The sequence below is a fragment of the Kitasatospora sp. NPDC093679 genome (assembly GCF_040683455.1).
In the GTDB taxonomy this organism is placed as follows: Bacteria; Actinomycetota; Actinomycetes; order Streptomycetales; family Streptomycetaceae; genus Kitasatospora; species Kitasatospora arboriphila.
This window is the reverse complement of the sequence record NZ_JBFBDW010000064.1, coordinates 1-45465: the sequence shown is the minus strand read 5'-3', so window position 1 is coordinate 45465 and position 45465 is coordinate 1. Positions and strand designations below refer to the sequence as shown.

Annotated in this window: 47 protein-coding genes; 21 read left to right on the top strand and 26 right to left on the bottom strand. The window is 73.6% G+C overall.

What is annotated here, in order from left to right:
* Positions 1-38 precede the first annotated feature (38 nt).
* The gene (locus AB0O09_RS33975) at positions 39-365 is read right to left on the bottom strand and encodes a hypothetical protein (protein ID WP_363548614.1); all 327 of its coding nucleotides are present in this window, start codon (positions 363-365) and stop codon (positions 39-41) included.
* A gap of 421 nt (positions 366-786) precedes the next feature.
* Between AB0O09_RS33975 and dacB the strand changes: the two genes are divergently transcribed.
* Positions 787-2367 carry a D-alanyl-D-alanine carboxypeptidase/D-alanyl-D-alanine-endopeptidase gene (dacB, locus tag AB0O09_RS33970; RefSeq protein WP_363548612.1) on the top strand — a complete coding sequence of 527 codons (1581 nt, stop codon included), beginning with the start codon at positions 787-789 and terminating at the stop codon, positions 2365-2367.
* Between the two features lie 159 nt (positions 2368-2526).
* Here the strand turns inward: dacB and AB0O09_RS33965 are convergent, their stop codons facing one another.
* Positions 2527-3273 (bottom strand): hypothetical protein, encoded by a 747-nt coding sequence (locus AB0O09_RS33965; protein WP_363548610.1) that lies wholly within the window; start codon positions 3271-3273, stop codon positions 2527-2529.
* Positions 3274-3532: 259 nt separating this feature from the next.
* Positions 3533-3901 (bottom strand): metalloregulator ArsR/SmtB family transcription factor, encoded by a 369-nt coding sequence (locus tag AB0O09_RS33960; protein ID WP_363548608.1) that lies wholly within the window; start codon positions 3899-3901, stop codon positions 3533-3535.
* A gap of 256 nt (positions 3902-4157) precedes the next feature.
* On the opposite strand from AB0O09_RS33960, the gene AB0O09_RS33955 reads away from it, so the two are divergent.
* From AB0O09_RS33955 to AB0O09_RS33940, 4 genes are all read left to right on the top strand, one after another.
* Complete coding sequence (locus AB0O09_RS33955; RefSeq protein WP_363548606.1) at positions 4158-4508, top strand: zinc ribbon domain-containing protein YjdM; 351 nt, start codon at positions 4158-4160, stop codon at positions 4506-4508.
* A gap of 374 nt (positions 4509-4882) precedes the next feature.
* The gene (locus AB0O09_RS33950; RefSeq protein WP_363548604.1) at positions 4883-5074 is read left to right on the top strand and encodes a hypothetical protein; all 192 of its coding nucleotides are present in this window, start codon (positions 4883-4885) and stop codon (positions 5072-5074) included.
* Complete coding sequence (locus AB0O09_RS33945; protein WP_363548602.1) at positions 5074-5430, top strand: metalloregulator ArsR/SmtB family transcription factor; 357 nt, start codon at positions 5074-5076, stop codon at positions 5428-5430. Before AB0O09_RS33950 ends, AB0O09_RS33945 begins: the two co-directional genes overlap by 1 nt.
* Positions 5427-7142, top strand: coding sequence for a SulP family inorganic anion transporter (locus tag AB0O09_RS33940; protein ID WP_363548600.1), 1716 nt, complete (start codon positions 5427-5429; stop codon positions 7140-7142). The genes AB0O09_RS33945 and AB0O09_RS33940 overlap by 4 nt, the downstream gene beginning before the upstream one ends.
* Before the next feature lie 568 nt (positions 7143-7710).
* Here the strand turns inward: AB0O09_RS33940 and AB0O09_RS33935 are convergent.
* Together AB0O09_RS33935 and AB0O09_RS33930 are read right to left on the bottom strand one after the other, a co-directional pair.
* The gene (locus tag AB0O09_RS33935; protein WP_363548618.1) at positions 7711-8085 is read right to left on the bottom strand and encodes an SsgA family sporulation/cell division regulator; all 375 of its coding nucleotides are present in this window, start codon (positions 8083-8085) and stop codon (positions 7711-7713) included.
* Positions 8086-8196: 111 nt separating this feature from the next.
* On the bottom strand, positions 8197-8472 hold the full coding sequence (locus tag AB0O09_RS33930; protein ID WP_363548598.1) for a hypothetical protein: 276 nt from the start codon (positions 8470-8472) through the stop codon (positions 8197-8199).
* An 857-nt stretch (positions 8473-9329) separates the two neighbouring features.
* On the opposite strand from AB0O09_RS33930, the gene AB0O09_RS33925 reads away from it, so the two are divergent.
* The 9 genes from AB0O09_RS33925 to AB0O09_RS33885 all read left to right on the top strand — a co-directional run bounded on the left by AB0O09_RS33925 (position 9330) and on the right by AB0O09_RS33885 (position 16697).
* The gene (locus tag AB0O09_RS33925; RefSeq protein ID WP_363548596.1) at positions 9330-9692 is read left to right on the top strand and encodes a hypothetical protein; all 363 of its coding nucleotides are present in this window, start codon (positions 9330-9332) and stop codon (positions 9690-9692) included.
* A gap of 519 nt (positions 9693-10211) precedes the next feature.
* Entirely contained in the window at positions 10212-11024 is an 813-nt protein-coding gene (locus tag AB0O09_RS33920; protein ID WP_363548616.1) for a class I SAM-dependent methyltransferase, read from the top strand.
* Between the two features lie 212 nt (positions 11025-11236).
* A complete protein-coding gene (locus AB0O09_RS33915) occupies positions 11237-11710 on the top strand; it encodes an Imm1 family immunity protein (protein WP_363548594.1) in 474 nt (157 codons plus the stop codon).
* Between the two features lie 164 nt (positions 11711-11874).
* The gene (locus AB0O09_RS33910; RefSeq protein WP_363548592.1) at positions 11875-12528 is read left to right on the top strand and encodes a GPP34 family phosphoprotein; all 654 of its coding nucleotides are present in this window, start codon (positions 11875-11877) and stop codon (positions 12526-12528) included.
* A 237-nt stretch (positions 12529-12765) separates the two neighbouring features.
* Positions 12766-13035: a hypothetical protein gene (locus tag AB0O09_RS33905; RefSeq protein WP_363548590.1), complete on the top strand. Its 270-nt coding sequence runs from the start codon at positions 12766-12768 to the stop codon at positions 13033-13035.
* A 974-nt stretch (positions 13036-14009) separates the two neighbouring features.
* Complete coding sequence (locus AB0O09_RS33900) at positions 14010-15083, top strand: transglycosylase SLT domain-containing protein (RefSeq protein WP_363548588.1); 1074 nt, start codon at positions 14010-14012, stop codon at positions 15081-15083.
* A gap of 259 nt (positions 15084-15342) precedes the next feature.
* Entirely contained in the window at positions 15343-15711 is a 369-nt protein-coding gene (locus AB0O09_RS33895) for a hypothetical protein (RefSeq protein WP_363548586.1), read from the top strand.
* A 53-nt stretch (positions 15712-15764) separates the two neighbouring features.
* A complete protein-coding gene (locus AB0O09_RS33890) occupies positions 15765-16328 on the top strand; it encodes a hypothetical protein (protein WP_363548585.1) in 564 nt (187 codons plus the stop codon).
* Positions 16329-16358: 30 nt separating this feature from the next.
* The gene (locus tag AB0O09_RS33885) at positions 16359-16697 is read left to right on the top strand and encodes a hypothetical protein (RefSeq protein ID WP_363548583.1); all 339 of its coding nucleotides are present in this window, start codon (positions 16359-16361) and stop codon (positions 16695-16697) included.
* A 153-nt stretch (positions 16698-16850) separates the two neighbouring features.
* Here AB0O09_RS33885 and AB0O09_RS33880 read toward each other — a convergent pair whose 3' ends face one another.
* Positions 16851-17663 carry an AraC family transcriptional regulator gene (locus AB0O09_RS33880; protein ID WP_363548581.1) on the bottom strand — a complete coding sequence of 271 codons (813 nt, stop codon included), beginning with the start codon at positions 17661-17663 and terminating at the stop codon, positions 16851-16853.
* Between the two features lie 49 nt (positions 17664-17712).
* Between AB0O09_RS33880 and AB0O09_RS33875 the strand changes: the two genes are divergently transcribed.
* Both AB0O09_RS33875 and AB0O09_RS33870 read left to right on the top strand, forming a co-directional pair.
* Positions 17713-18192 carry a DUF2000 domain-containing protein gene (locus tag AB0O09_RS33875; RefSeq protein ID WP_363548579.1) on the top strand — a complete coding sequence of 160 codons (480 nt, stop codon included), beginning with the start codon at positions 17713-17715 and terminating at the stop codon, positions 18190-18192.
* 183 nt (positions 18193-18375) lie between these two features.
* On the top strand, positions 18376-19179 hold the full coding sequence (locus AB0O09_RS33870; protein ID WP_363548577.1) for an NAD(P)-dependent oxidoreductase: 804 nt from the start codon (positions 18376-18378) through the stop codon (positions 19177-19179).
* A 33-nt stretch (positions 19180-19212) separates the two neighbouring features.
* On the opposite strand, the gene AB0O09_RS33865 is transcribed toward AB0O09_RS33870, so the two are convergent.
* From AB0O09_RS33865 to AB0O09_RS33855, 3 genes are all read right to left on the bottom strand, one after another.
* The gene (locus AB0O09_RS33865; protein ID WP_363548575.1) at positions 19213-19500 is read right to left on the bottom strand and encodes a hypothetical protein; all 288 of its coding nucleotides are present in this window, start codon (positions 19498-19500) and stop codon (positions 19213-19215) included.
* A gap of 878 nt (positions 19501-20378) precedes the next feature.
* The gene (locus AB0O09_RS33860) at positions 20379-21635 is read right to left on the bottom strand and encodes a HEAT repeat domain-containing protein (RefSeq protein WP_363548574.1); all 1257 of its coding nucleotides are present in this window, start codon (positions 21633-21635) and stop codon (positions 20379-20381) included.
* 77 nt (positions 21636-21712) lie between these two features.
* Positions 21713-22189, bottom strand: coding sequence for an FxLYD domain-containing protein (locus AB0O09_RS33855; protein ID WP_363548572.1), 477 nt, complete (start codon positions 22187-22189; stop codon positions 21713-21715).
* 315 nt (positions 22190-22504) lie between these two features.
* Between AB0O09_RS33855 and AB0O09_RS33850 the strand changes: the two genes are divergently transcribed.
* A complete protein-coding gene (locus AB0O09_RS33850) occupies positions 22505-22783 on the top strand; it encodes a hypothetical protein (protein ID WP_363548570.1) in 279 nt (92 codons plus the stop codon).
* A 72-nt stretch (positions 22784-22855) separates the two neighbouring features.
* On the opposite strand, the gene AB0O09_RS33845 is transcribed toward AB0O09_RS33850, so the two are convergent.
* The 8 genes from AB0O09_RS33845 to AB0O09_RS33810 form a co-directional block, all read right to left on the bottom strand.
* Positions 22856-23524 (bottom strand): peptidylprolyl isomerase, encoded by a 669-nt coding sequence (locus AB0O09_RS33845; RefSeq protein ID WP_363548568.1) that lies wholly within the window; start codon positions 23522-23524, stop codon positions 22856-22858.
* Positions 23525-23635: 111 nt separating this feature from the next.
* Positions 23636-24484, bottom strand: a complete 849-nt coding sequence (locus tag AB0O09_RS33840) for an MFS transporter (protein ID WP_363548566.1) — start codon at positions 24482-24484, stop codon at positions 23636-23638.
* Between the two features lie 135 nt (positions 24485-24619).
* A complete protein-coding gene (locus AB0O09_RS33835; RefSeq protein WP_363548565.1) occupies positions 24620-25030 on the bottom strand; it encodes a PPOX class F420-dependent oxidoreductase in 411 nt (136 codons plus the stop codon).
* A gap of 47 nt (positions 25031-25077) precedes the next feature.
* Positions 25078-26712, bottom strand: a complete 1635-nt coding sequence (locus tag AB0O09_RS33830) for a serine hydrolase (protein ID WP_363548563.1) — start codon at positions 26710-26712, stop codon at positions 25078-25080.
* A 155-nt stretch (positions 26713-26867) separates the two neighbouring features.
* The gene (locus AB0O09_RS33825) at positions 26868-27503 is read right to left on the bottom strand and encodes a MarC family protein (RefSeq protein ID WP_363548561.1); all 636 of its coding nucleotides are present in this window, start codon (positions 27501-27503) and stop codon (positions 26868-26870) included.
* Between the two features lie 84 nt (positions 27504-27587).
* Positions 27588-29006, bottom strand: coding sequence for a nucleobase:cation symporter-2 family protein (locus AB0O09_RS33820; RefSeq protein WP_363548559.1), 1419 nt, complete (start codon positions 29004-29006; stop codon positions 27588-27590).
* Between the two features lie 372 nt (positions 29007-29378).
* Complete coding sequence (locus tag AB0O09_RS33815; RefSeq protein WP_363548557.1) at positions 29379-30092, bottom strand: GntR family transcriptional regulator; 714 nt, start codon at positions 30090-30092, stop codon at positions 29379-29381.
* 112 nt (positions 30093-30204) lie between these two features.
* A complete protein-coding gene (locus AB0O09_RS33810) occupies positions 30205-31209 on the bottom strand; it encodes a hypothetical protein (RefSeq protein WP_363548555.1) in 1005 nt (334 codons plus the stop codon).
* Between the two features lie 284 nt (positions 31210-31493).
* Between AB0O09_RS33810 and AB0O09_RS33805 the strand changes: the two genes are divergently transcribed.
* Genes AB0O09_RS33805 through AB0O09_RS33795 form a run of 3 tightly spaced genes read left to right on the top strand, consistent with a single transcriptional unit; the run spans position 31494 to position 34322 of the window.
* Entirely contained in the window at positions 31494-32087 is a 594-nt protein-coding gene (locus AB0O09_RS33805; RefSeq protein ID WP_363548553.1) for a hypothetical protein, read from the top strand.
* A gap of 4 nt (positions 32088-32091) precedes the next feature.
* Positions 32092-32742 (top strand): DUF5987 family protein, encoded by a 651-nt coding sequence (locus AB0O09_RS33800; protein ID WP_363548551.1) that lies wholly within the window; start codon positions 32092-32094, stop codon positions 32740-32742.
* Entirely contained in the window at positions 32739-34322 is a 1584-nt protein-coding gene (locus AB0O09_RS33795; RefSeq protein ID WP_363548550.1) for a GMC family oxidoreductase, read from the top strand. The genes AB0O09_RS33800 and AB0O09_RS33795 overlap by 4 nt, the downstream gene beginning before the upstream one ends.
* A 23-nt stretch (positions 34323-34345) precedes the next feature.
* Here the strand turns inward: AB0O09_RS33795 and AB0O09_RS33790 are convergent, their stop codons facing one another.
* The 7 genes from AB0O09_RS33790 to AB0O09_RS33760 form a co-directional block, all read right to left on the bottom strand.
* Positions 34346-34558: a hypothetical protein gene (locus AB0O09_RS33790; RefSeq protein WP_363548548.1), complete on the bottom strand. Its 213-nt coding sequence runs from the start codon at positions 34556-34558 to the stop codon at positions 34346-34348.
* A gap of 90 nt (positions 34559-34648) precedes the next feature.
* Positions 34649-36379 (bottom strand): penicillin-binding transpeptidase domain-containing protein, encoded by a 1731-nt coding sequence (locus AB0O09_RS33785; protein ID WP_363548546.1) that lies wholly within the window; start codon positions 36377-36379, stop codon positions 34649-34651.
* 283 nt (positions 36380-36662) lie between these two features.
* Positions 36663-36947: a hypothetical protein gene (locus AB0O09_RS33780; protein ID WP_363548544.1), complete on the bottom strand. Its 285-nt coding sequence runs from the start codon at positions 36945-36947 to the stop codon at positions 36663-36665.
* A 142-nt stretch (positions 36948-37089) separates the two neighbouring features.
* Positions 37090-37833: a class I SAM-dependent methyltransferase gene (locus tag AB0O09_RS33775; RefSeq protein WP_363548543.1), complete on the bottom strand. Its 744-nt coding sequence runs from the start codon at positions 37831-37833 to the stop codon at positions 37090-37092.
* Positions 37834-37992: 159 nt separating this feature from the next.
* Positions 37993-38496 (bottom strand): VOC family protein, encoded by a 504-nt coding sequence (locus AB0O09_RS33770; protein ID WP_363548541.1) that lies wholly within the window; start codon positions 38494-38496, stop codon positions 37993-37995.
* A 198-nt stretch (positions 38497-38694) separates the two neighbouring features.
* Positions 38695-41922 carry a fused isobutyryl-CoA mutase/GTPase IcmF gene (icmF, locus tag AB0O09_RS33765; RefSeq protein WP_363548539.1) on the bottom strand — a complete coding sequence of 1076 codons (3228 nt, stop codon included), beginning with the start codon at positions 41920-41922 and terminating at the stop codon, positions 38695-38697.
* 177 nt (positions 41923-42099) lie between these two features.
* Entirely contained in the window at positions 42100-43464 is a 1365-nt protein-coding gene (locus AB0O09_RS33760) for an MFS transporter (protein WP_363548537.1), read from the bottom strand.
* 246 nt (positions 43465-43710) lie between these two features.
* Here AB0O09_RS33760 and AB0O09_RS33755 point away from each other — a divergent pair, with 246 nt between their 5' ends.
* Positions 43711-44526, top strand: coding sequence for an NRDE family protein (locus AB0O09_RS33755; RefSeq protein ID WP_363548535.1), 816 nt, complete (start codon positions 43711-43713; stop codon positions 44524-44526).
* A gap of 28 nt (positions 44527-44554) precedes the next feature.
* Here AB0O09_RS33755 and AB0O09_RS33750 read toward each other — a convergent pair whose 3' ends face one another.
* Positions 44555-45139, bottom strand: a complete 585-nt coding sequence (locus tag AB0O09_RS33750; protein WP_363548533.1) for a hypothetical protein — start codon at positions 45137-45139, stop codon at positions 44555-44557.
* A 91-nt stretch (positions 45140-45230) separates the two neighbouring features.
* On the bottom strand, positions 45231-45465 hold a 235-nt coding region (locus AB0O09_RS33745), incomplete at its 5' end, for a hypothetical protein (RefSeq protein ID WP_363548531.1).

The window sequence follows — 45465 nt, the reverse complement described above, 5'->3', positions numbered from 1 at the left end:
CATGGCGGCGATCTTCGCGGACACCTTGACCGCAAAGATCACCACCAGCGGATCACGCCACGCAGTTGATCAATTACCCAACACTTTCTCAGACGGAGAGGTCGGCCCGGCGGGGCCGGTCGGCGTGACGTCGAGGCCGCGGGCGCGGCGGCCGCCGTCCTGGAAGTGGGCGCGGCCGAGGCCTTCGGCGATGATCTGTTCCCGTTCCTGTCGTCGACCTCCGGATGGGTGAGGCCGGCCAGGGTGAGGCGCAGCAAGTGGTGGCGCAGTCGCCGCAGCCCGGCGTCTTCGACGACGAAGTCCCGTCCGGTGCGGGACAGATCGCCCGCCCGGCGTGAGACGTCCTGGGTGCTGCTCGTCGACATGGGGTGCTCCTTGTCCTGCGGTGTGCGATGCCCGTCCCCGGTCCCGGCGCCGTGCGCCGGTCGGGGCGGCTCGGCCGGTGGACCGGCTCGGTGGGGACCGGTCGCCCTCCTCGGCGGGGCTCGGACGCGAGGCGGTGCAGGGCGATCCCGGCCTGGATCGCGGCCGCTTCCCCGGAGGCCGTCCGGAGCCTCGGCCGACCCTTGCGGAGCATCTCCCGGTCACGGGCGCGGTCACGGCGCCACCCGGATGCCGACCTCGGGCACCCGGATGGCGCGCACGGGTGCCCCGCCGCGGAGCGGGCGTGCGACCGTCGGTTCGACGACGGCCGATCACCGCGGCGCCGGATGCCGTCTCCCCGACGCGGCCCCGTGTCGGGTGTGTCCACGGCGCCGGACCGGACATCCAGAACTGGTGGGCTGAATGGCGACCAAGCGCCACGTACGACGAATAGGCAGAACCGGACTCGCCGGCGGCATGCTGGCCCTGGCCGCGCTGACGATCGCCGGCGGAGGGCCGCCGGGCGGCGGAGCCGGAGGGGACACGCAGGACATCCTCGGGCGGATCCTCGACAAACCGATCTACGCGCACGCCCAGTGGGGCGTCCTGGAGGAGGACCCTCAGGGCGGGGTGCTGCACGAGCTCCAGTCGGACAAGTTCTTCATCCCCGGTTCGGTGGCCAAGCTGTTCACCGTCTCCGGCACCTGGCACGCGCTCGGCGGCGACCACCGCTTCACGACCCCCGTCCACGCCGTCGGCACCCGCGACGGCGCCGGTCTGCACGGCGACCTCGTCCTGGTGGCGCAGGGCGACCTGGCGCTCGGCGGCCGGGTCACGCCCGAGGGCACCCTGGACTTCACCTCCATCGACCACACGTACGCCAACGACCTGCCCGGCGCGACCCTCACCCCCGAGGACCCGCTCGCGGGGATCGACGACATCGCGCAGCAGATCCGGCAGTCCGGCATCAGCCGGGTGGACGGCGACGTGGTGGTCGACACCCGGCTGTTCGAAACGCCGGACCTCGATCCGACCCCCACCCCGCTGATCATCAACGACAACCTGATCGACCTGCTCACCACGCCGACCGCTCCGGGCCACCCGGCCGAACTCTCCTGGCGTCCCCAGGTCGCGCCCTACGAGGTCGTCTCACAGGTCACCACGGTGGCCGCCGGGGGCACCACGGACATCGAGGTGACGGCGTCCGAGGACGGGACGCGGATCACGCTGTCCGGCACGATCGCCGCCGACGCGGCGCCCGTGCTACGGGTAAGCCCGGTCGTGGACCCGGCCGCCTTCGGACGGACGGCTCTGATCGAGGCGCTCGCCCGGGCCGGCGTGAAGGTGACCGCCGACCCGGTCGGCGCCAACGACGAGGACGGCCTGCCCGCCGCGTACGCGCCCGGCTCCGACGTCGCCTCCTACGTGTCGCCGCCCTTCAGCCAGTACGCCCGACTGGTGCTCAAGGTCAGCCACAACCTCGGCGCCAACCTCGACGTCTGCCTGATGGCGGTGTCCGCGGGCAGCACCGACTGCAATGCCGGGTTCCCGGTGCTCCGGGCGTTCCTGGAGGCGGCGGGGGTCGACCCCGAACAGGTGCAGCTCGCCGACGGCCGGGGCGGCGACCCGGTCGACCGGACCACCCCCGTGGCGGTCAACCAGCTGCTCCGGTACTGGCTGCACACCCCGGACGCCGAGGAGTTCCGCGACACCCTGCCGATCCTCGGCGAGGACGGCACGCTGGACGGCTTCTGCACCGGCTGCGCGGGCGTCGGCAAGGTGTTCGCCAAGACCGGGACGGTCGCCGGCTTCGACGCCCTGAACGAGCGGTTCGCGGTGGGCGCCGAGACCGTCGCGGGCTACCTGGTGACGCCCTCCGGCGAGATCCGGACGTTCTTCGTCGGCGTCAACAACACCGCCGTGGCCGACCTCGACGCCTTCGTCTCCCAGGTCATCGAGGACGTCGCCGAGGCCTCCTCGATCCTCCAGCAGCAGGGCGGCTGATCCCCCGTCGCCCGCCCCCGGCCCCCGGCCCCCGCTCACGCCGCCCCCGGCGTCCGGAGGCCGGGGGCCGGCGTGCGGCCGCTCAGGACGGGTGACGGCCTGTTCCGGAATGCTCGGCCGGCCGCACGTCCTCGGGCCGGTGGGCCGTTCGCCCATCGGTCAGAAGGGGGGTTCGAGATCGCCGCGGCCATCGCTGTGCGGCCCGCAGTCCCAGGGCTCCTCCTGGATGGGTTCGATGTCGGTGACGTCGTGGCCCCATGCTTCGAGGGCCCTCCGGGCAACGCGCCGGTTGGGGTCGTCGCTGCTGGTGTCCAGGATGCGGCGCGCGTGCACGGCGAGGTGGTCGCGGCGCCGGGCAAGCGCGGGGTGTTCGGCGAGGATGAGCGCGGCGAGGCCGGCGGCTTCGCGCACGTCCTCGTGACCGTCCTGCAGGAAGGGCGCGACGGCTCGATAGAGCATCGGGCGCAGGTCCCGGAAGGCCGCCAGCGCGGTGTCGTGGGTGAGGAAGCCGGGGAAGTACTGCTCGATGCGGTCGACGATCTCGTCGGAGGCGTCGTAGGCCGTGGAAACCAACCAGTTCAACAATGTCGCGCGGATGGGGACGTTGCGATACGGCCGGAGGGTCATGGCCGCCGGGTGGGCGAGGATGCCGGCGACGTACACGGCGACGGGGGCGGTGGCTTCGTAGATGCTGTTCTGGTGGCCGACCAGCTCACTCAGTTCCGACAGAGCGGTGACCTGCACCTTGGGATCGGGCTCCAGCAACCGTGCCAGGACTTCGGGAAGGCGCTCACCGTTGCCGAAGGCCGTCTGGAGCGAACCCCAATCGGTCTCCGCCAGGACTACCCGGTAGGGCGGCACGTCAGGCTCGCGGTGCGCCCGGGCCTTGGAGCTGCTGTGGTTCACGGGCCGAACCTAGACCGGACTTCTGACACGATTCCCGTCCGGGCCAGTTGGGAGCCGCTGTCCTTCCGCGGGTGACGGGTGCGTTCGCGCCGGTCAGGCACAGGGCCCATGCTCACCAAGGTCGGTACGACAACGGCTTCTTGCACCAGTACCTGCGCGCCCGACCCGGCACGCCGCGAAGGGATCCGGCGGAGACGACGGTTCGCCTGGTGGCGCGGTGCTCGCCGGGACGCCGAAGCCGGTGGCCGTGGCGTCGCGGTCAGTCGGCCGGACCCGGGCGGAGGTCTCCGAGGAGTTCGGCGCGGTCGGTGATCACGTGGGTGAGGATGGAGCGGGCGACCGCGAGGAGTTCGGCGACCTCGGGGCTGGTGATCCGGTAGATCACGGCGGCGCCGTCGCGGCGGGAGGTGACCACACCCGCGCGACGCAGGACGGCGAGCTGCTGGGAGAGGTTGGAGGCCTCGACGCCGACGTCGGCGAGGAGTTCGGCGACGGCGTGCTCGCGCTGGCTGAGCAGTTCGAGGACCCGGATCCGCACGGGATGGCCGAGGGTTTTGAAGAACTCCGCCTTGACCTGGTAGAGCGGCACCGCGGTGACGGAGGGTTGCCGCGAGGGATCGGCAGGCATGGGGTCACCGTCCGTGTCGGGGTCGGGGCGCTGGTTCGACTGTAGCAATGCCGGTGGATGCGCCGGGCTGCGCGCGCAGGGTCGGCACAGGGCTGCGACCATTGGACTTGCGTAGATTTTCAAATGCTAAACTCGGACTCTCGGCAGCTCCCCGGAGGCGCTGCCGGAGCGGGCCTGCTGCGCCACGGGGGTGCGGCGGGCCCGCATTCTTTCCCGACACAGTGCGACAGATGCGACAGGCGGAGGACCCGGGCCCATGAGCGAGAACCTTCCCCCGTGCCCGAAGTGTTCCGGCGAGTACACCTACGCCATGGACGCGCTGGTGGTGTGCCCCGAGTGCGGACACGAGTGGGCCCCCGGCGACAGCGGCGCGCAGGCCCCCGGCGAGCGGGTGGTGCGGGACGCGGTCGGCAACGAGCTGCACGACGGCGACACGGTGACCGTGGTGAAGGCGCTGAAGGTCAAGGGCAGCCCGTCGGGCATCAAGGCCGGGACCAAGGTGCGCAACATCCGCCTGGTCGACGGCGTGGACGGCCACGACATCGACTGCCGGATCGAGGGTTTCGGCGCCATGCAGCTCAAGTCGAGCGTGGTCAAGAAGGCCTGACCCCGGCCACGGGGCCGGCCGCCCACCTGCGGCCGCACCACGCCACGCCCGCCTCGACGGCAGGGACCGGCGTCGGGGCGGGCCGCGAGTCGTCCGGCCCACCGCCTCCAGCCGCCGCTGCATGCGGAAGGCGAAGGCGGAAGGCAAGCGCACCCCGGAAGCGGAGCGCCGCTCACACGGATGCGACAGGACCGGACACCGACGGCCGGGCCGACCGGCCGGAACGACGGGTGATCGACAGGCGGATCGGCCGGACTCCCGGCCAGGGCTCACACCCGTCGCCATTTGAAGAATTCTTCATGTTCGAAGATGATGTATTCGTGTACCGGCGGGCTCGGCAGGGACGCGGGGCCCGAGGCGGAGGGACAGCGGCGATGAGCGGCGTGTTCGACGCGGAACTGCGCGAGCAGCTGGCCGAGGCCCGCCGACTGCGGGCCCGGGCCCGGGAAGCCGGTGACGAGGAGAAGGCGCAGGCGTACGCGGGGCGGATCACGCAACTGCTGCGGATCGCGGCCCACCACGGCATCGCGCTGGACCGTGCGGCGGACGAGGAGGAGCAGGACTGATGGCGATCCCGCTGTATCAGGCGAAGGCGGAGTTCTTCCGCACGCTCGGCCATCCGGTGCGGATCCGGGTGCTGGAGCTGCTGCAGGACGGCCCGCGGCCGGTGCGCGAGCTGCTGGCGGAGATCGAGATCGAGCCCTCGAACCTGTCCCAGCAGCTGGCGGTGCTGCGCCGCACCCAGCTGGTGTCGGCCACCCGGGACGGCAACACCGTGGTGTACGCGCTGAGCACGCCGGACGTGGCGGAGCTGCTGCAGGCGGCACGGCGGATCCTGTCCACGATGATCACCGTCCAGTCGGACCTGCTGGCCGAGCTCGGCGGGCACGGGGCGCAGGCGGCAGAGGCGGCGGAGGCATGAGCGGCGCGTCCGCTTCGTCCGCGAGCCGTCCGGGCGGCCGGCTGCGGGCGGTGCTTCCCGATCGCACGACGTGGGCGACGATGCGGTGCTCACCGCGCAAGGACCTGCTCGCCGGGGTGACGGTGGCGATCGTCGCGCTGCCGCTCGCGCTGGGCTTCGGTGTGGCGTCGGGCGCGGGCGCGGCTGCGGGTCTGGCGACCGCGGTGGTCGCCGGCGCGCTGGCAGCGTTCTTCGGCGGTTCGAACCTGCAGGTCAGCGGGCCGACCGGGGCGATGACGGTGGTCCTGGTGCCGATCGTCCACCGGTTCGGCACCGATGGTGTGCTGACGGTGGGTCTGCTCGCCGGTGTGCTGCTGGTCGCGACGGCGATCGGCGGTGCCGGGCGCTTCATGGCGTTCGTTCCGGCGCCGGTGGTGGAGGGGTTCACCCTCGGCATCGCCGCCGTCATCGGCCTCCAGCAGGTACCGGCGGCACTCGGCGTGAAGCCTTCGGGTGCCGAGAACGTCGCCGTTACCGCGTGGGACGCCCTGGCCGACTTCGTCGCCGATCCGCAGCTCGCGCCGTTGGCGCTGGCCGGCGGGGTGGCTGCGGTGATGCTGCTCGGTGCCCGGCTGCGGCCGGGTGTCCCGTTCTCGCTGCTCGCCGTGGTCGCCGCGACGCTCCTCGTCTCCGGCGCCGGTCTGGACGTGGCGACGATCGGGCACCTCCCCTCCGGCCTGCCCGCGCCCTCGCTCGGCTTCTTCCACCCCGCGGACGTGCCGAGGCTGGCGACGGCCGCGGTCGCGGTGGCGGCGCTCGCCGCACTGGAGTCGCTGATGTCCGCCACCGCCGCGGACGCGATGAGCGTCTCCCAGCGGCACGACAGCGACCGGGAGCTGTTCGGCCAGGGCCTGGCGAACCTGGCCGCGCCGCTGTTCGGCGGTGTCGCGGCCACCGGCGCCATCGCCCGCACCGCCGTCAACGTCCGCTCCGGGGCCGTCTCCCGGCTTGCCGCACTCGTCCACGCGGCCGTCCTCGCCGCCGTGGTGTTCGCCGCCGCCCCGCTCGTCGAGGGCATCCCGCTCGCGGCGCTGGCCGGCGTACTGATCGCGACCGCGGTACGGATGGTCGAGGTCGCCTCCCTTCGGGCGCTGGCCCGCGCCGGACGCGGCGAGGCCGCGATCCTCGCCCTGACCGCGGCCGCCACCCTCGCCTTCGACCTGGTGACCGCCGTCATCGTCGGGCTGCTCGTGGCCGGTGCCCTCGCGCTGCGCCAGGTCGCCCGCTCCGCCGCCCTCACCCGCGTGCCACTGCACGACGGCCTGCCGCCCGCCGACCACCACGCCGAGGAACAGGCCCTGCTGGCCGAACACATCGTCGCCTACCGCATCGACGGGCCGCTGTTCTTCGCCGCCGCCCACCGCTTCCTCCTCGAACTCGCCGAGACGAGCGACGTGAAGGCCGTCGTGCTGCGCCTGTCGCGGATCACCGCGATCGACGCCACCGGCGCCCTCGTGCTGGGCGACGCCGTCGACAAGCTGGAGCGCCGCGGCATCCTCGTCCTGGTCTCCGGTGTCCGCGAGGACCACCGCAGGACCCTGGACGCCCTCGGCGTCCTCGACCGGCTCCACGCCGAGCACCGCGTCTTCGCCGCCACCCCCGACGCGATCGCGTACGCCCGCACCCACCTGCCCGGGGTCCTGGCCGACACGGCCGGCGGTGGCCACCGATGACCTCCCTGCCGGGCATGGCGGCGGTGAGCCGACACTGAGGCCCGTTCGGGCGCCGACCGCCCCCGGCCGGGAACGCTCTGCCGCATGCAGTGCCGGCCGGGGCACCTGCACCGCGGCCGTCCTCACCCCGACCGAAGCCGGGGTGAGGACGGCGTTCCGGCTCCTGCCCGCCTCCCGCCGGGCCTGGGCTGGTGCGCCACAGGCCCGCCGGAGCTGCGCGATGCGGACATTCTCAGTTGACAATGTCCGCAAGTCACCGACGGACGTCCGCCTGGAAGATCGTCCGCACTCCCCCGGTCCGCTGCGGTCCGGCTTGCCGTTCTTGTCCACTCCGGGCCCTGCGGGCCCGGTGGCGAAGCCGAGGTGAGGAGCCGAAGCGGGCAGTACCTGCCCGACGGGGACCGGATCCCCACCGGCCGGCCGCTCACCACGGCCGGCGCCGCCGAGCAGGCCTGGTGGTCCACGGTCGCGGGCCGGGCGGGAGTCCATCCCACTGCCGCGCCGACGCCGGGCCTCCGTCGAAGCGCTCGGCCGGTTCCCGGGTGCCTCCGGGCCGGGTCGCGCGCCTTCACGGTTCCGGCTCCGGCTCTGGGCCCGGTCCGGGCTCGGGGGGTTCGTCGTCCCGTAGTCGGCGCAGGAATCTGTCCACGTCCAGGTGGCCTTCTTCGGTGCCCGAGGGGACGATCCGTTCGGTGTGGGCGAGGAAGGTCCTGATGTGCGAGGCGTCCACCCGCAGGACGGCCGTGGAGTTCTCCCCGGTCAGGGTGATGAAGACGGTCCGGTCGCCGGCGGCGGGGTGGACGCAGACGTCGCCGGTGCCCGCCCATTCGGTGAGGCCGGTGGCGAGGAGGTCGCGGGCGAACACCCAGGTGATCGGGGCGTCGAGGTCGATGTGGTTGTCGAGGTAGACGGTGTACGGCTCGGCGGGTGGTAGCGCAGGCAGCCGCGCACCGCGACGCTCAGGCCGGGCAGGACGACTGCCAGCAGCTCCAGGTGCATGGCGCAGCCGCCGGTGCCGGTGCGTTGCGGGGGACGCGGGGGGTTTCCTGGCGGGTCATGCGCAGTCCTTGAGGTGCGCGGGGGTGGGGTCGGGTTGTGCGCGGTGGACGTGCGGGCTGTCTGCCGCCCCCGGTCGGGGGCCGGTGACCGGGGACGGCAGGGGCGGTGGGAGGAAGCGGGGCGGTGCGGTCAGGCGGTCCCGGTCGGGGTCGGCGCGGCCGGGCACGGGGAGGCCGGCGGCGGTCCACAGTGCGGCCGGGTGGGCGAAGGTCGGGGTCTCGCGGAGAATCGTTTCGGCGGCTCTGCCGCAGGTCCGGAGGTCGGAGGTCATGCCGGGCACAACAAGTGAATGTGCCGATGGCAACCTCGCCGACGGGTGGGGCGTTCCGGCTCGCAGCTCGTGTTGACGGTGGCGGCCCGGCCGCGGGGGTCCGCGCGTCGGCGTTCGCCTCGGCCACCTGCGCGGTTTCGCCGACGGGCCGGGTGGGCTTGCGGGGCGGGGACCCGATGAATCGCCGGAACGGGTGGTCTTCGGGTGGACCCGGCACTCGCCGGGTCCGCAGCGTGGCACGCGCTCGACCGGGGGTGACCGGGCGACCCGGGTGACCGGCTTCGGAGGCCAGGGGCCGGATGCCCCGCGTCCCTGTGCGGCGGTCGGGGTTCGTTGACGCGCGCGGGAGGGCGGCGGCGGCGCCGCTCGGCCGGGGAGTCACGTCCCCGTCATGCCCTCGGCCCGTGCTGGTGCAGGGTCGGCGTCCGGTGCCGCCGGCCGATCGCCGGGACTCTTCTGGCAGGCCCGGCAGGGGACGTAGGCCCTGCCGTCGGGCGTGGACACGGTTCCCCACCCCTCGCAGATCCGGCACGCCCGCGCGCGTTCGAGGTCGACCACAGGCAGGGGGCCGTCGGCAGTGCTCATGGGCTGGCTTCCTCGTGTGGCCGGACCGGCGCCCGCGCCACCGCGCGCAGCTCGCCGGTGGGTGGCGCCACGAAGTCCAGGATCCATCAACATGAAGAATTCATCAACTCAACATGTCATGGATTGCTGCCGAGGCAGCGCCTCCCCGGCAGGAATCGATCGCTTACGGTCAATTCGGCGAGCGAGGCCGCCCGATTTCCTAGGCTCACCCGACAGAAGCGGACATCAACGCGCCGGGACGCCTCCCTGCGCCCGAACGGTCGGAGGAACACATGGCCGGGATCGAGACCTCGCTCAAGGAAGCGATGACCATCGAGGGCGCCATCGGGGCCGCCCTGGGCGACTACACCAGCGGCATGGCGCTCGGGACGGCCGGCCCGACCGAGACCCTGTCGGTCGCGGCCGCCGCCACGACCGACATCCTGCGCGCCGAACTGCGCGCGCTGGGCCTGGCGGGCCAGCGCGACCAGAAGCCGGAGGACATCCTCATCAGCCTGACCGGCCAGTACCACCTGATCCGGCCGCTCACCCGCCACCCCGGGCTGTTCCTCTACCTGATGCTCGACCGCAGCCGGTCCAACCTGGCCATGGCCCGCCACCAGGCCCGCCGCATCGAGGCCGATCTCGAGCTCTGACGCCCCCTCCACCGGTCCCCCGCACGGGCACGCCGGCGTCCGGGGCCGGGGGCAGCATCTGCGCGGCTACGGGCCGGGGCGGGCCGGGGCGGCGGGTCCGTCCCCCGAGCCGCCGGAGGGCTGCGAGGACGGCCTCGACCGCTCCGGGTGTCCCCGCCGAGGCGGAAAGGGTCACGGACGGCCGGGCAGCCCCTGGCGCGCTGCGTCGCCGGCAGTGCGTCCAGGCCGGGGATCCGGGGCGGCCGCTCGGACCCGACGCCGCCACTCGCAGCACGAGAGCCCGTCCCGAGCCTCCCCGGCTCCCCAGGGCCGCTCGCACCGGAGGTGACGCTCCGGACGAGCAGGTGCACATGACGCGGTGGCTCGCCCGGCACGTCGAGTCCACGCTGAGCGCCGAACGCACCCGGCTCCGCGCCCTGCTGCCCCTGGACCGGACCTGGCCGCGTAGGTGAGTCGCGGGAATCCCCCGTCTAGGCTGGCGTGGTGACTGATGAGCAGGAGCGGGTGCAGCCGTCGGGAGTGTGGGCCACGGCGGTGGGGGTGGCCAGGGTGCGGGCGCTGGAGTCGGAGCGGGAGGACGCGCTGTTCCGCGACCCCCTGGCGAAGGCCTTCGCCGCCGCCGGCGGCCTGTGGCCCGCCTCGCCGCCGCCCGGGGACGAGGCCGCACGACGCCGTCGGCTGGCCGTGGCGTTCTCCGTCGTCATCAGGACGAGGTTCCTCGACGATCTGTTGCTGGAGGCGTCCGCGGCCGGGGTCCGGCAGGTCGTGCTGCTCGGCGCCGGCATGGACAGCCGGGCCTTCCGGACGGACTGGCCCGAGGACACCCGGCTGTTCGAGGTCGACACCGCCGCGCCACTGGACTTCAAGGCATCGGTGCTGCGCCGGGAGCGGGCCGTCGCACGCTGCCGGCGGATCACCGTCGCGGTGGACCTGCGTGAGGACTGGCCGGGCGCGCTGGCCGCCGCGGGGCACGACCCGGCGCTGCCGACCGTGTGGATCGCCGAGGGACTGCTGATCTACCTGCCCGAGGACGCGGTGGAGCTGCTGCTCGCCCGGATCGGCGCGCTGTCGGCGGCAGGCAGCCGGATGGGGCTGACGTTGGGCTCGCGCGGCGTGATCGAGCGCTTCGGCGCGGACGCCGTGCCGGGATCGGCGGCGTCCCTGTGGGTCTCGGAGATGCCCGACGACCCGGTGGGCTGGCTGGCCGGGCACGGCTGGGACGCCGACGGCCACACCCTGCGCGAGCTCGCTGCCGCCTACGGCCGCCCGATCGGCACCCCGCCGCAACGCGAGGAGCGGCCCGGCGGACTGATCGCGGCCGTCCGCCGGTAGACCCGCCTCCCGGCCCCCCGATGATCCCCTGGAACTCCGACGTCGTGGTTGGCGTGGCCGACGAGCATGCGATCACACGACGTGGTCGCGGAAGGGGCCTGTCCGGCGGCGCGCGGCAGTGGCTGTCCGTGGTTTGATCACGAGGCTGCCCGGGCCGACCACCGACGGCCCTGCCCGGCCGGGGGCCGAATTCCGCGGAGGGGGTGTCGTGGGTGGCTGACAGCCGGCTGGTAGCCCGCTATCGCCGTGCCGACATGCACGACCCCGTTCTCGTCTCCACCGAGGAGGACGTCGACGGCCTCATCGACGCCCTCCTGGCAGGGCCGCCATTCCATGACGCCGCGCATCTCGTCTCAAGGGCCCGGCCCATGACCTGGTCCGGATTTCCGGATCATGAACTCCATGTCGGCGTCAACAGGGACGGCCAGGTCGGGGCCCTGATGCTCTCGGCCCCTGAGACCGGCTTGGTTGCCTCCGTAGGGGCTCCGGGCTCACGAGGTGACGTCGTCCACCACTGGACGGAGTTCCCCCTCGACTCGGAGATCCCGTTGAGTCTCGTCCGAAGCGCCGTCAAAGAGTTTCTGCGCACCGGTGGCTGTGTCCCCACGTGTGTCGTCCGGAAGCCGATCGAGGTGGTTGCGGAGGACTCGGACGATGGTCAGGACCCGTGGGGTTCGTCCGGCTGAGCAACACCCGGGCAGGCAATGCCGCGGCGGACCGTCCGCTGCCTGCCCGCGGCCCGGTGGGACTCAAGGACGACGGCCGGGCGTACGGGTGCGCCCACAGGCGGAGGATCGGTTGGTCCTGTCGGTCGACGGCTGGCGGGAAGGGGCGCCGTATCGTCGGAGTCATGAGCCGAGGACTGCATCTGGCCACCTATCTGCTGGCCTTCGACACCCGCGCCCAGAGCTTGCAGGACCGCACGCGCGCCGGGTTCCTGCTGCGCGCCGCCGCCCTGGCCGAACTCGCCCACCGGGGCGCCGCGGCCGAGGACGGGACGGGCCGGGTGCAGGTCGTGGACGCCGGCCCCACCGGGGACCGCGTCCTGGACGCGCTGCTCGCCGAACTGGCCGACCGCCCCCGCACCTGGAAGTCGTGGATCAAGCGCAGCCGCGACGACACCCTCGAGGCCGTCGAGGAGCGCCTCGCGGCGCTCGGCATCATGACGATGGCCGACCGCGACCCGTACGGCCCGGTCGCACCGCACCGCACGGTGACGATGGACGACCCGCGCGAAGCCCTGGACCTCCAGGTCCGGGTGGCCGAGCTCGTCCGCGGCGGCGCCCCGGTCGTCGAAGCGCCTTACGCCGACGCGGTCCTCGCGGCCCTGGCCGCCCACGGACACCTGAAGCTGGTCCTCACCCGCCACGACCGCAAGGCCAACGCCGGGCGGATCACCGCACTCACCGACCGGATCGCCGACCGGACCCCGGGCCTGGCCCGGGCGGTGAGCGGGCTGAACCTGACCATGGTCGCCGCCCAGGGCGGAATGGGCGGCAGCTGAGGGCCGTCGGACCGGCTCCGGCGGGGGCTCAGCGGGCTCCTGAGGGACTGTCCGTGGCACTGCTCCGGGCGACCTACCGGTAGACCGACGGGCGGAGCATGTGCGTCCCGGCGCACGCGCTCGCCCGGGCCCACCGCGCGGCGCCAAGGGGAACGGGGACTCCCGGGAGGAGGCGGCCACCGGTCCACGGTGCTGGCGCGCTGACGCGACGACAACGCGCCCGGGGACGCGGAGGAGGTGATCGCCGAGGCGCTGGTCCGGGTCGGGGCTCCGGCCGAGGAGGCTCCGCGGGTGGCGGCGCTCCTCCTGGACCATCCGCTGTGGGACGCGGCCCGCTGGTCGCCGCCCGGCCGTTCGCCGCTCAGCGGCGGCGGGGCGCCGCCGTGCGACGGCATCCTCCGGTGCGACGGCCCGTACAGCCCGCGCTCGGGCGTGCAGCTGGCCCAGGGCATCACTGCGGAGCAGTCCGAACGGCTCGCCCTCGCGCTCGGCACCCGGCCCGCCTGACGTCCGGAACCGACCCACGGCCGGCGGCAGGCAACCCGGGCACCTCCTGCCCACCCGGACCACCCGGACCACCCGGCCCGCACGGGACGCACGGGACGCACGGGACGGGTCCGGCGCCCGCGGCGGTCGACGTCCTGGAGCGGCGCTCCCGGCCGTACACCGCCCCCGCGGCGGGCCCGCCAACCACCCAATAGTCCGAAATTGCCCAAATGCACCTAATGGATGGGATGCATTTGTGAGATGCGCCGCCTTCGGCGCCATTTGCCGGATAAGCCTGGACTCCGGCGCCGCCGGGAGGATAGAAATCCCCAACCCCAGTCGGTCAGTGCACCGACGAACATCCACAGGGGACCTGCACGGCGCCGGTCCGCGACCGCCGCCAAGGCCGTCCGCCCGGTACGCCCTGCACGCCCACCACCCCGACCCTCCTGCCGAGGTGACACCGTGACAGCGATCAACGACCCTCCGCTCGCCGAACCGTCCCGTACCGCCGGACGGTCCCGGCCTCCGCTGTGCTCGCCGCCGAGGCCCTGCACGGTGGTCGCGACCACCGCCTAGTCGCGGGCCCGGCCCACGCGCCGAGCCTTTCCGACCCGAGCTCTCCCGATCGTCACCGCCACGACGCCGGGCCCACGGCCGTCCGCCCCTCCCAGCGGACCCGGCTCCCCGCCCGTGCGTCCCCCCGCCGGCCCGTCCGTCGTGCCGGCTGCCACATCGAGGCCGTCTGCCGTCCTCCCACGGCCACCGGCACCACGCGGCCACCCCCTCTCCCCGGCGCCCACCACTCTCCCGGCGTCCCTCGATCGCCCCGGTGCGCACCTTCCGTGTCCACCGGGTAGCCCGTGCTGCCCGTCCAGGTCTCCCCCGGCCTTCCGTGCAGCCCCCCGGCGTGCCCTGCCCCCGCTCGCGCGCGCCGTGACCGTCCCCCGCCCCCCGTCCGTGCGACCTGTCGCCGCCTGTGTACCGGAGTCCCCATGCCGAAGCACGCCCGCCCCCGCCGCGTACCCGCCGTCCTGCTCTCCGGCCGGTGGATCACCACCGCAGCCCTGGCCACCGCGGCCGTCGCGGTCACCACCGCCAACGCCGCCCCCAGCCACTCCAGCGGCGCCGGCACGGCCGCCACGGCCCGAAGCCGGACTCCTCAGCTCGAACCGACGGCCTGGAGCACACATACGTCGGCGCAGACCACCGCGGCGGCCCACCGCACCAACGGCGCCGTCCCCGCGCAGCGCACCGGCTCCCACGCCAAGCACTCGGCACTGCCAACCCAGCGCAGCACCGGCCACACGCACACCGCGGCCCACTCTTCGCACACCGCCCCCGCGACCACCGCCCCCGCGACCACCGCACCGGCGACCAGCACACCGGCCCGCACGGTCCAGGCCCGGACGACGGCCTACCCGACCGCCCCCGCGCCCACCACCACCACCGCCACCGCCACCGCCACCGCCACCCACAGCACGACGACGCCGACCGCCTCCGCCACCCCGGCCGCCACCACCTCCACCGCCACCGCCGACCACACGTCCACCCGCTCCTGGAGCGGGAACTCCCCCACCGCCCGCACCTGGACGGGGTCCTCCGGGAGCAGCACCTGGCAGGCCCACAGCACGTACGGAAGCGGGACCGGCGCCACCCAGGGGACGTCGCCCTCCGGCACCGCGTCCCCGTCCACCGCGGCGACCGCCCCGGCGACCGCCGCCACCGCGGCCCCGACCACCAAGGCCACCGGCGACCTGGACAGCTGGATCAACCAGGCACTGGCCGTCATGGCCGAGAACCACATCCCGGGCACCTACGACGGCATCTACCGCAACATCATGCGCGAGTCGTCGGGCAACCCGCAGGCCATCAACCTCACCGACTCCAACGCCGCCGCCGGACACCCCTCGAAGGGCCTCCTCCAGGTCATCGACCCCACCTTCCAGGCCTACCACGTCCCCGGGACGTCCACGGACATCTACGACCCGGTCGCCAACATCACCGCGGCCTGCAACTACGCCGCACACTTCTACGGCTCCATCGACAACGTCAACGGCCCCTACTGACGGGCCCAGCACGACGCAGCACGGTGTCACGGCCGTCGCGGCGCCGCCGCGCCCGTCCCCGCGCCCGGCGAGGACCTCACCCGGTCCGTCGGTGCGGCACGCGGTCGGCCGGACGGCGGTAGCCGTCGCCGTGGTTGGGGGTGGCCGTCGACGGACCACACGGCCGGTGCTCGGCAATCGGCCACGCGCACGTTCCCTTCGCTCTACGCTGGGCGCCTTGCCGGCATGTGGGGAGGGGCTGACGGTGCTTCAGCGTGTGGTGAGGGCGCTCGTGTGCGCGGGCGGCTTCCTGGTGGTGGCGGGCGTGGTGTACGGCGCGGTGAGGGTGGGGGACGGCTGCGGGTCCGGCTTCACTCCCAACTCCGGGCCGATCGTCACGTCGAGCGCGGTGGAATGCGCCGAGCTGGTGGCCGGCCGCGGGAACCAGGCGTGGATGTTCGTCGTGCTGGGCCTGGCCCTGCTGGCCGGCGCCTTCGGGCTCAGCCTCGAATCGACCACCACCGGGCCTGCCACGGCGGCACCTCCGCCCCACCCGACCGTCCCGGCCGTCCCGGCCGTCCCGCCGGCGCCCCCGGCACCGTCGTCCGCGCCGACCGTCCGGAACGAGGAGCCGAACGACCGGAAGTGACCGCCGGCCATGATGGGCGGCGGCACGTCTCAGGTGTCTTCAGAGGAGCGACCATGGCGTTCAGGAGCGATGTCGCCGAACGGGACGAGTGGTCCTACGCGCCGGCTGTCGGTGTCGGACCGCTCCGGTTCGGCATGACCGTCGACGACGTGGTCGAGGCGGCTGCGGCATTCGGCCGGACGGAGGTCGGCGAGTGTGCACGGGACCACGCGCTCTTCTCGCCGACGTGGAAGGTCGACGTCCACCGTCGCGGGGTCGCTCCTTCACCGCCTGCCGTCACGGCCTATGTGAGCCGAGCCGTGGGCCTGTTCTGCGTCGCCGCCGATGCCGTGAACGGTCCCCAGGTCGCTCACAACGGAATCCCACTGGTCGGGAGGGACTTCACGGAGTTGGAGCGCGACACCATCGCGTATGCCGAGGCCGTGGACGTGTACGTTCGCTACACGCCCGAGGGCTACGCGGGGCCCGATGATCCCGGGGTCCTCCTGCGCGGGCAACTGGTCGGGCAGGTACTCCGATCGCGTCCGCTGTTCTTGGTGACGCGCGACGGCGCGAACACCGAATGGGACTCGATGCCCTCCGAGGAGTACCGCTTCAACGGCCGGCCCACTGCCTGACGTGGTGCGCCTCATGGCACCCGGCGCTCCGTGAGGACCGCGCACACGGGCGGAACCGGAGCAGTGCCCACATCCCCGAAGGCCGTGAAAGGCTTCTCCGGCGGCGGTCGTGTGCATCGCCCCGTCGGGACGGACGACTACGAGGTGCGCAAGGTGGCTCAGTACGCGGACGGCCGACTCGTCCACGTCGATCGGGACCACCCGCTGCCGGGCCCGGTCGAGCTCGGGTCGGAGCCCGTTCCGTCATGGACGGAGCTCGAGGACGCCGAGGACGTGCACGTCGAGGAGACGTCCGCGGAGTTCTTCGAACGACGCTGGCAGGAGGCGCTCACGGGCTTCATCGGACAGTGCCGACCATCAGAGACTTGATGTGATGTCACGGTCCGACCGGTGGGCCCGCACGGTGTGGTGTCGCGTTGACCAGGCGGGTGGCGGTCTTGTCGTGGTGGCCGGAGGCCTGGGCGCCGACCAGTGCGGGGGCCCGGGTGCAGGACAGCCGCGGCACGGCACGCGGGCCGGTGTTCAGCCGACCCGGCCGGCGCGGCCGTGGCGGGCGTAGCGGCCCGGAGGGATGCCGAGGACGCGCTTGAAGTGACGGGTGAGGTGGGACTGGTCGTAGAAGCCCGCGGCGGTGGCGACCTCGCCGGGTGGGCGGCCGGAGAGCAGCAGTCGGCGGGCGAGGTCGACGCGGCGGGACATCACGTACTGGTGGGGTGCGATGGCGAACGCGGCGCTGAACGCCCGCACCAGGTGGGCGGGGTGTGCGTGGAGCAGGGTGGCGGCGCGGTCCAGGGTGAGGTGGTCGAGCAGGTGCGCGTCGAGGAGGTCGCGCAGGTCATGGGCGACGCCGTGGGCCGGCCGGCCGGCGGTGACGGCCGAACCGGGGCGCAGGTGCTGGCGCAGGCGTTCGCCGATCAGGGCGAGCCGGCTCTCGGCCTCGAGTTCGTCGCCGGCGTCGGCGAGGGCGGTGTGCAGTTGGCCGACGCGTCTGCGCAGCACGGGGTCGGTGAGGTCGGGGCCGTCGACGGCGGGGCCGATGAACCGTGCGTCGAGCTGCGTCGTGTCGAGGTAGAGCACCCGCTTGCGGAAGCCGTGGGCGGTGGCCGGTGAGCCGTTGTGCGGGACCTGCGGCGGGAGCAGGCTGACGGTGTCGTCCGGGGTGCCGCGTTCGTGGCGGTCGAGGTCGTAGCGGACGGCGCCGTCGTCGACGATCAGCACCGTCCAGGCGTCGTGGACGTGCATGGGGTACGCGTGGTCGGTGAAGTGGGCGTGGAGGACCTCGACGACGCCCGGGACGGCCGGGCGCCAGGCAGCGACCTCCTGTTTCGGCGGCATGCAAAGAACGTACAAGACGGAGCGGCCGGGCGGCCGGCAGTCTCGTGGCATGAGAACCGACCAGACCGTCGCCCCGGCCGCGACCGCAACGGCGGCGCCGGCCGCCGGGGGCGCACCCGTCCGCTTCGACACGAAGATCGCCGTCCTGCTGCGCGAGGACCTCGAACCGTGGCAGCGGTTGAACGTGACCGCCTTCCTGGTGAGCGGGCTCGGCACGGTCTCGCCCGAGGTGGTGGGCGAGCCCTACGCGGATGCCGACGGCGTCGCCTACCTGCCGATGTTCCGCCAGCCGGTGCTGGTCTTCGAGGGGACGAAGGAGCTGATGGCCGCCGCGCACGGGCGTGCGCTGTCGCGTGCGCTGCCCAGTGCGGTGTTCACCTCCGACCTGTTCGCCACCGGGAACGACCGGGACAACCGGGCCGCGGTGCGGGCCGTGGCCACCGACCGGCTCGACCTGGTCGGACTGGCCGTCCACGGGCCGCGGAACGCCGTGGACAAGGTCCTCAAGGGCGCCCGCATGCACCCCTGACGGGCGGGCCGGGCGCGGCGGCGGCGGTCCCGGCCGGCCGCATGGCCTCCCCGGTCTCCCCCGGCCGCCGGTGGCGGCCGGTGCGGCGTCGCTCGTCGCCGGCCGCCGCTTGATCCGTGACCGGGCGTCAGCGAGGATGCGGAGTCGGTCGATCGCGGGGGAGGCATCGTGGGAGGAGGCATCGTGGGTCTGGGAACGGTGGCGGTGACGGGTGCCGCGGGGACCATCGGGTCCGTCGTGCGCGAGGTGCTTCGGCGCGAGGCGGGGCGGGTGGTCCTGGTCGACCGGGTGCCGCTGCGGCCCGAGGCCGACAACGAGGAGGCGCACTGCGTCGACCTGCGGGACGCGGCGGCCGTGGAGTCCGCGCTCGCGGGCGCCGACCGGGTGCTGCACCTGGCCGGGATCCCGGACGAGGCGCCGCTCGCGGAGCTCCTCGACGTCAACGTGCTCGGCACCCACAACGTTCTGGAGGCGGCGCGGCGCCTGGGCATCGAGAGGGTGGTGCTGGCGGGCAGCAACCGGGTGACCGGTTTCCATCCCGTCGGCCGTCGGACGGGGCCGGACGAGCCCGTCCGCCCGGACGGTCTGTACGGGGTGAGCAAGGCGGCGGTCGAGGCGCTCGGTCGGCTGTACGCCGACAAGTTCGGTCTGTCCGTGATCTGTCTGCGCATCGGCAGTTTCGAGCCCGCGCCCACGGAGGCCCGTCACCTGGCGACCTGGCTGAGCCCGCGCGACGCCGTCGGCTACGTACGGGCCGCGCTGACCGCACCGGCCGCCACCCGCTTCGCCACCGTGTACGCGGTCTCCGCCAACGCCCGCCGTTTCTGGGAGCTCCCCGACCCGGCGGTCCTGGACTACACGCCCGTCGACGACGCCGAAGCGTACGCCGCCGGCATTCCGGGGGCGGACCTTCCGGTGGACCCTGCGGCGCCCCAGGGCGGCGTCTACGCCTCGCCCGGGTTCACGCTCCCCCACCTGGGGCGCTGACCGCGCCGCCGCAAGCCGACCACCGCGGGCGGCTCACCGGGCGCCGAGGCGGCGGCCGAGCTCCTGGAGGTAGTCGTCGCCGTAGGCGTCCGCGACGTCGGCCAGGTCGATCATCGGCGGGAGGTCGGCCGTGGGCTGTCGTTCGGCGAGGAACACGGCGGTCTCCGCCACGATGCGCTCCTCGTCGGTGGGGGCCAGGTGCAACCGGTCCACGGTCGACTCGCTGGCCCGGATGCGGGAGAGGACCGCGTCGTCCGCGGTGGGGAAGCGCACGAGGTACTCGTGATCGCCGAGTGGTTCGATCCCGATGTCCGCGGTCATGGTTCTGTCCCTCTCCTTCTCCGAACCGGTCCGTCGTCGCAGCACGGCACCCGCCCCCGCACGGCGCCTGCCCCGGGCCTGCGAGCCCGCGGACACCGTAGTCCCGGCACCGGCACTCCGCCCGCCGAACCACCCGGGCGTGGCGCCGATCGGCCGTCCCGTCCCCCGAACGGCCCCTCCCGGGCCACCGGCCGACGCGAGCGGATCGGTCCGGCTGGCCGATCCGGGCCATCGCCTCCGGCGGCCGTTCGTCGGACGAGCTGTTGGCGGAGCCAGGAGGAAACGGGCACGGCCCTCATCGGCGACCACGGGCCGTTGACAGCGGACCGGGGCCGGCCGATGGTCGGGCCATGACGATCCGGGGTGGCGACCAGGGTGTACTCGTCTCCGTCATCCAGGAACTGCAGGAAGGTCTGACAGGGCTGCCCGCTGTCGAGCAGACCGTCGAGGACCACGTACACGCCGTCGCCGGCGTCGTCGAGGTGACCGGCCTTCCAGGTGCCGCGGTAGTCCGAGACCGGCCTGCCGTCGGCGCGCCGACCCGTGCAGATCGACGGGCTCACCGCGACCTCGCCGAGCCGGCCGTCGGCGCGGGACTCGATCCGTTCGGTTCCGGAGGCCCACCGCCCCTGCGGGTTCGGCGGTGCCGCGCGGCTCGGGGAGTTCCGGGCGAGGAGTCCTCCGGGTGTCGCGACACCGGCCAGGACGATCAGGACGCTGTGCCGCAGTAGTGGTGTTCCGGCCCGGTCGTCGTGTGGCGGGTCAGCAGCCGGTAATTCCCGTCCTCGTGCACGGCGGGCATTCTGCCGGGTCCGGCCGCCCGTGGCGACGGCGTTTCCCCGGCCCGCCCGGGTGCGGGCCGGCCGGGGATCGGGGGCTCAGGCGGTGGGCAGTCCGGCGTAGGCGCGCAGCTCCGTCCGGTCGGCGGGGATGTCCCAGCCGCGGAGGATCTGCAGGAAGTTGCCCCAGCACCAGGTGTCGTCGCCGAGCGAGGCCAGGGTGGTCACCAGGCGCTGCTGACCGTGGTCCAGCTCGGCGAAGGGCGGCAGGCCGGCGTGCGAGGAGCCGCCGAAGGCCAGGCGGAGGGCGGCGGCGGTGACGGGGAAGGCGGCCGGCCCGGACGCCCGGGCGAGCCCGGTGGTCACGGCGTCGAGGGCTTCGGCCGGGTAGCGGTCGGCGACCTGGGTGAGGGCGAGGGCGGCGTACCCGTTCAGGTCACCGTCCTGGAACGGGACCGCGGGCTCCTCGCCGTCCGGTTCCTCGGCCTCGACGGCGGCGAGTTCGGCGAGCACCTCCGCGTCGACGGCGGCCTCGGCACCGGTGCTGCCGAGCCGGGCCAGGCCGATCGCGGCACCCCAGCGCACCACCGGCTCGTCGGCGGCGAGGAACGGCCGCAGCCGTTCCACGGTGGCCGCGTCGCCGAGCAGTCCGGCCGCGATCAGCGCGGTGGCGGCGACCGCGGGGACCTGCTCGCGGTCGGCGAGGTCCAGCAGCTGCGGCAGGACGGCCGCGGCCTGCTCGGGGAACCAGGCCAGCACGTGGCAGGTCGAGGCCCGGACGGCGGGTTCGTCGTCGGACAGCAGCGCGGCCAGCGCGGGCACCTCCCGCGCGACGGCGTCGTAGGCCGCCAGTTCGGCCTCGTACGCGCCGAGGTGGCGGTCGTAGTCGAAGGTCCTGCGCTGGAACTCGCGGACCCGGCGCTCGCCGTCGTCGGCGGCCCGCGCGACCCGGTCGTCGTACTCGGCCGTCATCGCGGCCGCGCCCTTGGCCCGCAGGTCCTCGACCCCGCGCCGCCACGCCGCGATTGCCACCCCGTCGGGGAGGTGCGCCTCGTCGTAGCCGATCGCCAGGCCCGACATCAGTTCCAGGGCCTGGGCCCGGCCGCGCCGGGAACGGTCCGCGGCCATGCGGGCCAGGAAGGGCACCGCGAAGGCCGAGGCCTGGTAGCGGCTGCCCTGGTGGAAGATGTTGCCGTACAGGGCGTGCAGGGCGCGGCCTCGATCGTCCCGGCCCTCGCCGCACAGGGCGCGGAGCTGGTCGGGGACGTCGCCCGCCGGCCCGTAGGCGTGTTCCAGGGACGCCCAGTCGATGTCGTCCAGTCCTGCGAACACGCTGTCGTTGTTCTCGCTCGTCACGGGTGAGAACCTCTCACACCGCACTGACACGCCGTTCCGCCCGCGGGTCTCCCCCGCGGGCGGTGCGACCGCCGCCGTCAGGGGGTGGCGTACCGGGTCACCTCGATCAGCCGGCACGAGGTCTTGCCGGCGGCCGTGGAGGTGCCCTGCGCCTTCTGGACGCTCTTCTGGTTGGGGGCGAGGCCGTTGGTCGCGGCCATGCCCTCCCCGATGCGGGTGCCGGCGCCGTCGAGGAACTCGACCTGCACCATGTAGTTCGACGCCTTCGAGCTGTGGTTGGTGATGGTGAGCTCGGCGGACGGCCAGTGCAGGGTCGGGTCCACCGAGCACTTGGTGATCTCGACGTCCTTCGCCTTGTCGCCGTCACCGGCCGGGGCGGGCGCAGCGGCGTCGCCGGCTGCGGGCGGTGCGGCCGCGGACGGCGCGCCGGCGGCGGGCTGGGCGGGGACGGCCGCGGCGGTGGACTTCTGGGTGCTGCTGTCGGCCGGGGGCTCGCAGGCGACGGCGCCGGCGAGCAGGCAGGCGGTGGCCAGGGCGAGGGTGATGGGGCGCATGGGGTCCTCTGTGGAATGAGCGGTGAGGGCCAGAACGTATCGATGTACCGGTCGGTAGAACGACGGGTTCCTGTTCCGTGATGTCCGCGATACCGGTTGGTGACGGATCGTCAGATCCGGTCATTTTCGGTCACTGGTTGACAGGTCAATCGGATGGCCCGAGCGGGGTCGCGGAAACGGCAGGGGCGAGCACGGCGGACAGTCACGAAATGGGCGTTCTGCTACTCGTCGTAGCCGGTCCCGGGCTGAGTGGCGTCGCCCTCCGGGCTGCGGGACCATGGCAGTTGGGGGTGTCGGAGCAGCATGGAGGAACCGATGGAGCTCCGGAACGATTTCACGGACGATCAGAACAAGGTGATCGACGAGGTCACCGCGGAGCTGGAGGAACTGATTCTCGATCAGGTCCGGGCGGCCCATGCGGCGGCGCGCGAGAAACTGGCGGCCGCCGGGGTCCATGTCGATCCTGAAGGCCGTTACTGTCACAATTGCCTGAATTCAGGGCACCCTTGCGACAGCTACGTCCCGGGCTTCATGGGGCAGTGCAAGAGGTACAGCTGCCATCACAGCGAGGCCGTCCACAATCATCCGTACTAGGAGCCCGAAAACCGGCACGGACCGCCTCGGCGGCCCTGCGGTGCGATCCTCCGCCGCAGGGCCGCCGCCCGGTCAGCGCTTGGCGATGGTGATGTGACGGATGTTCACCGGAAGGTTCGGGAAGCCGTCGCCGGGGTTGTTCTGGTCGTCCTCGCCGCCCGCGGCGATCTTCTGCAGGACGTCGAGGCCGGCGGTGACCTGGCCGAACGGCGTGTAGTTGGGTGAGAGCTTGGTGTCCTTCCAGACGAAGAAGAACTGGCTGCCGTTGGTGTTCGGGCCGGCGTTGGCCATGGCGACGGTACCGGCCGGGTAGGTGGCGCCCTCCAGGTTCTCGTCCGGGAACGAGTAGCCGGGGCCGCCGCTGCCGGTGCCGGTCGGGTCGCCGCACTGCAGGACGAAGATGCGCTGCGTGGTGAGCCGGTGGCAGTGGCTGCGGTCGAAGTAGTCGTGCTCGGCCAGGAAGCGGAACGAGAAGGTGGTGCACGGGGCCTTGTCGGTCAGCGCCTTGAAGGTGATGGCGCCCTGGCTGGTCCGCAGCGTCGCGCTGTAGGGCTTGGCGGCCTTCTTGGCGTCGAAGACGGGGATGCCCTTGAAGTTGTCGGCCGGGACCGCCGGCGTGTAGCTGCAGGCGGTGGCCGCCGTCGGGGTCGCGGCGGCAGGCAGGGCGACCGCCGCGGTGCTGGACAGGGCCATCGGCAGGGTGATCAGGGCGGCGAACAGGGCCCAGGTCTTGCGCTTCACGTGGCAGCCTTCCGGGTGGATTTGGCGCGGACCCGTCATTCATGCCCGCCCGGACGGCACCCATGCACCGCCCCGGTGTCCACCCACGACCTCGAGGACGCGCCGTGGTCGTCAGGAGGCCGGCGGAGTCCGGTCGGCGGGCAGGCCGGACCGGGTGAGGACGGTGGCGAGGCTGTAGTGGTCCTCGTCGGCGACGATCCGGCCGTGGGTGTCGAGATCGAGGTGGGTGGTCATCGGCACGGCGAAGGCCTTGGGCGCGGCCTTGAGGTGGCCGGCGTAGACCGCCTCGGCGGTGATGCGGCTGCCGTGGCGGCGGGTGGTGCGGACGGTGGCGTGCACGTCGGCGATCAGGCCGTCCGCGCGGGCCTTCCAGCCGGAGATCTCCTGGCGGCCGCGGAAGGTGATGCCCACGGCGAGGTCGGTGCAGGTGCCGTCGACGGTGAACAGGGCGCCGAGTGCCCGCGGGTCGGTGCCGTTCCAGGCGCAGGCCCAGCCGGTGACGATCCTCGGCAGGTGCCCTTCGGTGCCCTGCGCGGCAGCGGTGTCCAGGGCGAGGGCGAGTGCGGCGGGGGCGATGGCGGCGGCGCCGATGCCCTGGAGGGCGCGGGCCGCGATCAGGACCGCCGGCGAGCCGGCCAGTCCCGCGGCCGGCGAGGCGACGGCGAAGAGGGCGAGGCCGGTGATCAGCACCCGGCGGTGGCCGAGGAGGTCGCCGGCCCGGCCGCCGGCCAGCAGCAGCGCGGCGAACGCCAGGCCGTAGACGTTGACCACCCAGGTGGTGCCGCCCTCCGACAGGCCGACGCCGGTGCGGATCTGCGGCAGGGCGACGTTCACGATCGAGGTGGCGAGTATGACGGTGAACTGCGCCGCGGCGAGCACCGCGAGGGCGGCCGCGGGCCTGCGGGTGGGCGGCATCCGCCCCTGGGGTGTTCCGTCCGGCTGTGTGCGGGGGAGGTTCATGCCGCACAGCGTGCTGCCGGGCGTTGTCCACTCTCCAGGTCCGGCAGGAGCGGGGACTGTCCACTCCTGTCCGGACCTGTCCACCCGCCGGACGCCCGCCGGACGCCCGTGGTGCCGGCGGGTGCCGTGCGGGGGTCAGCCGGTCAGGCTGCCGACCACCTTGGTCGGGCTGATGCGCAGGACGACCCGCAGGACCTCGGCGGGCAGGTCGAGGTACTCCTGGCCGGCGCCGGGGCCTTCGTACTGTTCGGCGAGGGCGGCCGCGAGGGCGCGGCCGGTGTCCTCGGTGACGGTGGTGAGCCCGCGGATCTCGGCGTACCGGTCCGGATCGGCGGGGTCGTACACGGTGAGGCTGGCGCGGGGGTCGCGGCGCAGGTTGCGTTCCTTGCGGCGGCCGGCCGCGGTGGAGACGAGCAGGTCGTCGCCGTCGCGGCCGACCCAGACCACGGAGGTCTGCGGGGCCCCGTCGGGGTTGAGGGTGGCGAGGACGGCGGGGATCGGCGCGTCGATCAGCGCCCGGACGGATTCGTTCAGCTGGGTCGTCATTCGGGCGAGGCTACCTGGCGCCCGGTCAGGTCCCCGCAGGGGTGGGGTCATCCGCGGGTGAAGGTCCCGAGGCCGTCGTGGTTGAACTGCTCGACCACCACCGAGGTCGCCCGCCCGTCGGGGCCGACGGTGAAGGTGACCCCGGAGAGGCCGACGGCGTTCTCCCCGCGCGTCCGGAAGCTGAACACGTCGCCGTCGTAGTGCTGGAGCGGGAACTGCAGGTTGTCCGGTCCGAGGCTCATGACCGGCTTGCCGTCCCGCGAGGTGACGGTCATCGGCCCGAAGTACCCGTTGGTGTAGGTCCCGAGGTAGGCGGAGTCCGGCTTGGCCGGGGCGGCGCCGGCCGGGGGCTTGGTGTAGTCGGTCGGCGAGACCTGGCCCCCGGCGGCGGCGGGCACGACCCTGCCCATGAAGCCCAGCCAGTCGACCGTCTCGTGGCCCTCCTGGGCGACGTCGAAGAACTCCTCGGCCACCGCCTCCGGGACGCCGATCGGCTGGCCGTTGGTCAGCACGACGATCCCGAGCTGCTCGGAGGGCAGCAGGGTCACCACCGTCGCCGCGCCCAGGTCGAAGGCGCCGGAGTGGTTCAGCCGCAGTCGGCCGCGGGAGTCGTAGTTGACGTTCCAGCCGAGGCCGTAGAAGCTGGCGTTGCCCGCGGGGGCGTGCGGCGGGTTGGAGACGACGTGCGGCAGCCGGGTCTCGTTCAGCGCCGTGGCGTCGACGACCTGCCGGCCCTCGAACGATCCGTCGGCGAGTTGCAGCCGCATCCACCGGGTGAGGTCCTGCGCGGTGGAGCTGACCCCGCCGGCGGGGGCCTGCGGGTCCGGGTTCTGGGTGGTGCTGACCTGCCAGCCGGAGTCCGTCCGCACGTGCGGTGTCGCCTTGTTCGCGGCGCTGTCGTAGGCGGAGCGCAGCGAGCTGGTGGAGTTCATCCCGAGCGGCTCGTAGACGACGTCCGCCGCGAGGTCCTCCCAGGCGACCCCCTTGGCCTTGGCGACGGCGACGGCCGCCTCGGTCAGGCCGTAGTTGGTGTAGGCGTAGCTGGCCCGGAACGGTGCGAGCCGGTGGTCGCGCAGGTGCTGCAGGATGTAGTCGCGCTGGTAGCCGAGGTCCTCCAGCAGGTCGCCGGCGTGGTCGGGCAGTCCGCTGCGGTGGGAGAAGAGGTCGGCGATCGTCACGTGGCTGCTCACCCACGGGTCGGCCAGCGCGAAGCCGGGGTCGTGGGCGGCGATCGGGTCGTCCCACTTCACGGTCTTCTGGCCGACCACTCCGGAGACCACGGTCGAGCCGATCGGCTTGGAGAGCGAGGCGAGCTGGAAGACGGTGTCCGGGTCGACCGTCTCGGGCGAGCCGAGGCGGCGGACTCCGTAGCCCTTCAGGTGGACGACCTTGTCCTTGTGCACGATGGCGACGGCCGCGCCCGGCACGCCCGTCCTCGCCATCGCGTTCTGCACGTAGCCGTCGATCTGCGCCACCGCGGCGGAGACCTGCCGGTCCGTCAGCTGCGGCGGCGGCTGCGGCGGGGGTGCGGTCGCCGGGGCGGACGAGGGGCTCGGTGCGGGTGCGACCACCGGGCCGTTCGCCGGCCCGGCGGTGCAGCCTGCGAGGAGCACTCCGGCCAGCAGCGGCACGGCCGCGCGCGACCCGGGCCCGGTGCCCGTCCGGCCACCGTGACGAACCATCGACCACTCCCCTCGTCCGGGCGGCGCGGCCCCGGTGCGGCGGCGCCACCACGCGAGTATTGGTCGGCGCGGGGCCGCCCCGGGTGCCGCCGCGCGCCGGGGCGCGCGCAATCCACCCGTCCAGCGGCGGGGGGCGGCGGGCGGCGGGCGGCGGCTCAGTAGTGCGGGTTGGACAGGTGGACGCCGAGGCTCTCCAGGCCGGACAGGAAGACCTCCACGCCGACCGCCGCCAGCAGCAGGCCGAGCAGCCGGGACAGCACTTCCAGCACGGTTCCGTGGGTGCGTTGCAGCAGCGGCGCGAGCAGCAGGACGCACACGCAGTCGATGGCGATCACCAGGACGTACATGCCGGCGACGGTCGTCCGCCAGCCCCAGGTGTTCTCGTCGAGCGAACCGAGCAGCTCCGCCGTCACGGCGAGCGGGCTGACGATGTACGGGAGCAGCAGCTCCCGGACCCCTTCGAACATCGGGTGGAGCGAGTCCTCGTCCTCCTCCTCGCCCTCTCCGAGGTGGATGCCCATGACGAGGGCGACGGCGTAGATGAAGAAGATCACCCCGCCGGCGAGTTGCAGGGACTGGTCCGAGACGTGGAAGAACGAGGTCAGGACCTCGGCCGTGTAGGCCATCAGGATGCCGACCGCCGCCGCCAGCACCGAGCTGACCATCGTCAGTCGGCGCATCTGCCCGATCGTGCGGGTGCGGCTCAGCCGGGCGAACGCGATCAGCACCTTCTGCGGGCCGATGACCGCGAAGAAGGTCACGAAGGCGGTGACGGTGGTCAGGTCGCGCATCCCCTCATCATCGGGGGCGCCTGCCCGCCGCCCGGCACGACGCGCCTGGCACGTCGGCCGGGCGGCGCACCGGCCGGCGGGGGGTCAGGCCGGGTCCGCCACCGGGGCCGCGGGTTCGGTCCGGGTCTGCGGCCCGGTTGCGGACGGCACGGTTGCGGGCGGGACGGTGCGGGGGCGGCCCAGGTGGTTGAAGAGCAGGTTGAGGGTGACCGCCAGCAGGCAGCCCGCGGAGATGCCGGAGTGCAGCACGGTGCCGATCTGCTCCGGGAAGGCGTGGTAGAAGCCGGGGTAGGCGATCGGGAAGATGCCGAAGGCGAGGCTGACCGCGACGATGATCGCGTTGGAGCCGACGTTCAGGTCCGCCGCGCCGAGGGTGCGCAGGCCCGCCACCGCGACCGACCCGAACAGCACCACGCCCGCTCCGCCGAGCACCGGCTGCGGCACCAGCGAGACCAGCCCGCCGACGACCGGCAGCAGGCCCATCACCACGAGGAGGATCCCGGCCAGGGCGACCACGAAGCGGCTGCGGATCCTGGTGAGCGCGACCAGCCCGATGTTCTGGGCGAAGGCCGAACAGATGAAGCCGTTGAACACGCCGCCGAGGGCCGTCGCGATGCCGTCCGCCCGCAGGCCGCCGGAGATCGTGCGGTCGTCGGCGGGCTTCTCCACGATCTCTCCCAGCGCGATCATGTCGGCGGTGGACTCGGTCATCGAGACCACCATCACGACCAGCATCGAGACGATCGCCGCGGCCTCGAACCGGGGCGCGCCGAAGGCGAACGGATGCGGCAGCTCGACGAGCGGCAGGCCGGCGAGCGCATGGGCGTCCACCTTGCCGAACGGGATCGCCACCAGGGTTCCGACGAGCAGGCCGAGGAGGATCGCGATCCGCTGGAAGAAGCCGCGCAGGAAGCGGTGGAACAGCAGCACGGACACCAGGGTGACGGCGGCGAGGCCCAGGTTGCCGAGCGAGCCGTAGTCCCGCGCCGCGGAGTTGCCGCCCTGGGCCCAGTTCCCGGCCACCGGGAGCAGCGAGACGCCGATCAGGGTGATCACCGTGCCGCTGACCACCGGGGGGAAGAACCTGACCAGCCGGCAGAAGACGGGGGCCAGCAGGAAGCAGAAGAGTCCGGCGACCAGTGTGGAGCCGAAGATCAGCGGCAGCGCCGCGTCCTTCTTCGCCTCGATGACGGCGAGGATCGGCGAGACGGTGGCGAAGGAGACGCCGTTCACGAAGGGGAGCCGTGAGCCGATCCGCCAGAAGCCCAGGGTCTGCAGCAGGGTGGCGATGCCGGCGATGAACAGGCTGGCGGCGAGCAGGGTCGTCAGCTGGGCCGGGGTCAGGCCGGCCGCCGCGCCGATGATCAGCGGCGGTGCGGCGACCCCGGCGTACATGCTGGCGACGTGCTGGAGGGCGACCGTCGCCATCCGTCCGGGCGGCAGCAGTTCGTCGACGGGGTGCGGCGGGGTTGCGGGCTTCACGGGCGCTTCGCGACGTCCCATGTACGGTCCTCCACATCCGAGGTGGCTTCGGGCCCGGGGACGGCGGCCGGAACGGGACACGGCGACGTCGGGACGACCCTGGCGGACGGCGGTGCCGTCGCCCACCTGCCGGTGCCCGCGGCGAACAGGCCCGACCCATGAACAGATCCGCGATGCGGAACACGGGTTCCGCCATTCGGTTCCACAGAATGTAGAAAGCTCGCCCCCGTTGGTCAATGGCTCCGACCCGATTGCTCCGCCCCGGAGCGGCGCCTGTCGCTTCCTCCAGGCCTCCCCTCCCCCACGGCCGCCTCGACGCCGACCGGGCGCACCGGCCGAAATGACCCGCCGGGTGCGGCGCGCGTCGACGGTCCGTACGGGCGGGGCGGGCGGTCAGCCCGACCGGGCGGCCCGGAGCGAGTCGAGCATGACGGCCTCGGTGCTGCGGAGGTACTCCTCGGCCGCCCGTTCGGCGCGGCCCTCCTCGCCGTCGGCGACCGCGCGGACGACCGGGGCAAGCCGGTCGGCGGCTTCGGCCGGGTCCTCGAACGGCGCGCGCAGGGCGCCGCGGACGGGGAGGTAGGCGTTGAACAGCGTGTTGGTGAGCAGCAGGTAGACCCGGTTGCCGGTGGCGCGCGCCAGCTCGCGGTGCACCTCGACGTCGGCGAGCTGGGCGGCGTCGCCGTCCGGCGCGTCCCGGACGGCCTGCAGGAGTTCGCCGAGCCGCAGGGCGTGCCGGGCGGTGCGGCGGGCGGCCGCACGGCGGGCGACGACGGCGCCGATGTGGCGGCGGACCTCGAACACCTCGGTGAGCCAGCCGGGGTCGTGCGCGGCGAGCATCGGCAGGAGGTCGGCGCCGCCCTCGTGGAGGAAGTCGCGGATCCGGGTGCCGATGCCGTGCCGGGTGCTGATCAGTCCGGCCTGTTCGAGGCGGGACAGGGCGTGCTTGAGGGTGGTGCGGGTGACGCCGTAGCCGGCGGCGAGGTCCCGCTCGGGCGGCAGCAGGGCGCCGGGCAGGTGGATACCGTTCAGGATGTCCTGGCGCAGTCGGTGGGCCAGCAGGTCGACCACGGACCGGCGTTGGATGGTCTCGGGCGGCACCGGCATCGGTCTCCTCGCTCCTGGGCTGCCGTGGCCGGGTGGCCCGGCCTCCGGTCGGGAGTCAATCCGGTGGCGGACGGACCGTCAAGGCCTCCACGGCCGGGCCGTCGGCCGCACCTCACCGGCCGCCCACCTCGGCGTGCGCGGTTCCGGCCAGGGTCCAGGACGTCTGCGGGCGCCAACGGCCCCACCAGCGTTCGAGCACGATCTCGGCGTCGGCGGCCTCGCTGTTGCGGCACACCGCGCGACTGCCGTCCGGGTCGGTGTACTCCAGGGCCAGGGTGCGTTCTTCCGGCTGGGTGACCGTGACGCGGACCCGGTGCAGCAGGGTCCGGCCGGTGACCGTCCAGGTCGGCAGACCGAGGCGCGCCCTGAACCGGCTCGCGCCGGCCCAGCCGACGGCCGGGCGCAGAGCCGTCCGCGGCCAGGTGCGGCCGCGGTGGCGGAGCCTGAGGAAGACCAGGGGCGGCAGCCGGTCGAGCACGGGCTTCCGGGACACGGCGGCGACGATCTCGAGGACGTCGCCGTGGCCGAGGTCGGCGTGCAGCCAGGCCCAGCGTTCGGCGTTGCCGTGGCCGTGGATCCGGGCGGTGGCCCCGGGGGCGCCGTCCAGGTGGAGCACGCCGTCGGGGTGGTCGATCGTGCCGGTGTAGCGGGAGGCGGCGGCCGGCAGCATCTGGGCGGCGGGGAGCCCGCCGTGGTGCCAGGCCCAGCGGGGGAAGGTGTAGAGGGGTTCGCCCGCCGGGTGCTCGGTCAGGTCCCAGGTGTACGGGCCTGCGGTGCCGCGCAGGTGACGCGCGCCCGTGTCGGCCACCGCTGCGGAAGCGGAGGCGGAGGAGGCCTCGGCGCCGGACGCGGCCTCGGACGCGGTGGAGAACGGTCGGCGGGGCGGCCAGGGTTCGGGGCCGAACCTGGCGTGTTCCACCGGTCCTTCGGGCGGGAAGAGGGCGATCCATCCGTGCACCCGGGCGGGCGAGCCGTCGGTGGGGGCGACCAGTTCGTGGTGCAGCCAGACGCCCGTCCGGGTGGTCGGGTCGGTGAGCGTGGTGTACCAGACCTCGGTGCGGCCCGGCCTGCCGTCCCAGCGCGGTGCCCACGGCCGGTCCGCTTCGCGGGATCCCATGCCCGTCCCCCTTGCCGTCGCACGTCCGCCGTCAGTGGCTCAGCCACCGAACCACTCGGCTGACCGCCCGTCAACAGTGCGGGGCAACGACGGCGCGAGTGGCACTCTGGAGGCCGCGGGGTGCAGTTGATGAGTCACCGTCACACCTCTTGTACTCGCCGGTAGTCGTGCCGCATCCTCGTCCGTGCCGGCCCCGAGGCGCCCCTTGGCCCGACCGTCCGGGCGCCCTCCGACGACGGCTCCTCGCGCGACACCCCCGTCCTGCTCCGGTTCCAGGAGGTCCTGTGTCCCGTCCACGTCTGCGTACCGCGCTGCTCGCCGCCGCCCTCGCGTTGGGGGCGGCCACCACCACCGTCCCGGCGGCCGCCGCCGCACCTCTTTCCCCTCCGGGTCCGTTCACCGAGCCCGGCTTCGCCGCGGGCTGTCCGTGGCACCGCTACGGCGAGGGCGAGCAGCCGCCGTGGTGGCTGGCGTTCACGGATCCGCTGTGCGTGGAGTACAGCAAGCGCGACATCACCGTGGACGACGGCGGCGCGCTGCGCTTCCTGCTCGCCGAGCCCGCGCGGGTCGCGGCCTCGCTGCTGACCTGCCACTACTACCAACGGGACCACTGGAGCGTGCAGTCCACCACCGGCGCGGTGCCGTGGGTGGCCTGGGACGGCCAGTACTGGTGGGACAGGACCGGTCGCCGCGCCGGCGTCCGGCTGGCGGACTTCCGGATCGACGGCGTCCGGGTCGGCGTCGGCGACGCGGTCGCGGCCCTGCGGCCCCGGTTCCCGGACCTGGCGGACGCGCTCGCGGCCTACGGCACCGCATCCGGGGAGAGCGGTCTGACCACCGAGCTGCCGTTCGACCTGCGCTGCGCGCTGGGCGGGTGAACCGGTGCCGCTCCTGGACCGCCGCGGCCTGCTCAAGGCCCTCGCCGCCACCACCGCCGTCCTCGCCGCCGGCCCGCCGTCCCCGGCGTCGGCCGGGGCCGCCGCCCCGGGGACCTGGACCGTGCAGAGCCTGGAGGCGTTCGCCGACACCCTCGTCCCCGGGCAGTGCCGCTACCCGGGGGACCTGCCGATCGCGGGCGCGGTGACCGGACCGGGCGCGGTCCAGGCCGGGGCCGTCCAGGTCCTCGTCTCGCCCGACCTGCCGCTCGGCCCGTGGCTGCCGGAGATCGCCGCCCTGCTGGACGCCCGCGCGCTGGCGCGGGCCGCCGCCCACCTGCTGTGGCTGCCGCCCGGGTGGCCACCCTTCGTCGGCCTGCCGTTCGACCACCGGACGGCCCTGGTCACCGGCCTGTTCGAGCCGGGCGAGGTGGACCGGCCGGTCTGGCAGGTCCTCGCCCTGCTGGTCGGCCTCGCCTTCGACACCGCCGCCCACCAGCACACCACCACCGCGATCGCCACCGGTCATCCGGGGCTCGCCTGGATCGGCTTCCCGCCACCGGACGCGGACGGCCTGTGGCGCTTCCCCGCGCACTCCTACGACCGGCCGCTGGCCGACCTCCATCCGCGCACCACGGCCTCGGGGAGCCCGGCATGAGCGCACAGACCACCGACGTGCTGGTGATCGGATCGGGCTTCGGCGGCGCGATACCCGCCTACCACCTCGCGGCCGGCGGCGCCCGCGTCACCGTCCTGGAGCGCGGACCCCGCCTGGCCGCCGGGGACTTCACCCACGACCTGCGGCTCGGCAGCTACACCAGGATCGTGGACGTCATCAAGGGCGACGGAATCTCGGTGGTGGCCGGCAACTGCGTCGGCGGCGGCAGCGTGGTGTACTTCGCCGCCTCCCTGCGCGCCCCGTCCTTCGTCTTCGAACGCCGGGGCGGTCTGCGGCGGCGCATCTGGCCGGCCGCGCTGACCCGCGCCGCACTCGACCCCTGGTACGACCGGGTCGAGCGGTCCCTGCCGGTCACCCGCCTGGACTGGGACTCCATCTCGTACGCAGGCGGCGTCCTCGCCGCGGCCTGCCACCGGGCCGGGCGCACCTGCAACCCGGTGCCGGTCGCCGTCGACACCGCACGCTGCACGGACTGCAACTGGATGCTCTCGGGCTGCCGCTTCGACGCCAAACGCTCCATGCTGCTGAACTACCTGCCCGCGGCCGAGGCCCACGGCGCCGAGGTGCGACCGCTGCACGAGGTGCAGGCCGTCGTCCCGTCCTGGATCGACGGCCACCGGTACGCCGTGACGTACACGGTGCTGGACCCCTCCGACTACGGCTGCACCGCCGAGATCGGCACCGTCCACGCCAAGGTGGTGGTCCTCGCGGCCGGCGCGGTCGGCACCCCGGTCGTCCTGCAGCGCTCCGCCCCCGCCCTCGGCGGCATCCCCCCGGCCGTCGGCCGGTACTTCTCCGGCAACGGCGACCGGGTCTCCGTCGCCGAGATGGACGAGACCAAGGTCCGCGACCTGCTGGGCCTCGCCCGTCCGGACGGCTCCGCGTACGCCGCGCTGCCGATCGGCAAGCCCATCACCACCGCGAGCTTCGACCACCTCGACGGCTCCGCCCCCGAGTTCAGCCGGTTCACGCTCCAGCAGATCTACTTCCCGCCGATCACCAACTCGCTCGCCCGGGCCGCCCTCGGCCCGGGGTGGTTCGGCACCGGGAAGCGGGAGTCGCGCCGCTCGTGGCGGTCCTGGCTGACGGTGCTCGCCATGACCGAGGACGACAACGAGGGGACCTTCGGCCCGCCGCCGCCCACCGGCGGCTTCGTCCGCCTCGCCCCCGGCCTCGGACTCGGCACGATGGCCTTCTCGCCCACCGCCGGCACCGGAGCCGGCTGGAGCGCCGCCGACGCCGAGCTGCGCGCCGTCCTGGAACGGGACGGGCTGGCGACCGTCCGCCCCTGGACCGAGCAGGTCGGGGGCTCGGTCACCGCCCATCCGCTGGGATCGTGCCGGATCGGCGACGACCCCGCCACCTCCGCCCTCACCGACCAGCACGAACTGCGCGGCCATCCGGGGCTGTTCGTCACCGACGGCGCAGCCGTCCCCACCTCACTGACCGTCAACCCGTCCCTGACCATCGCCGCGCTCGCCGAACGCGCCGTCCCCGCCGTCGTCTCCCGCGCCCGCCAGGCCGGGGTTCCCGTCACCTACGGCGCACCGCCGCCCTGATCCCCGGCGCGGCCCCGCCCCGGTCAGGGGGCGGGGCTGGCCGTGGCGGCCGGGGTGTCACACGTACCGGGCGCGGCATCGTGGTGCCCCGCCAGCCAGAAGCCGACGAGGAGGCCCGCGACGGCCAGGACGCGGTGCCGGTTCTGCTTCCACCAGGACGGCGATCCGGCGGCCATGAAGCGCAACTGGGTGTACTCCGGATGCACCTGGGGCGGTGCGTCCCTGAAGAGTCCCATCAGGTCAACTCCTCTCCCTTGAGGGGGATTCACGACCATACGCCTCATCCGTCCTCGATTGCCGGGATTTTTCTGACCTGTGCCGGGCCGTCAGCCGTTGTTGCCCACCCGCAGGATCCGGGCGGCCGTCCGGCCCGCGGCCTCGGCTCCGTGGCCCGCGCCCTCGACCTCGACCGCCACGGCGAGGTCGCCGCGGTAGGCGATGAACCAGCTGTTGGGGTTCTTGCCGTCGACCTCGGCGGTACCGGTCTTGGCGCCGACCTGCCCGCCGATGCCGGCCATCGGGGTACGGGCCGTTCCCTCCCGGACGGTCTTGGCCATCATCGCCCGCAGGTCTCGGGCCACGTCCGCGGGCAGCCGGCCGGGCGCACCGGCCCGGTCGGCGACGCCGTCGACCACGACCGGCTGGCGGAAGGTGCCGCTCTGCACGGTCGCCGCCACGGAGGCCATCAGCAGGGTGTTCATCCGGACACCGCCCTGGCCGATGTACTCGGCGGCCTGCTCGTCCCGGTTGCCCGGGGCGGGGATCCTGGCGTCGAAGCTGAGCAGGCCGGTGTGCCACTCCAGACCGAGGCCGAACTGCTCGGACGCGACCTTGGCCAGTGTGCCGGGCTGGAGCTTGGCCAGGCCCTGCTCGATGAAGGCGGTGTTGCACGAGTGCGCGAAGTCGTCGGCCAGGGTGTAGCCGAGGTGGTCGCCGCGCTCGTCGTTGTGCCACACCCTCGGGGAGGTGGCGGTGTCCCGGCACGGCGCGGGGCTGTCCGGGCGGAGGCCCGCCTCCAGCAGCGCGGCGCCGGTCACCACCTTCATCGTGGAGCCGGGCGCGGTCCCGCCCCCGAGGGCGCGGTTGAAGGCGCCCGCCGGGGCGCTGGCCATGGCCAGGACGTGGCCGGTGCTCGGTTCGACGGCCACCACCGACCCGGCCCCGCCACCGCCGGTCTGCTCCTTCAGCGCCTCGTCCGCCACCCGCTGGAGCTCCGCGTCGAGGGTCACCTTGAACTCGGCGGCACCGGGGTCGGTGAGGGCGAACAACTGCTCCGCGGGCTGCGCGGAACCGCGGACGAGCACCACCGCCCGGCCCGGCGTGCCGGTGCCGGCCCCACCGGTCTTCACACCCGCCAGCATCGCCTTGACCGGTGAGGACTCGTCGAAGGGCTTGCCGTTCCGGTCGACCAGCCGCCCGGGCAGGGCGTCCACCGCCCGGACGTCGATCGATCCGCCGGCCGCCAGGCTCGGGTGGATCACGCCCGGCTCCCAGTGCACCGCGGTCCGTCCTTCGTCGGTACGCACCACGCCCAGGCTGCCGTCGTACTCCCAGGCACGGTCGACCCCGTCGAACCGCAGCCGGGCGTGGAAGCCGACGGCCGTCCGGCCCGGTTGCCCCGCCGAGGCGGCGGCGCCGGTCGGGGTGAGGGTGAACTCCTTGGGGTTCAGGGTCCGCTGGAACCCGGCCAGGGCTCCGGTGGCGAGATCCTGGCGGTCGGTCAGCGCGGCGGCAGCCGCGAAGTCCTGCTTGGCCCAGGCGTCGAGGAAGCCCTTGGCGGCGGTCTCGGCCTCCTGGGCGGTCGGCGCCCGGGTGGCCGTCGCCGCCACCGGCTGCACGGGCTTCGCCCCACCCCCGCCGGAGCCGCCCCGGATGGCGTTCGCGACGTTGTACGCACCCACCCCGCCGACCGCCAGCATGCCCCCGCAGACGACCGCGACGCCGATCCGGACCGCCCGGCGCCGCCCGGTCGCCGCCTCCGCCGGTGCCTCCTCCGCCCCGTACCCGTCGTCCGCGAACCCGGCTTCCTCGTACCGGTCGTCGTCGAACTCGATCATCCCCGCCCCCTCGTGAACATCATGGCGCTGGAGATCATCCGCCCTCGAACGGCCGTGGCGCAATGAGTATCCGTACTCAGACGGGCGGGGCTGGGCGACCGGGGACGTACCCGGCCTGCTGGTGCCGCGTCAGGCAGCCTTCGCCCCGTCGCGACGCCCGGCACGCACTCTCGCCGCACCGGACGGAAGCCCGAGTACGTCCAGTACGAGGACTTCCGGCCGGCACGCCGACAGCACGCACCGGACGCCGCTCCTTGACGGGCAAAGGTTGCCCGACGCGGCACTAGCCGGCGGCCACGACCTGACCCGCCGTCACCAGCGGCGGGTTCGGAAGGAGCGAGGCGAGGTTGTCGCGGACGAAGTCCGCCGCCCGGGCGACCGACTCCTCGGCGCCGGCCCGGTCCTCGAAGACGCTGGTGGAGACCATCACTCCGTCCCCGCCGTCGACCCAGTAGTAGGCCACGAAGCCCGGCACCTGGCGGAGCAGGGGCACGAAGCCCTCGGCGACCAGCCGGCCCGCCTCGGCGGGATCGGTCACGCCCTCGTACCGCCGTACTGCTGCGTACACGTTGCTCTCCTTCGTCCGTCCCTCGGTGCTCCGGTCCGGAACGGCATACCCCCACCGGACCTCCCGCGCTCGCGAGAGGTCCGGAAGGCACTCGGACAGCCCCGTCCTCCGTGTCGTCCGCCGGGGCGGACCGCGCCCGGGGTCAGGCGCGGCAGCGCAGCATCTCGAGCGGCGGGTGGGCGAGCAGGTCGGCCCAGAAGTCCTCGCCGTACGCGCGGATGCCGGCCTCGGAGATCCGCAGCGGTACCCACTCCACCGCGCCGAACCCGGCCGCCCGCAGGCACTCCTCGTAGACCTCGCGACGCGGGGCCGTGGTCACGATGCTGATCGGCTGCGGTTCGAGGAGGGCGGTGACCCGCACCTGCGGGCCGGTTCCGGTCTCCTCGCCGGTCGGCTCGCAGCGGAAGCCGTAGGTCTCCAGGCTGCCGCAGTCGAACCCGTAGTCGGGCTTCTGCGCGAGGACGAAGAACTCCCCGCCCGGCACCAGGCTCCGGTGGATGTTGCGGCACATCCGCTCCATCGTCTCGACGGACCCGGCGTAGTTCAGGCACTGCACTCCCAGCGCGAGGTCGAACCGCCGCTCGAAGGACCGCAGCTCGGCCACGTCGCCGACCTCGTACCGCACGTCCAGCGGCTCGCGCCTCTCGATGTCCCGCGCGGCGGCGACCATCTCGACGGAGATGTCGACCCCGACCACCTCCGCGGCGCCGCGCCGCTTGAACTCCCGGCTGTAGAAGCCGGTGCCGCAGGCCAGGTCGAGCACGGACCTGCCCTTCACCTCCCCCACCATGCCGAGGAAGCTCGGCACCTCCCCGTAGCGCATCAGCGGCAGGGACTTGAACCCCTCGAACGCCTCGCCGATCCCGTCGTACTGCTGCACCGTCATGTGCGGCCCCCTCCTGTGCGTCGTCCTGCGCCATGCCCCGCCGGCCTTCCGAGACCGGGAGCCTGCGGGGCTGCGGCCGTGGCAGAGAGTCTCCTCCGCACCCGTCCGACCGCCGTACTGGCAGATGGCACGAAGAAGTCGGCGTGGCGATCGGGGTGTCTACGAGGCCGGTCCAGTGGCGGCGCCGTCGACGAGGGCGTCCTCCAGCGCCTGGATGTCGATCTTCTGCATCTGCAGCATCGCGCGCATCGCCCGCTGGGACCTGTCCGGATCGGGGTCGGCGAGCAGTTCCATCAGCCGGCGGGGGGTGATCTGCCAGGAGAGGCCGTAGCGGTCCTTCAACCAGCCGCAGTCGCTCTCCTGTCCGCCGCCCGCGGTGAGGGCGTCCCACAGCCGGTCGACCTCCGCCTGGTCGTCGCAGTTCACCTGGAGCGAGATCGCCTCGGTGAACGGGAAGATCGGGCCGCCGTTGAGGGCGAGGTAGCGCTGCCCGGCGAGTTCGAAGGACACGGTCATCACCGAGCCCGCCGCGCCCGGTCCCGCCTCGCCGTAGCGCTGCACGTCGACGATCCGGGAGTCCGGGAACAGCGAGGTGTAGAACTGCGCCGCCTCCTCGGCCTGGTGGTCGAACCACAGGAACGTCGTGATCTTCTGCTCCGGCACTGCGTCCTCCCGTTGTTCCGGTCCCGCACGACGGTAGGCCGCGGGGCCCGCCCGCGCACCGGGGCACGCCGCGCCGCGCACGGATCACCCGTCGGCGCGGAGACCTCGCGGCTGCCGGGGCCGTCCGGGCGGAACGGGGCGGGGCCCGGCCCGCCACGTGCGTGGCGGGCCGGGCCCGGTGGTGGTGTCCGTTCGTGGTCAGACGTTGCGGCGGTACTGGCCGCCGACCTCGAAGAAGGCCTCGGTGACCTGCTGCAGGGAGCAGACCCGGGCGGCGTCCATGAGGACCTCGAAGACGTTCTCGCCGCTGATGGCGGCCGTCTTCAGCCGGGCGATCGCCTCGGCGGCCTCCGCGCCGTGCCCGCGCTGGAAGCCGCGGACGCGCTCCAGCTGGGACTCCTTCTCGGCGGTGGTGGCACGGGCGAGCTCCAGCTGCTGGGGCTCGCCGTCGCCGCCCGGGCGGCGGAAGGTGTTGACGCCGATGATGGGCAGGCTGCCGTCGTGCTTGCGCTGCTCGTACAGCATCGACTCGTCCTGGATGCGGCCGCGCTGGTAGCCGGTCTCCATGGCGCCGAGCACGCCGCCGCGCTCGTTGATGCGGTCGAACTCGGCGAGCACGGCCTGCTCGACCAGGTCGGTGAGCTGGTCGATGACGAACGAGCCCTGCAGCGGGTTCTCGTTCATGGCGAGGCCCCACTCGCGGTTGATGATGAGCTGGATGGCCAGTGCCCGGCGCACCGACTCCTCGGAGGGGGTGGTGACGGCCTCGTCGTAGGCGTTGGTGTGCAGGGAGTTGGCGTTGTCGTAGATGGCGATCAGCGCCTGCAGGGTGGTGCGGATGTCGTTGAAGTCCATCTCCTGGGCGTGCAGCGAGCGGCCCGAGGTCTGCACGTGGTACTTCAGCTTCTGGGAGCGCTCGTTGCCGCCGTACTTGTGCTTCATCGCCACGGCCCAGATCCGCCGGGCGACCCGGCCGAGGACGGAGTACTCCGGGTCCATGCCGTTGGAGAAGAAGAACGACAGGTTGGGCGCGAAGTCGTCGATGTGCATGCCGCGCGCGAGGTACGCCTCGACGTAGGTGAACCCGTTGGCGAGGGTGAAGGCCAGCTGGCTGATCGGGTTCGCGCCGGCTTCGGCGATGTGGTAGCCGGAGATGGAGACGGAGTAGAAGTTGCGGACCTTGTTGGCGATGAACCACTCCTGGATGTCGGCCATCATCCGCAGCGAGAACTCGGTGGAGAACAGGCAGGTGTTCTGGCCCTGGTCCTCCTTGAGGATGTCCGCCTGCACGGTGCCGCGGACGTTCGCCAGCGCGTGCGCCCGCAGGCCGGCCGCCTCCTCGGGCGACGGGTCGCGGCCCTCGGCGGCGCGGAAGGCCTCGGTCTGCTGGTCGATCACGGTGTTGAGGAAGAACGCCAGGACGGTGGGCGCCGGGCCGTTGATGGTCATCGACACCGAGGTGGTGGGCGCGGCGAGGTCGAAGCCGTCGTAGAGCGCCTTCATGTCCTCCAGGGTGGCGACGGAGACGCCGGAGGTGCCGACCTTGCCGTAGATGTCGGGGCGCTCGTCGGGGTCCCGGCCGTAGAGGGTGACCGAGTCGAAGGCGGTGGACAGCCGGGTGGCGGGCTGGCCCTCGGAGAGCAGCTTGAACCGGCGGTTGGTGCGGAACGGGTCGCCCTCGCCGGCGAACATGCGGGCCGGGTCCTCGCCGTCCCGCTTGAACGGGAAGACGCCGGCGGTGAACGGGAAGAGCCCGGGCAGGTTCTCGCGGCGCCAGAAGCCGACCAGTTCGCCGTGGTCGGTGAAGCCGGGCAGGGCGACGCGCGGGATCCGGTTGCCGGAGAGGGACTCGCGGGTCAGCTTGGTGCGGATCTCCTTGTCCCGGACGACGATGACCTGCTCGTCGCCGGAGTAGGAGGCGACCACGGCGGGCCAGTTGTCGATCTGCTCGCTGACCTCGTGCGGGAGCTGCTTGCGGGCGGTCGAGAGCAGTGCCTCGACGTTCGCGGCGTCGTGGCCGGCGTCGGCGAGCTGGCCGCGGACGGCGTCCAGGCGCTGCACCGACCGGGCGGCCTCGATGATCCGCTCGGTCTCGGCGTGGTAGCCGCGGACGGTCTCGGTGATCTCGGCGAGGTAGCGCACCCGCTCGGCGGGGACGACCTGGCGGATGCCGGAGGAGTGGCGGACGGAGACCTCGGGCAGGGCGCCGTCGGTGACCGGCAGGCCGTGCTCGGCGAGGGCGGTCCGCAGGCTCTGGTAGAGCGCGGTGACCCCGTCGTCGTTGAAGGTGGCCGCGGAGGTGCCGAAGACCGGCATGTCCTCGGGCTTGGTGCCGAACGCCTCGCGGTTGCGGACGAGCTGGCGGCCGACGTCGCGCAGGGCGTCCTTGGCGCCGCGGCGCTCGAACTTGTTGATGGCGACGACGTCGGCGAAGTCGAGCATGTCGATCTTCTCGAGCTGGGAGGCGGCGCCGAACTCGGGCGTCATCACGTACAGCGAGGTGTCGACGAAGGGCACGATGGCCGCGTCGCCCTGGCCGATGCCGGGCGTCTCGACGATCACCAGGTCGAAGCCGGCGGCCTTGACGACGGCGAGCACGTCGGAGAGGTGCTCGGGCAGCTCGTGGCTGCCGCGGGTGGCGAGGCTGCGGAAGAAGACCCGGTTCCCGTCGAGGGAGTTCATCCGGATCCGGTCGCCGAGCAGCGCGCCGCCGCCGCGGCGGCGGGTCGGGTCGACCGCGATGACGGCGATCCGCAGCTTGTCCTGCTGGTCGACGCGGAACCGGCGGACCAGCTCGTCGGTGAGCGAGGACTTGCCGGAGCCGCCGGTGCCGGTGATGCCGAGGACCGGGGTCACCCTGGTCGCCGCGGCGGCACGCACCCGCTCCGTGAAGTCGGCGGGCAGCTTGCCCAGCTCCGCGCCGGTGATGCTGCGGGCGATCGCGAACCGGTCGCCGGCGAGCAGGGCGTCCAGGTCGGCTGCCCGGCCGTCCCACAGGTCGAAGTCGCAGTCCTTGACGACCGAGTTGACCATGCCGGCCAGGCCCATCCGCTGGCCGTCCTCGGGCGAGAAGATGGTGACGCCGCTGCTGCGCAGCCGGTCGATCTCCTCGGGCACGATCACGCCGCCGCCGCCGCCGACCACGCGGATGTGCTCGGCGCCGGCCTCGCGCAGCCGCTCGACGAGGTACTCGAAGTACTCCACGTGTCCGCCCTGGTAGGACGAGACGGCCACGCCGTGGGCGTCCTCCTCGAGGGCCGCGTCGACGACCTCCTGGACGGACCGGTTGTGTCCGAGGTGGATGACCTCGGCGCCCTGGGACTGGAAGATCCGCCGCATGATGTTGATCGACGCGTCGTGCCCGTCGAACAGTGCCGACGCGGTGACCAGTCGGACGGGGTGCACGGGACGGTGCAGATCGCTCATGGAGGACCCTCATGTCGGTTCGGCGGAGACTACTCACCAAATATAGTAGGACGTCCTAGCATTTTTGTGAGGAGCGATGTGACCAGACGCACATGTCGCCCGGACGGCGGACGGCGGACGGCGGAAGGACGGTGTACGAGGCCGTTTTCGACCGCCGGCGACCGGCGTCCGACCCCCTCAGGACGCCGGGACCCCGGCCGGGGGGACGGGCGCGCCCTCGGCCCCGCCGGGCGGCGGCGCCACCGGCGACACCTGCGCGGCGCCCGGCACCCGGGCGGCCCGCGGGGCCAGCCGGCGCAGGCCCGCGCGGCGCTGGACCGCGCCGAGGCCGGTCGCCGCCGCGCCGAGGGCGATCCAGCCGAGCGGGCCGCCGGCCGTCACCACGCCGGTGAGCAGCAGCGGCCCCACCGACTTCTGCACCGACTGGGCCATCCCGGCGACCCCCAGGTAGGAGGCCCGGGCCCGCGGCGGCGCCAGGCTCACCGCCAGTTCCCAGGAGCTCACCGAGCGCAGCAGCTCCGCCAGGGTGACCAGGCCGGCGGCCGCCAGCAGCGCCGCCGAGGCCCACCACGGGCCGCCGCCGGTCGACGCCGCCAGCAGCAGACAGCAGGCGAGCAGCGCCGCCCCGTACCAGCGCAGCGCCTTGAGCGCCCCGTGCGGCCCCTCGGCCCAGGCGGAGACCCGCAGCTGGAGCAGCACCACGAGGACGGTGTTGACCACCAGGAAGGCGGGGACGAGGGCGTGCGGCGCCTCGGTGCGGTGCACCAGCCAGAGCGGCAGGCCCACGTTGAGCACCGAGTCGTCGAGGTTCAGCGGGATGTCGAGCAGGACGAACAGCAGGTAGCCGCGGTCCCGCCAGGGGCCGGGTGCGGCGGGCCCGTCCGCGGGCCCCGCTCCCCCGCCGTCCGCGTGCCGGGCCACGACCGACCCGTGGCCGGCCGGCTCCCGGGTGCGCAGGACGAGGGTGGCGGCCAGGACGAAGGAGAGGGCGTTGGCGAGGATCAGCGCCCGGTACGCGGCGGGCGTGCCCACGGCCAGCCCGAGGGCCGCGATGCCCGCGCCGAGCGCGTAGCCGGCGTTGGCGGTGCTGCGGAAGAGCGCCTGGTAGACGCCTCGGCGCTCGCCCGCGACCCGGGTGGCGAAGAGCATCTCCAGCGTCTTGGCGGCCCGCTCGCCGAGGCAGGTGAGGGCCACCACGGCCAGCAGCGCGGCGTAGTCGTGCACGACCAGCAGCAGGCCCGTGGTGCCGAGCCGCAGCAGGTGGCAGGCGGTCAGCAGGCCCCGGACGGTGAACCGTTCGGCCGCCCGGCCGGCGAGCGGCGATCCGGCGATCCCGGCGACCGCTCCGACGCCGAGGAGGAGGCCGAGCTGCCCGGCGTCGAGGCCGCGGACGAAGGTGAAGAAGAGCACGGCCGCGGCCGACCACACGCCGGTGCCGGTCCGGTCGACGAACTGGGCGAGCAGCATCGTCCGGCCGTCCCGGCCGCCCGGTGGTTGCCGCAGCTGTGCGACCAGTCCGCCGGTGTTCCGCTTCCGCCGCATGGGCGACCCCCGCTCGTCTCCTCCGATGTAAATCTCGACATCAAGATACTTCATGTCGAGATTTCTCGGAAGATCGGGGACGCCACCGTCTCCGGGTCGGCCGCGCAGGCACCGCGGGCGGCCGGCGGCGGTCCGGACGGCGCGTCAAGTCCCGTCGGCGGCGCGAGGGGAAGGCCCGCCCGCCCGGTCCACCGGCCGCCGTGCGAGGATCACGGGAGAGGAACGGCCCGGGTGAGGGGATGCGCCGTGTGCACCGTGTTCGTCAGTTTCGATCCCGGCTCGCCGGTGCCGGTCGTCGTCCTGGCCGCACGGGACGAGTACGCCGACCGCGCCTGGCTGCCGCCCGCCCGGCACTGGCCGGACCGGCCCCGGCTGCTCGGCGGCCTGGACCTGCTGGCCGGCGGCACCTGGCTGGCGGTCGACCCGGGCGGTGACGGCCGCACCCCGCGGCTCGCCTGCATCCTGAACGGCTTCGGTCTCCCGGCCGACCCGGCGAACCGGCTCTCGCGCGGCGAACTGCCGCTGCTCGCCGCGGACGGCGCCGACCTCGCCGACCGCGACTGGGCGCGCTACGACCCGTTCCACCTGATCACCGCCGGGCCGGACGCGGTCTCCATGCTGGGGTGGAGCGGCGCCGGGCTCACCCGCACCTCGCTGGAGCCGGGCCTGCACGCCGTCATCAACGACGGCATGGAGGGGCTCGCCTCGCACCGGACCTCCTCGCAGAGCGTCTCCCGGATGATGGCCGCCCGGCTGGCGCACTTCCGGCCCCGGCTCGCCGCCGTCCACCGACCCGAACCGCCCACCGGGCCCGCCGGCGGTGCCGACGCCCCGACCGCCGCGGTGTGGGGCGACTGGCCCGCCATCGCCGACGGCGACGGGCTGGACCGCACCGACCCGGCCGCCCTCGTCCAGCACCGCGACTTCGGCGCCGGACGGGTCTGGGCCACCACCTCGCTCGCCCTGGTCGGCCTCGGCCGCGACGGGGTCCGCTACGACTTCAACCCGGCCCCGGGCAACGCCGCCTGGTACCCGGTCGACACCCGCCCGATCCCCGGCTGAGTCCGCGCCCGGCACGGGGTCCGGTGGATCACGGCAGCCCGACGGTGCGGCGGACGGTCTCGAAGCCGACCACCTCGACGAGCGGGGTGCCGTCGGTGTCCCGGGTCAGACGGACCTCGTTCCCGACCAGCGGGCCGGTGGTCACCACGTAGGTGCCGTCGGGCAGGACACCCGGCGGCAGAATCCGCGGGCCGAGGTGGAGCGACAGGTCGAGGCCCTGCCGGATGAGGCGGTAGCCGCCCTCGTAGTGCCCCAGGAACGCCGCGGTCGCCCCCGGGTCCGTCGGCGCGGTGCGGCTCCCGAGGTCGCGCAGGCCCTGGAGGGCGGCCAGGTGTGCGGCGTGCGCCTTCTCGGGGACACCCCGGTTGAGGCCGAACCGCTCGCTCAGCAGCAGGTTGAGGACGTACAGGTAGAAGTACGGTCCGGTCGGGGTGGGGTTCATCGCGTTGAGCACGACCAGCCCGAGGTCGCGCTCCGGCAGGAAGCCGATGTACGAGGTGAAGCCGTCGATGCCGCCGTTGTGCCAGACCAGCGACGTGCCGTCGCGGAACCGGTTGCGGATCCTGGGAGCGGGCGCCCGGGCCGTTCCCGGCGCCGCGGCCGTACGACGCACCCGACGTCCCGTCACATCCCGGGCCCGCCCGGCCACGCTAGCCACCGGCCCGCGGCCGCACCCCGGACACTCCGTCCCCGCCGAACCGACGTCACCCGATCAGGGGTCGGCGGCCGGGTGCCGCAGCACGGAATCCGGAGGCGCCGCCGGGCCGCACGCGGCGGGCGTGGTCGACGCCCTCGCCCGGCTGGTCGACCTGCCCGCCCCGGAGCGCCCGGTCCCCGACTTCGGCTGAGAAAGTGTTGGGTAATTGATCAACTGCGTGGCGTGATCCGCTGGTGGTGATCTTTGCGGTCAAGGTGTCCGCGAAGATCGCCGCCATGTGT

Coding starts and splice junctions, on each gene's coding strand:
- AB0O09_RS33975 (WP_363548614.1), bottom strand. CDS start 365: ATGTCGACGAGCAGCACCCAGGACGTCTCACGCCGGGCGGGCGATCTG.
- dacB (WP_363548612.1), top strand. CDS start 787: ATGGCGACCAAGCGCCACGTACGACGAATAGGCAGAACCGGACTCGCC.
- AB0O09_RS33960 (WP_363548608.1), bottom strand. CDS start 3,901: ATGCCTGCCGATCCCTCGCGGCAACCCTCCGTCACCGCGGTGCCGCTC.
- AB0O09_RS33955 (WP_363548606.1), top strand. CDS start 4,158: ATGAGCGAGAACCTTCCCCCGTGCCCGAAGTGTTCCGGCGAGTACACC.
- AB0O09_RS33950 (WP_363548604.1), top strand. CDS start 4,883: ATGAGCGGCGTGTTCGACGCGGAACTGCGCGAGCAGCTGGCCGAGGCC.
- AB0O09_RS33945 (WP_363548602.1), top strand. CDS start 5,074: ATGGCGATCCCGCTGTATCAGGCGAAGGCGGAGTTCTTCCGCACGCTC.
- AB0O09_RS33940 (WP_363548600.1), top strand. CDS start 5,427: ATGAGCGGCGCGTCCGCTTCGTCCGCGAGCCGTCCGGGCGGCCGGCTG.
- AB0O09_RS33930 (WP_363548598.1), bottom strand. CDS start 8,472: ATGACCTCCGACCTCCGGACCTGCGGCAGAGCCGCCGAAACGATTCTC.
- AB0O09_RS33925 (WP_363548596.1), top strand. CDS start 9,330: ATGGCCGGGATCGAGACCTCGCTCAAGGAAGCGATGACCATCGAGGGC.
- AB0O09_RS33910 (WP_363548592.1), top strand. CDS start 11,875: ATGAGCCGAGGACTGCATCTGGCCACCTATCTGCTGGCCTTCGACACC.
- AB0O09_RS33900 (WP_363548588.1), top strand. CDS start 14,010: ATGCCGAAGCACGCCCGCCCCCGCCGCGTACCCGCCGTCCTGCTCTCC.
- AB0O09_RS33890 (WP_363548585.1), top strand. CDS start 15,765: ATGGCGTTCAGGAGCGATGTCGCCGAACGGGACGAGTGGTCCTACGCG.
- AB0O09_RS33880 (WP_363548581.1), bottom strand. CDS start 17,663: ATGCCGCCGAAACAGGAGGTCGCTGCCTGGCGCCCGGCCGTCCCGGGC.
- AB0O09_RS33875 (WP_363548579.1), top strand. CDS start 17,713: ATGAGAACCGACCAGACCGTCGCCCCGGCCGCGACCGCAACGGCGGCG.
- AB0O09_RS33865 (WP_363548575.1), bottom strand. CDS start 19,500: ATGACCGCGGACATCGGGATCGAACCACTCGGCGATCACGAGTACCTC.
- AB0O09_RS33855 (WP_363548572.1), bottom strand. CDS start 22,189: ATGCGCCCCATCACCCTCGCCCTGGCCACCGCCTGCCTGCTCGCCGGC.
- AB0O09_RS33850 (WP_363548570.1), top strand. CDS start 22,505: ATGGAGCTCCGGAACGATTTCACGGACGATCAGAACAAGGTGATCGAC.
- AB0O09_RS33840 (WP_363548566.1), bottom strand. CDS start 24,484: ATGAACCTCCCCCGCACACAGCCGGACGGAACACCCCAGGGGCGGATG.
- AB0O09_RS33835 (WP_363548565.1), bottom strand. CDS start 25,030: ATGACGACCCAGCTGAACGAATCCGTCCGGGCGCTGATCGACGCGCCG.
- AB0O09_RS33830 (WP_363548563.1), bottom strand. CDS start 26,712: ATGGTTCGTCACGGTGGCCGGACGGGCACCGGGCCCGGGTCGCGCGCG.
- AB0O09_RS33825 (WP_363548561.1), bottom strand. CDS start 27,503: ATGCGCGACCTGACCACCGTCACCGCCTTCGTGACCTTCTTCGCGGTC.
- AB0O09_RS33820 (WP_363548559.1), bottom strand. CDS start 29,006: ATGGGACGTCGCGAAGCGCCCGTGAAGCCCGCAACCCCGCCGCACCCC.
- AB0O09_RS33815 (WP_363548557.1), bottom strand. CDS start 30,092: ATGCCGGTGCCGCCCGAGACCATCCAACGCCGGTCCGTGGTCGACCTG.
- AB0O09_RS33810 (WP_363548555.1), bottom strand. CDS start 31,209: ATGGGATCCCGCGAAGCGGACCGGCCGTGGGCACCGCGCTGGGACGGC.
- AB0O09_RS33795 (WP_363548550.1), top strand. CDS start 32,739: ATGAGCGCACAGACCACCGACGTGCTGGTGATCGGATCGGGCTTCGGC.
- AB0O09_RS33790 (WP_363548548.1), bottom strand. CDS start 34,558: ATGGGACTCTTCAGGGACGCACCGCCCCAGGTGCATCCGGAGTACACC.
- AB0O09_RS33785 (WP_363548546.1), bottom strand. CDS start 36,379: ATGATCGAGTTCGACGACGACCGGTACGAGGAAGCCGGGTTCGCGGAC.
- AB0O09_RS33775 (WP_363548543.1), bottom strand. CDS start 37,833: ATGACGGTGCAGCAGTACGACGGGATCGGCGAGGCGTTCGAGGGGTTC.
- icmF (WP_363548539.1), bottom strand. CDS start 41,922: ATGAGCGATCTGCACCGTCCCGTGCACCCCGTCCGACTGGTCACCGCG.
- AB0O09_RS33760 (WP_363548537.1), bottom strand. CDS start 43,464: ATGCGGCGGAAGCGGAACACCGGCGGACTGGTCGCACAGCTGCGGCAA.